Consider the following 55854-nt stretch of genomic DNA (forward strand, 5'->3'; position numbering starts at 1 on the left):
GGTGCTTGCGGCTGGCCTGACTGCGGCGCCTGTGCACATTCATATCGCAGAACAGCAAAAGGAAGTGGACGATTGCCTGGCATGGAGTGGCAGCCGGCCTCTGCAGTGGCTGTTCGACCATGTGCCTGTTGACCCGCGCTGGTGCCTGGTGCACGCCACCCATGCCAACCCCGATGAGGTTGAGCGCATGGCAGCGAGCGGCGCGGTGGCAGGTTTGTGCCTCACCACCGAAGCGAACCTGGGGGATGGCCTGTTCCCTGCGGTTGAGTATTTTGCTGCTGGCGGCCGCTGGGGAATCGGCTCGGACAGCCACGTATCACTGAGCGTGGTGGAAGAGTTGCGCTGGCTGGAATATGGCCAGCGCCTGCGCGATCAACGCCGTAATCGCCTGCACGGCCCGCGCTCGCCGCAAGTCGGCCAGGCGCTGTATCAGGGTGCACTCGCTGGCGGCGCCCAGGCGTTGGGGCAGCCGGTGGGCAGATTGGAGCCCGGCGCGCGCGCGGATTGGCTGCTGCTGGACCCGCAAGACCCTTACCTCGCCACCGCCACCGACGACGCCCTGCTTGGCCGCTGGCTGTTTGCCGGTGGCGACCGCCAAGTGCGCGACGTGATGGTGGGAGGAAAATGGCGAGTGCGCGCTGGCCAGCACCCGGGCGAGGCGCAAAGCCTGCCCGCGTTTACTCGAACGCTACAGGCCGTGCTGGCCTGACGTCTTAGTCCGCCGCGCGCCAGATGAGCCTGGAGGTGTCATAGCCCTGCTGGCGCGCCCGGGTCAGCAGCTGCTGCTTCACGTCTTCACTCACCGTTGGCGTGCGAGACAGCAGCCAGAGGAATTTACGGTCAGGCGTGCCCACGATCACGTGGCTATAGGCATTATCCAGATCGACGATCCAGTAATCGCCCTTGGCCAGGCCTGGCGCCAGTTTCGAGAACCAGTTGTCGAACACTACCCAGAGCTTGTCGGTCTCGCCCGGAACCTGCGGCGTAGCGGTGCCATGGGCTTCTTGCCAGCTGCCATCGGCAATCTTGCAGCGGTTGAGCACATCCACATTGCCGTCAGGCTTGAGGGCATAGTGCGCCTCGGATTGCACGCACTTGCGCTGGAAGAACATGGGCAGGCGGGCCAGCTCATACCAAGTACCCTGATAACGCTTGAGGTCTACCTTGCCGACAGTTTTTGGTGCCACGTCGCCAGTGCCCGCGTTACTGCAAGCCGCCAGCAGGCCGATGCCGACACACAACGCCAACAGCCCAGCCGCGCGGGGCCAGAAGGTGCTTCGCCGAGGGTTAGCCATGTCCAATGCTCCTGATCTATAGAGGCTTATTCTGCCAGCGCTGACGGTTCCAGCGCTTGCACCTTGCGTTCCAGCGCCAGGCGCAGCGGCGGGTCGATTACGCCGGCATCCGACAGCGCTGCCATATAGCCCAACGCCATACCGGTCATCAGCACCGTTTCCGGCCCCTTCGCCGCGCGGGTAATGGCCGCGATACGCCGGTCGATGGCGCGCCCGATCTTCTCGGGCAGGTCCTGTTCAGTCATTGCCATGGGGTTCCTGATCACTCGATCGGGGTTGGACGGTCCGGCTGGAGAGAGGTTCCGGGCACCAGGCGCATGCACACGTATTGCAGGGCGCAGGGCCCCGCTATCTGGGCTCATCCGCGAAGCGGTTTATTTCCGCTGTGCGGGGCTGAGTTTGCACCCGGTTACACCGTACAATCCGCGCCCGAACCCCCCTCGCACCTGCTTCGAGCACTCTTCGCAATGAGCAATAACATGAAATTCAGCCACAAGATCCTGCTGGTTGCAGGATTGATCGTGGCGCTGGCGTTTGCCTGTTTCACCCTGTTCAACGATTACCGTCAGCGCCAGACGTTGCGAGCGCAAACCGAAACATCATTGGCACAGCTGGGGGCGCTCACCGCCAGCAACGTGCAAACGTGGCTCACCGGCCGCATGCAACTGGTCGAATCCATGGCCCAACAAGTCTCGGTGGCTGACGGCAACCCGCAAAGCCTGCCAGCGATCGTTGGCCTGCCGGTGTACCCGGCCAACTTCCAGCTCAGCTACTTTGGTGGGCGTGACGGCTTGATGTTCTCGGTGCCTGCCGGCAACCGTGCAGCTGATTACGACCCGCGCGCGCGAGGCTGGTACAAGGCTGCCGACAACGCCGGGCAAACCATCGTCACCGAGCCCTACATTGCGGCCTCCTCGGGCAAGCTGGTGGTCACTGTCGCTTCCCCTGTCCAGCGTGGCAGCGAGCGCCTCGGCGTGGCCGGTGCCGATATCGACCTGGGTCAGGTGAGCGACATCATCAACTCGCTGAATTTCGGTGGCCATGGCTTGGCATTCATCGTGAGTGGGCAAGGCAAGATACTGATTCACCCCAATGCCAGCCTTGCGCTCAAAACCTTGGCCGACGCTTATCCACAGGGCGCGCCTGCTATCAGCGGCGGCTTGAAAGAAGTGCAGGCGGACGGCGAAGAGCAATACATCACGTTCACCCGGCTCAAGGGCGTGCCTTCAGCAGACTGGTACATCGCAACGGTGCTGGACAAGTCCGCGGCGCTTGCCATGTTGGGTGAATTCCGCGCCTCGGCCCTGGTAGCCATGGTTATCGCTGTGGTGGCGATCATCGCTTTGCTGGGCCTGCTGATTCGCGTGCTGATGGCACCGTTGCATGTGATGAACCGTGCGCTACAGGACATTGCTGCTGGCGAAGGCGACCTTACCCGCCGCCTCACCATCCATGGCCGTGATGAGTTCGGCACCCTGGGCGAGTCGTTCAACCGTTTCGTCGAGCGTATCCATGAGTCCATCCGCGAAGTGGCATCGGCCACTGCCCAGGTGAACCAGGTGGCACTGCGAGTGGTGGAAACCTCCAACGCGTCGATGCTGAACTCCGACCAGCAAGCCGGGCGAACCGGTAGCGTGGCTGCCGCCATCAACGAACTGGGTGCTGCCGCTCAGGAAATCGCCCACAACGCTGCCCTCGCCTCGCAGCATTCCAGCGAAGCCCGTGGCCTGGCGGACCAGGGCCAGCAGGTGGTGCACAAAACCATCGGCGCGCTTGGGCAGTTGTCGGCAAACATCAGCAATTCTTGCGGGAACATCGAAACCCTCAATGCCAACACCGTCAACATCGGGCAAATCCTTGAGGTGATCAGCGGCATTTCACAGCAGACCAACCTGCTGGCGCTGAACGCAGCCATCGAAGCCGCGCGTGCCGGGGAAGCGGGCCGGGGCTTCGCGGTGGTGGCCGATGAAGTACGCAACCTGGCGCATCGCACTCAGGAGTCCGCACAGCAAGTGCAGGCCATCATCGAGGAATTGCAGCAGGGCGCGCGGCAGGCCGTAGACATCATGACCGAGAGCCAGCGGCAGAGTGAAGCAAGCGTAGAGGTGGCCAACCAGGCAGGGGACCGGCTGAACAGCGTTACCCAACGCATCGGCGAGATCGACGGCATGAACCAGTCAGTCGCTACCGCCACCGAAGAGCAGACCGCTGTAGTGGAGGCCATCAACCGGGACATTACCGAGATCAACCTGTTGAATCAGGAGGGGGTAGAGAACTTGCAATCCACCCTGAACGCCTGCGGTGACCTGGAAAGCCAGGTCAGCCGCCTGAAGCAGCTGGTGGGCAGCTTCAGGATCTGACCTGCGATAGAACGCCCGCCCCGACCGGAGCGGGCGTATTGGTTACTGGTGGTAACCGGTCACGCGCTCGACTTCTTCCTTCGAGCCCAGGAACACCGCCACGCGCTGGTGCAGGCCTTCTGGCTGAATATCGAGAATGCGCTGGCGGCCATCGGTGGAGGCGCCACCCGCCTGTTCAATCAGGAAGGACATGGGGTTGGCTTCGTACATCAGGCGCAGCTTGCCTGGCTTGGAAGGCTCGCGATCATCGCGCGGGTACATGAACACGCCCCCACGGGTAAGGATACGGTGCACGTCCGCCACCATGGAGGCGATCCAGCGCATGTTGTAGTTCTTGCCCAGCGGGCCGTCCTGGCCGGTCAGCAACTCGTCCACGTAGCGTTTCACGGGCGCTTCCCAGTGGCGCTGGTTGGACATGTTGATGGCGAATTCCGCGGTGGTCTGCGGCACCTGGATGTCTTCATGGGTAAGCACGAAGCTGCCCAGTTCGCGGTCCAGCGTAAAGCCGATCACACCGTTGCCCAAGGTGAGCACCAGCATGGTTTGCGGGCCGTAGATCGCGTAGCCAGCGGCAACCTGTTGGGTACCGGGCTGCAGGAAGGCTTGCTCGTTGAGAGCGTCGTTCTGGCTCAGGTACTGATCCGGGCAACGCAGAACGGAGAAGATGGTGCCAACCGAGACGTTAACGTCGATGTTGGAGGAGCCGTCGAGCGGGTCGAAGACCAGCAGGTAGGCGCCCTTGGGGTATTTGCCGGGGATCTGGTAGGCATTGTCCATTTCCTCGGACGCCATGCCGGCCAGGTGGCCGCCCCATTCGTTGGCTTCGAGCAGGATTTCGTTGGACAGCACGTCCAGCTTCTTCTGCACTTCGCCCTGTACGTTTTCCGTACCCATGCTACCCAGCACCCCGCCAAGGGCGCCTTTCTGTACCTGATGGGCAATGGCCTTGCACGCGCGGGCGACGACCTCGATGAGGAAGCGCAGATCGGCAGGGGTGTTGTTGCTTCGCGTCTGCTCGATCAAGTAGCGACTCAGGGTAACGGGCGACATGGACAAGCTCCGGTTCCGGGGAGAGGGATAAAACCCGCGCAGTTTACAGGGCGAAAGCAAACCAGGGCTATGTACGGAATATAACAACGTCCCGTGCATAGCCTGATACGCCATCGGCGCGACTGCCCTCAGACCCCGACGAACCGGCTGAGTTCATCGAACAGCAAGCCCTCATTCGCGAGCTCCGCCTGCAGCTACGCCGGATGGCCGGCCCCCCGTCTCCCACAGAGGTAGGCATCAAGACCGGGCAGAACCCGGGAGATTACAACGCCTTCCAGATCTCCTTGGCGTACTCGCGGATTGTACGGTCCGAGGAGAACCAGCCCATGCGGGAGGTATTGAGGATCGCCGAGCGCCACCATTGTTTCGGGTGCCGCCACAGCTCTTCCACTTTCATTTGCGCCGCCCAGTAGGACTCGAAGTCTGCGCAGACCAGGAAGTTGTCGTAGCTGAGCAGGCTATCCACCAGGCCCGCGTAGCGTGACGGATCATCCGGGGAGAACACCCCGCCGCGGATCGCCTGGAGCACATCATTGAGCCGGTGCGAATTGGCCACTTCCTGATGGGCACTGTGATCGCCGCTGTGTTTGCGGGCTTCCACTTCGTCTGCCTTGAGGCCGAAGATGAACATGTGCTCTGCGCCCACATGATCACACATCTCCACGTTCGCTCCGTCCATGGTGCCGATGGTCAGCGCCCCGTTGAGCCCGAACTTCATGTTGCTGGTCCCGGAGGCTTCATACCCTGCGGTAGAGATCTGCTCGGACAGGTCCGCCGCCGGAATGATGCTTTCGGCCAGGCTCACGTTGTAGTTAGGCAGGAACGCTACCTTCAACAGGCCACGTACCGTGGGATCGTTGTTGATGGTACGGGCAATGTCGTTGGCGAGCTTGATGATCAGCTTGGCCTGGTGATAACTGGCTGCGGCCTTGCCGGCAAAGATCTTGACCCGTGGCACCCAGGGTTTTTCCGGGGTGGCGCGAATGGCCTGGTACAGCGCAACGGTATGCAGCAGGTTGAGCAACTGCCGCTTGTACTCATGGATACGTTTGACCTGCACGTCGAACAGCGCTTTGGGGTCTACCGCCACGCCCAGCCGGTCCTGAATGATCCGCGCCAGCGCCTCTTTGCTGTGCAGCCGCTGCTCGGCGAAGCGGCGCTGGAACAGCGCGTCGTCCGCGAAAGGTTCCAGCCGCTTTAGGTTGCCTTCAGGATCGTCGAGTACGGCTTCGCCGAGCTTGTCTACCAGCATCGACGTCAGCTTGGGGTTGCTCTGGTACAACCAGCGGCGGAAGGTAATGCCATTGGTCTTGTTGTTGATGCGCTCCGGGTAGAGCTTGTTGAGATCGGAAAAGACCGTGCTGCGCATCAGGTCGGTATGCAGTGCCGACACGCCATTCACGCTATGCGAGCCCAGGAAGGCCAGGTTGCCCATGCGCACGCGGCGGCCGTGTTCTTCCTCGATGAGCGAAACCGTTCGCAGCAGGTTCACATCGTCGTTGCCCTTTGCGCGCAGGCCGTCGATGTGCTGAGCGTTGATCAGGTAAATGATCTGCATGTGCCGGGGCAGCATGCGCTCCATCAGCCCCACAGGCCAGGTTTCGAGCGCCTCTGGCAGCAAGGTGTGGTTGGTGTAGGACAGCGTATCGACGGTGACTTTCCAGGCTTCGTCCCAGCTCAGCTGATGGATGTCCACCAGCAGCCGCATCAGTTCGGCCACTGCAATCGAAGGGTGGGTATCGTTCATCTGGATGGAGGCATGCTCGCCCAGCGAATTCACCGTTCCGTGCATGTTCACATGGCGGCGCATCAGGTCCTGCAGCGAGGCAGACACGAAGAAGTATTCCTGACGCAGCCGAAGCTCCTGCCCTGCCTCTGTACTGTCGGCGGGGTACAGCACGCGAGAGATACTTTCGGCGCGGGCCACGTCCGCTACGGCGCCGAGGTGGTCGCCGGCGTTGAAACGTTCCAGGTGCAACTCCTCCATGGCGCGGGCACGCCACAGCCTCAAGGTGTTCACGCTCGCACCTTTCCAGCCGACCACTGGAGTGTCGTACGCCACTGCCCGTACGGTTTCGCCCGGGCGCCATACTTGCCGCGCGGTACCGTCGCTCTCTACCGTCGCCTCTACATGGCCGCCAAAGCTGATCGGGTAAATCACTTCAGGCCGCTCGAACTCCCAGGGGTTACCGAAATCCAGCCAGTTCTCGGTCTGTTCCTGTTGCCAGCCGTCGATGATTGCCTGGCGGAACAGCCCGTGCTCATAACGAATGCCATAGCCGTGCGCAGCCACGCCCAAGGTAGACATACTCTCCATGAAGCAGGCTGCCAGGCGCCCGAGGCCGCCGTTGCCCAATGCTGCGTCAGGCTCGAGCAAGCGGATCTTGTCGAGGTCCACGCCCAAGCCGTCCAACGCCTCACGCGCCACGTCCAGGATGCCCATGTTGCTCAAGCTGTCGACCAGCAAACGGCCGATCAAAAACTCAAGCGAGAGGTAATACACGCGCTTCTGCTGGCTGCGATAAATCTGCCGGGTGTGGTCCATCCAGTGATCGACCATATGGTCCCGGGCGGCAAGCGCAATGGCTTCGAACCAGTCGTGATCGAATGCATGTTCCGGGTCCTTGCCAACCGCGTAGGTCAGTTTGGCGAGTACAGCGGCACGAAATTCGTCCACGTCGACTTTGACTTTTCGGGTAAGCGGTTCCTGAGACATTTGAAGCCCTCAATGCGTAAAAAAACCTTCGCTGGTGCAATCAGCCTAGACCGTTCGACAGGGGGTGGTAGGCCGGGTTCGAGAAAACTCTTGGCAGAAATGGCACGAACGGCGATTGAACCTATGGCCAGTGCAGGTATCATCGCGCGCCCGATCCCATAGATACGCCACCATGAAACCCGCCTTGATTGCCGCCGCCGAGCTCGACCGCCTCGAAACCTGGCAGAAGTACGCCAGCCACATGTGTGGCGGCTGCATGTCGACCTGCTGCACCCTCCCGGTGGAAGTACGTATCAAGGACCTGATTCGTATTGGCGTGGTGGATGAGTTCGAGAAAGACGAACCCCCGAAGAACGTTGCCAAGCGTTTGCAGAAGGAAGGCATCGTCGATCGCTTCAATCAGAAAAGCGGCATCTTCACCCTGGCGCGGATGAGCAACGACGATTGTCTGTACCTGGATCGCAAAAGCCGCCTGTGCACTATCTATGACAAGCGGCCCGATACCTGCCGCAACCACCCGAAGATCGGCCCCCGCCCGGGCTATTGCGCCTACAAACCCAAGCCGCTGGCACGCTGAGAAACACCCTGAATAAATCCCCTCAACGCAGCGCTTCCTAAACGGCGGTGCAGGCGTCACCATTTCGCCTGTTCACACAGGCAGAATGTTATGGATATCCAATGGTGGTATTGGGCGGTTGCCGGCGTGGCTCTGGTATTGCTGGAGCTAGTGGTCACGTCGTTCTTCATTGTCTGGTTCGGTCTGGGCGCGCTGCTGGTTGCGTTCGTACTCTGGCTGGCCCCGGCCACGAGCGTCGGGGTGCAGGTACTGGTGTGGAGCGCCGCCTCGGTAGGGCTGGCCTTGCTTTGGTTCAAGGTATTCCGGGCTGGGGTTCAGCGGGGGCCGCAATGGTCCGCCGAAGACGCGTTGGGTGAAGTAGGCCTGCTTACCTTTTCCGTCACGCCCTTTCAACGCGGCAAGGTCCGCTTTCAAAAGCCGTTGATGGGTGCCGAGGAATGGCCATGTGTCGCCGACACCGAAATCCTCGCCGGGGAACGTGTGCGCGTACTCGCGGTGGAGGGAAACCTCGTACGCGTGGGCCCGAGCAGCGCTGGTTGAACGTTTTCATTTTGAGCAAGGAGGTTCCATGAACGCCGCATTTATCATTCCCTTCATTCTTCTCGTGTTCATTGTGGTCACCATCGCCAAGGGTGTGCGCCTGGTACCGCAGGGGCAGGAGTGGATCGTCGAGCGCCTGGGCCGCTACCGCGTTACCCTCAAACCCGGCCTGAACTTCCTGATCCCGTATATGGATACGGTCAGCTACAAGATGAGCACGAAGGACCTGATCCTCGATATTCAGCAGCAAGAGGTCATCACCCGGGACAATGCCGTGCTGCTCGCCAATGCACTGTGCTTTGCCAAAATCACCGACCCTACCAAGGCTGCCTACGGCATCGAGGACTACGACCAGGCTGTGCGCAGCCTTACCATGACCAGCCTGCGCTCGATCATCGGCGGGATGGACCTGGACGAAGCCCTGTCCTCACGGGACAAGATCAAGGCATTGCTGCGCGAGGCCATGTCCGAGCAAACCATCGACTGGGGCATTACCATCCGCTCGGTGGAAATCCAGGACATCAAACCGTCCGAGTCGATGCAGCGGGCAATGGAACTGCAAGCTGCAGCCGAACGGGAGCGCAAGGCAACCGTCACCCGCGCTGAAGGCGCGAAGACAGCAGCCATCCTGGAAGCGGAGGCCCGCCTGGAATCGGCCAAGCGCGACGGCGACGCCCAAGTCACCCTGGCCAACGCCTCGGCCCAGGCCATCGAACGGGTGAAAGCCGCTATCGGCAGCGATACCGGGCCGATGATTTACCTGCTGGGCGAGAAGTACATCAGTGCCATGGAAAAACTGGCGACCAGCAACAATGCCAAAACGATTGTGCTGCCGGCCGATATTCAGGACACCATCGGTGGGTTGATGGGGCGGGTGAAGCGCTAACGAACAGGATCGTCCCGAATACGCGGTGCCTGCTTCGCGAGCTCCGCCTTCGGCACGCCCGGCTCCCACAGGTTATGCGTCCCCTTGCCCAGCCCTCGTAGGAAGCGGGCATAGCCGAAGGCGGAGCTTGCGAATGAATACGCCCATGAAAAAGCCCGGCATTTGCCGGGCTTTTTCATTGCAAAGAACTTACTTCGAGGCGCGCTTACGCTCGTTCTCGTTCAGCACTTTCTTGCGCAGGCGGATCGACTTCGGCGTCACTTCAACCAGCTCATCGTCAGCGATGAATTCCAGAGCCTGTTCAAGGGTGAACTTGATTGGCGGAACCAGGGCGATGGTCTCGTCCTTGCCCGAAGCGCGCATGTTGTCGAGCTTCTTGCCCTTGGTGGGGTTGATCACCAGGTCGTTGTCACGGCTGTTGATGCCCGCCAGTTGGCCTTCGTAGATTTCCTGGCCAGGCTCGAGGAACAGCTTGCCGCGGTCCTGCAGAGTTTCCAGCGAGTAGGTCAGCGCCTTGCCGGTAGCCATGGAAACCAGTACGCCGTTCTGGCGGTTGGTAACATCGCCGGCTTTGATCGGGCCGTAGTGGCTGAAGGTACCGGTGAGGATACCGCTGCCGGAGGTCATGGTCAGGAAGCTGTTGCGGAAGCCGATCAGGCCACGCGCCGGGATGGTGTATTCCAGGCGGATGCGCCCTTTACCGTCCGGCACCATGTTGCTCAGGTCGCCCTTACGCAGGCCCATCTGTTCCATCACAGCACCCTGGTGCTGTTCTTCGATGTCGATGGTCACGCTTTCGTAGGGTTCCTGCTTCTCGCCATCCACTTCCTTGATAACCACTTCAGGGCGGGAGATAGCCAGTTCGAAGCCTTCGCGGCGCATGGTTTCGATCAGTACCGAGAGGTGCAGCTCACCACGGCCGGAGACCTTGAACTTGTCGGCGCTGTCGGTTTCTTCAACACGCAGGGCAACGTTGTGCAGCAGTTCTTTTTCCAGACGCTCCTTGATGTTGCGGCTGGTAACGAACTTGCCTTCCTTGCCGCAGAACGGCGAGTCGTTGACCTGGAAGGTCATGCTTACGGTCGGCTCGTCCACGCTCAGCGGCTTCATGGCCTCGACGTTCTGTGGATCGCACAGGGTGTCGGAGATGAACAGCTGGTCCATGCCGCTGATGCACACGATGTCGCCCGCTTCAGCGGTATCCACGTCAACGCGATGCAGGCCATGGTGGCCCATCAGCTTGAGGATACGGCCGTTACGCTTCTTGCCTTCGGCGTCGATGGCGACCACCGGGCTGTTGGCCTTGACGCGGCCGCGAGCGATGCGGCCGATGCCGATCACACCCAGGAAGCTGTTGTAGTCCAGTGCAGAGATCTGCATCTGGAACGGGCCTTCGAGGTCGACCTTAGGGGCCGGCACGTGTTTCACGATGGCCTCGAACAGCGGGTCCATGTTGTCGGACATGTCGTTGTAGTCCAGACCAGCGATACCGTTCAGGGCACTGGCGTAGACGATCGGGAAGTCCAGTTGCTCTTCGGTGGCACCCAGGTTGTCGAACAGGTCGAACATCAGGCTGGCGACTTTGTCCGGATCTGCACCCGGACGGTCGACCTTGTTGATGACCACGATCGGACGCAGGCCAGCGGCGAACGCTTTCTGGGTCACGAAACGGGTTTGTGGCATCGGGCCGTCCTGGGCATCGACCAGCAGCAGCACCGAGTCCACCATGGACATCACGCGCTCGACCTCACCGCCGAAGTCGGCGTGGCCGGGGGTGTCCACGATGTTGATGTCGTAGTCGTTCCACTTGACGGCGGTGTTCTTGGCCAGAATGGTAATGCCGCGCTCTTTTTCCTGGTCGTTGCTGTCCATCACGCGCTCGTCGTTCAGCTCCTTGCGGTCCAGGGTGCCGGACAGCTTCAAGAGCTTGTCGACCAGGGTGGTTTTACCATGGTCAACGTGGGCGATGATGGCGATGTTACGAAGCTTATCTCTCACAGGGTATATCTCGATGATGAATACGGTGGGGCCGGCTCAAGGCAGCGGCCGATCAAAACGCGCAATCACTGCGCGCGGTCGGGTGGGCGGTGGCGGCTCCAGCCGCCGAGGCCCCTCCTAGGCCGGGCGATAAACGCGCACATTGGCGTGCCCCTCGCTGAGCAGGTGATGAGCATGCAGCCTGCTCATGACACCTTTGTCGCAATACAACAGGTATTGCCGGGCAGGATCGAGATCCTTGAACCGGCTGTTCAACGCATAGAAAGGCAACGTACGAACTTCGACCCCTTCCAGGGCCAATGGGTCGTCTTCCTGGGCATCGGGGTGACGAATGTCGAGCACTATATGGCTGGCCAGGGCTTCGGCGACTTCTTCGATCTCCACCTGCTTGCCCAGCTCGTCGATCACATGGTCGATCGAGACGAGGCGCGCACGCTCCAGGGCGCTTTCCAGCACGGCCATGTCAAAGCGCTGCTCTTCGCGCTCGATGCGATAACCGCGCGCGCTGGTAGTCGGGTTCACCGAGATCACGCCGCAGTATTCTGGCATGTGCTTGGCGAAATCGGCGGTGCCGATCTCGACCGCGGTGTCGATGATGTCCTGCTTGTGAGTAGCAAGCAACGGCCGCAGGACAAGCGTAGGGGTAACCGAGTCGATCACTGCCAGGTTGGTCAGCGTCTGGCTGGACACCTGGGAAATCGCCTCCCCGGTGACCAGCGCGTCGATTTCGAGGCGCTCGGCCATGCGGCTGGCGGCACGCAGCATCATCCGCTTGAGGATAACGCCCATCTGGCTGTCGTCCACCTTGGCGAGGATTTCGCCTACCACCTCTTCGAAGGGCACGCTGATGAACAGCACCCGATGGGAGCTGCCGTACTTCTTCCACAGGTAATGGGCGACTTCCATCACACCCAGTTCGTGGGCGCGGCCACCGAGGTTGAAGAAGCAGAAGTGGGTCATCAACCCGCGGCGCATCATCTGATAGGCCGCCACGGTGGAGTCGAACCCGCCGGACATCAGCACAAGGGTTTGCTCCAGCGCGCCCAATGGATAGCCGCCGATGCCCTTATGCTGGTTGTGGATAACGAACAGGCGCTTGTCGCGGATTTCCATCCGCACCACAACCTCAGGGTGCTTGAGGTCGATACCGGCCGCGCCGCATTGCTGGCGCAACTGGCTGCCAACGTAGCGGTCAACGTCCATGGAAGTGAAATCGTGTCGGCCCCCGCGCTTGCAGCGCACGGAAAAGCGCTTGCCGGGCAGCAGGTGACCGAAGTGGGCCTTGCACTTGGCCACGATGTCGTCAAAGTCACCCAGGGGGTATTCATCCACCTGCAGGAAGTGGGTAATGCCCGGTGTGCAGCTCAGGCGCTCGATCAGTTCCTTGAGCACCTTGGCGTCGGTGACTTTCGTTTGAACCTCGAGGTTGTCCCACACGCCCGTTACCGCAATATCGGGGTCCAGGTCACGCACCACCGCGCGAATGTTCTTCGCCAGCTGGCGGATGAACTGCTTGCGCACCGGCCGGCTTTTGATGGTGATCTCGGGGAAAACTTTAACGATCAATTTCATGAACAGCGCGCGCAATGGCCCAGCTGAAAAAAGGGGCAGCATTATAGCGGAAATTGTTCAAGCTTTGACCAACTATCTGTCGAAAGCTCGGAAAGCACCATTTTGGGACGCCTTGAACGAGCCTCGCCCCGTTAAGGTGCGAAGCTTTTCTGGCTGCCGCCTGTAAGTCCCGCAAAAACGGGCTTTTTTCGAGCCATGCCCATCTCGGGGCACTGGCATGCAAATTGCTCCCTTGTGAGGCAGGTTGCCTTGGCCGAGTATGCGGCGGCAGCACTGAATCCAGGGGCGCACACAGTCCGTCCCCATCCACCCGGAGGACAACATGTCGAAGTCGGTTCAACTCATCAAAGATCATGACGTTAAATGGATTGATCTGCGCTTCACTGATACCAAAGGCAAGCAGCAGCACGTCACCATGCCGGCTCGCGACGCTCTGGATGATGACTTCTTCGAAGTCGGCAAGATGTTCGACGGCTCCTCCATCGCTGGCTGGAAAGGCATCGAAGCGTCCGACATGATCCTGCTGCCAGACGACGAAACCGCCGTGCTGGACCCGTTCACCGAAGAGCCGACGCTGATCCTGGTCTGCGACATCATCGAACCTTCCACCATGCAAGGTTACGATCGCGACCCGCGCGCCATCGCCCACCGCGCCGAGGAATACCTCAAGTCCACCGGCATCGGTGACACCGTATTCGTAGGCCCGGAGCCAGAATTCTTCATCTTCGACGAAGTGAAGTTCAAGTCCGACATCTCCGGCTCGATGTTCAAGATCTTCTCCGAACAAGCTTCCTGGATGACCGATCAGGACGTGGACGGCGGCAACAAGGGCCACCGCCCAGGCGTGAAAGGCGGCTACTTCCCGGTTCCACCGGTCGATCACGACCACGAAATCCGCACTGCAATGTGCAACGCCCTGGAAGAAATGGGCCTGACCGTTGAAGTTCACCACCACGAAGTGGCGACTGCCGGCCAGAACGAAATCGGCGTCAAGTTCAACACCCTGGTGAAGAAGGCCGACGAAACCCAAACGCTGAAGTACGTTGTTCACAACGTTGCCGACGCCTACGGCCGCACCGCGACCTTCATGCCAAAGCCGCTGTATGGCGATAACGGCTCGGGTATGCACGTGCACATGTCCATCTCCAAGGATGGCAAGAACACCTTCGCTGGCGAAGGCTATGCCGGCCTGTCCGATACCGCCCTGTACTTCATCGGCGGCATCATCAAGCACGGCAAGGCACTGAACGGCTTCACCAACCCGTCGACCAACTCGTACAAGCGTCTGGTCCCAGGTTTCGAAGCACCGGTGATGCTGGCCTACTCGGCTCGCAACCGCTCCGCGTCCATCCGCATTCCTTACGTGAACAGCCCCAAAGGCCGCCGTATCGAAGCACGCTTCCCGGATCCGGCTGCCAACCCGTACCTGGCCTTCGCCGCGCTGCTGATGGCCGGCCTGGACGGTATCCAGAACAAGATCCACCCTGGCGATGCCGCGGACAAGAACCTGTACGACCTGCCGCCTGAAGAGGCCAAGGAAATCCCACAGGTATGTGGCAGCCTGAAAGAAGCCCTGGAAGAGCTGGACAAGGGCCGCGCCTTCCTGACCAAGGGCGGCGTGTTCTCTGACGACTTCATCGATGCCTACATCGAGCTGAAGTCCGAAGAAGAAATCAAGGTTCGCACCTTCGTGCACCCGCTGGAATACGACCTGTACTACAGCGTCTGATCCCGCCTGGTTGTACGAAAAGGCCTCCTTCGGGAGGCCTTTTTCATGGGCGGAAATGACAGGAAGCAAAACCGGGGAGCAGTCCTTTGATCGCGGCTGGCGAAGCCATGGATTTACTGGCATAACGGAGCGCCAAACCAATAACAACGGAACCTCGCATGCCTAAGCTTTCTGCATTTTGCCTGGCCCTGGTCGGCAGTGCCTTTGCCAGCCTTGCAGCCGCCGCCACGCCCGCCCCCGCCGAATTGCCTTCACTGTTGAGCAGCATCGAGCAGCGCCTGAACATTGCTGACCAGGTGGCCTTGAGCAAATGGGATAGCAAGAAGCCTGTGGAAGATCGCGCCCGCGAGCGCGAGGTGATCGCAGGCGCGGTAGTGCTGGCGCCCGAATACAAGCTCGAGCCGGCATTCGTGGAGCAGTTCTTCGCAGCCCAGATCGAAGCCAACAAGCTGGTGCAGTATGGCCTGCTGGTGGACTGGCGCCTCAGAGGCGAGGCCCCGAACAGCCCGCGGCCCGACCTGGTCGGGCAGATCCGTCCGCAACTCGACGGCCTGCAGAAAGCCCTCCTGCTACAACTGGCAGCCTTCACACCCTACCGCAGCAGCCCTGACTGCCCGCAGTGGGTCGCCGGCGCTATCGATCGCGCCAACAGGGATGCCCTGCACCGCCTGGCGCTCACCCGCGCTACCGGCGAGCTGTGCTCTGCCGCGCATTAACCCGTGATTGGCGAACAGGCCTGATCTATGCTGGTCAGGCCGCCGACGCCTTGCCGAGTAGTCACCATGCGCCATGCCCTTTTGCTGCTGATCCCCCTCCTGTGTGCCCCGGCCTTCGGCGAGATCTACAAGTCCACCGACGCCAACGGCAATACGGTTTATTCGGAACATGCTCCCGCTGGCCGGCCTTCAGAGAAGATGAACCTTCCGCCGCTCAATAGCGTGCAGATCCCGAAGGCCAAACCGACCGAAGCCCCCGCTCCCGCCGCTCCGCCCTCCGCCCCTGTCGCCGCCTATACCCTGCTTGAGCTCACGGGCATCCCGGCCGACGGCGCAATACGTGCCAACGACGGTACCTTTGACGTGGGGGTCAGCATTCAGCCACGGCTGGCCGGTGGGCAGTTACTTCAGCTGGTGCTGGATGGGGTTGCCTATGGCACACCCAGCAACGTTCCACGGCTGCAGCTTGTGAACGTTGACCGTGGCCAGCATCGGCTAGCGGTTCAGGTACTGGACGGCGCGAACGTGGTGCAAGTCAGCGAACCGGTCACCATCTCGGTTCTGAGGGTCAACGCGCGATGAGAGCGCTCATGTTTTGTACATTGCTCGCCGTGGCCGGGGTATGTCAGGCGCAGGTGTATACGTACGTCGACGCGCAAGGCAACCGGGTGTATACCGACCAACCTCGCAAAGGCGCCACAGCGGTGCGGGTACCCGAAGGAAACCGCATGAACCAGTCTTCCGCCACGCCGGCGAGCGCCAATCGCGCTCAGCAGCAGGCGCGGCCCAAGGCAGTGCCGGTATTGCGGGTAACCCACTATGAAATGTTCCGCATCCTTGTACCCCTTCCCGATGCGGCCGTGACCCACGCCAGCGGAGAGATGATCGTTACCCTCACCAGCGAACCGGCGTTGGAGAACGGCGACCGCTATCGACTGCTTCTGGACGGCAAGCCTGCGGGCGAGCCTGGCGCCAGCCCCGTTATCGCCTTGCAGAACGTAGACCGAGGCACTCATCAGCTGGTGGGCGAAATCCTCGACAGCCAAGGCATCGTGATAGAACGCACCCCTGCGCAGCCGGTGCATATGCTGCGCACGTCCCTTTCGCAAAAACGCCGGGTGCGTCCGTGCAAGGAAGCCGACTATGGCGTGCGCCCGGAGTGCCCGCTCAGCGACAAGCCCGCCGATGATGATGACGATGAAAGCTAGCTGTTATCGCGCCAAGGCCCGCGCACGCTTATAGTGCATCCAATGCACGTTGCACGATGACGTGAGCCGAAATAGCGCAAAAGCCAGCTAGCCTTATCTGGATTCCCCTGGGAAACCCTGCCTGCCCGGGCATGTGCGCTTCTTTTCGGAGCTTGGTTTGGATTTTGCATTTTGCATGCATCAGTGGGGCGCAGGCACGGCCTGGCCCCGCACCGAGACCGCGCCCTTGGGTCGCGACGTGCCAAGAGAGGTCAAGGATACGCATGACCATCAGCGATGCGCTGCACCGACTGTTACTGGACAACCTCACCACCGCCACCATTCTTCTCAATGCTGAACTGCGGCTCGAATACATGAACCCGGCGGCGGAGATGTTGTTGGCTATCAGTGGCCAACGCAGCCATGGCCAGTTCATCAGCGAATTGTTTACAGAGTCTGCAGAAGCACTTAATTCGCTTCGCCAGGCCGTGGAGCAGGCTCATCCGTTTACCAAACGCGAAGCCATGCTTACCGCAATGACCGGCCAGACCCTCACGGTGGACTACGCCGTTACGCCGATACTGAGCATGGGCGAGACGTTGTTGCTGCTTGAGGTACACCCCCGGGACCGCCTGTTGCGGATTACCAAGGAAGAAGCGCAGCTCTCGAAACAGGAAACCACCAAGATGCTGGTGCGTGGCCTTGCACACGAGATCAAGAACCCCCTTGGCGGTATCCGCGGCGCGGCGCAGCTGCTGGCCCGCGAGCTTCCCGAGGACGGCTTGCGTGACTACACCAATGTGATCATCGAAGAGGCCGATCGGCTGCGTAACCTGGTGGACCGCATGTTGGGCTCCAACAAGTTGCCTTCCCTGGCGATGACCAATATTCACGAAGTGCTGGAGCGCGTATGCAGCCTGGTGGATGCCGAGAGCCAGGGTGGCATTTCCTTGCTGCGGGACTACGACCCGAGCATTCCCGATGTGCTGATCGACCGCGAGCAGATGATCCAGGCTGTGCTGAACATTGTGCGCAACGCCATGCAGGCCATCAGCGAGGAGAAGGAGCTGCGCCTTGGCCGCATAACCCTGCGTACCCGCACCATGCGCCAGTTCACCATTGGCCACACCCGTCACAGGCTGGTGGCCAAGATCGAGATCATCGACAACGGGCCGGGGATACCCCACGAACTGCAGGAAACGATCTTTTATCCAATGGTCAGCGGGCGCCCTGACGGCACCGGCCTTGGGCTGGCCATTACTCAGAACATCATCAGCCAGCATCAGGGGCTGATCGAATGTGACAGCCACCCTGGCCACACCACTTTTTCGATCTTCCTGCCGCTGGAACAAGGAGCTGCTTCGTCATGAGCCGTAGTGAAACTGTCTGGATCGTCGATGACGACCGTTCCATCCGCTGGGTTTTGGAGAAAGCGCTGCAACAGGAAGGCATGACGACCCAGAGCTTCGACAGTGCCGACGGCGTGATGAGCCGCCTCGCCCGCCAGCAGCCCGACGTGATCATTTCCGATATCCGCATGCCGGGTGCCAGCGGCCTGGACCTGCTCGCGCGCATTCGCGAGCAGCACCCTCGCCTGCCGGTAATCATCATGACCGCCCATTCCGACCTGGACAGCGCGGTGGCGTCTTATCAGGGCGGTGCGTTCGAATACCTGCCCAAGCCCTTCGACGTGGATGAAGCGGTATCGCTGGTGAAGCGTGCCAACCAGCATGCGCAAGAACAGCAAGGGATGGACACGCCGCCTGCGCTTACCCGCACGCCGGAGATCATCGGTGAAGCTCCGGCCATGCAGGAGGTGTTCCGGGCGATCGGGCGCTTGAGCCACTCCAATATCACCGTGCTGATCAACGGCGAGTCCGGGACCGGCAAGGAGTTGGTAGCCCATGCCCTGCATCGGCACAGCCCCCGCGCGGCAGCCCCCTTCATTGCCCTGAACATGGCGGCGATTCCGAAAGACCTGATGGAATCCGAGCTGTTTGGCCACGAAAAAGGTGCGTTCACCGGCGCTGCGAACCTGCGCCGAGGCCGATTCGAACAGGCCGACGGCGGCACGCTGTTCCTCGACGAAATTGGCGATATGCCTGCCGATACGCAAACCCGCTTGCTACGGGTGTTGGCCGATGGTGAGTTCTACCGCGTGGGCGGCCATACGCCGGTCAAGGTCGACGTGCGCATCATCGCAGCGACCCACCAGAACCTGGAAAACCTGGTGCATGCGGGCAAGTTCCGGGAAGACCTGTTCCACCGCTTGAACGTTATCCGCATTCACATCCCGCGCATGTCGGACCGCCGCGAGGATATCCCTACCCTTGCCCGGCACTTCCTCAGCCGTGCCGCGCAAGAGCTGGCGGTAGAGCCCAAGCTGCTCAAGCCGGAAACCGAGGAGTACCTGAAGAACCTGCCGTGGCCGGGCAACGTGCGCCAGCTGGAAAACACCTGCCGCTGGATCACGGTGATGGCTTCCGGGCGCGAGGTACACATTTCCGACCTGCCGCCTGAACTGCTCAGCCTGCCCCAGGACGCAGCGCCGGTGACCAACTGGGAGCAAGCCCTGCGGCAATGGGCAGACCAGGCCTTGGCGCGTGGGCAGTCGAACCTGCTGGACAGTGCAGTGCCAAGCTTCGAACGGATCATGATCGAAACGGCGCTCAAGCACACCGCCGGGCGACGTCGCGATGCCGCAGTACTGCTGGGTTGGGGCCGTAATACCCTCACCCGCAAGATCAAGGAACTGGGAATGAAAGTGGATGGCGGTGAAGAGGACGACAACGACGACGCCTGATGCCCGCTAGCCAAGAGCCCCGCTTCGGCGGGGCTTTTTTTGGGCCTAGTTTTGTGCACGGTGGTGCTGCCTGCACCGGACGAAGGCGCGGTTGCGGAGCGCTGCAAACCTGTTCACGAGGGCGGCCCATCCAGGCGCACTCGTACCGCCGACTAAAAACCCTAATTGTTTCAAATGGTTAAAGCTTAATCGGCCTCACGCCCCGCTGGGTTACACACTCTGGCACGCGCCCTGCAATAACACTGATATGAACGGTTTCGGGGATTTTGGTACAGGCAGGCCAAGGTTCCCCTCTTTACACCACGGGGCTTACGCATAGCGCGGCCCCGCCCCTTTCAGGGGCTTCGGTACAGGCAGGCCGAAGTTCCTTCTTTACACCTGAGCCAGGCCCTCGCGGCAGCGCTCACCCCTTTTGGGGACCTTGGTACAGGCAGGCCGGGGCTTCCCTCTTTTATTCGTCACGGAGGCTGATATGCAGCCTCCAGCGACCGGACACTTCCTCACCTTCCCATTGAGCCCGCAGTTGTCGGGCCGCGATGATATTGAGCAGCAGGCCCTTGTCGGTGTGGCGCAGCGTCCACTTCGCCTGGCGACCATCCAGTTCCAGCTGGCCTTGCAGCTGTGGCCCGCTGGCATCGAACAGGATAGCAACCGTGCCATCGACCAGTTCTCCATGCACCTGCGGGGCATGATCGAACCATACGTTCATTTCGCCCTCGGGCAACAACTCCACCTTGTCGAAGGCGGGACGCCCAGGGTCCATCAATTTGCCGATCATCAAGCCTACCAGCAGCCCGATCAGTGCCAGCGAGCACAGGAAGCGAGGCCACAGGGAGGATCGTGGCGGCAGCACTTCGGCGTTAGAATGCTGCCCGTCGTTCGTATCGGAGCCGCGCATGTTTCACGTCATCCTGTTTCAACCGGAAATACCACCCAATACGGGCAACGTTATCAGGCTTTGTGCCAACAGCGGCTGCCACCTTCACCTGATTGAACCCTTGGGTTTCGAGCTGGATGACAAACGCCTGCGCCGGGCGGGCCTGGATTACCACGAGTATGCGCCACTCAAGCGCTATCCGGACCTGCCCACCTGCCTTGAAAGCCTGGGCCACCCGCGCCTGTTCGCCTTCACCACCAAGGGCTCGCAGCCGTTTCACGACGTGCAGTTCGAGCCCGGAGACGCCTTCCTGTTCGGCCCCGAAAGCCGAGGCTTGCCGCCCGAGGTGCTCGACACCTTCCCCGCAGACCGCCGCCTGCGCCTGCCCATGCGCCCCAACAGCCGCAGCCTGAACCTTTCCAATACCGTGGCCATTGCCGTGTACGAGGCGTGGCGGCAGCATGGGTTCTCCGAGGGGTAACCACTGAGTTACGCGGTGCCTGCTTCGCTACAAGATCCAAGCCTGCACTTACAACAGTAGAAGTGGGCGAAGCCCGCGAACAAGATCGAAAAAAAACGCCCCGAAGGGCGTTTTTACGTAGCAAGCCGGGCGATCAGGCCTGAGGCGCTTCGCCGGCTTCCTGCATGCGCTGCAGCTCTTGCGCGTACAGGGCGTCGAAGTTGACCGGGGCCAGCATCAGCGCAGGGAACGAGCCGCGGGTGACCAGGCTGTCCAGGGTTTCCCGAGCGTACGGGAACAGGATGTTAGGGCAGAAGGCGCCGAGGGTGTGGCTCATGGCGCCTGCGTCCAGGCCCTTGATCATGAAGATACCGGCCTGTTGAACTTCGGCGATGAAGGCTACTTCTTCACCGTTTTTCACGGTTACCGAAAGGGTGAGCACAACTTCGTGGAAGTCGCCGTCCAGCTGCTTCTGACGGGTGTTCAGGTCCAGCGCAACGCTCGGTTCCCACTGCTGGCGGAAGATCGCCGGGCTTTTCGGGGCCTCGAAGGAGAGGTCGCGAACGTAAATGCGCTGCAGCGAGAATTGAGGGCCTTCAGCTTCTTCGTTGGCGGCGCCGTTGGTAGCTTGATCAGTCATGACAGATCCTTCTTGTAACGTTCGGTAGGGTTGTTTTCAGCGCAACAGCGGGTCCAGCTTGCCCGCTCGCTCCAAGGCGTACAGGTCATCGCAACCGCCCACGTGATAGTCGCCAATCCAGATTTGCGGCACGGACGTACGCCCGGCCTTTTTGGTCATCTCGGCACGCAGCTGAGGTTGGCCGTCCACGCGGATTTCTTCGAACGCCACGCCCTTCTTTGCAAGCAAGGCCTTGGCCCGAGAGCAGTACGGGCACCAATCGCTGGAATAAACGACTATCTGAGCCATATCACTTCACCAGTGGCAGGTTGTCGGCACGCCAGCTTGAAATGCCGCCCGACAGCTTCGCGGCGGTATGGCCGCTCTTCAGAAGATCCCGGCATACCGTGCCAGCGTGCTGGCCCATGGCGTCCACGATGATCAGGGTTTTGCCCTTGTGCTTGTCCAGCTCGGCGGCACGCGCTACGAGCTTGTCCTGGGGAATGTTCAGCGCATCGACGATATGGCCGGCGGCAAAATCCTTCTTGGCGCGGATGTCGATCACCACGCCCTTGTCGGCGTTTACCAGGGCGGTCAACTCGCGCGGGCTGAGGCTACGGCCGCCACGGCTGGTTTCAAGTACCAGCAGCAATGCGAGAAGAATCAGGAAAAGACCGACGAGCAGGTAGTGATTGGTGGCGAATTCCAGCAAGTGAGCGACCATCGACAGCTTCCAGAGCATGAAAAATGGCGGCCAGTATACACAGCGGCCGGGCACGGCCAAAGCCCACCGGGCGCCTGTTTCACGGAACCGGAGCGGGGCTTGGGGGTCTGTGGATCACGCTCTGGTACGCAAGCCGGGGTGAATTGCCCTAAGATAGCTTTCCTTATCCTCTGACAGCCGCGAGTGGGAACCATGACAGCCACGCCGAAACCTCTGGTCTTGATCATCCTGGACGGATTCGGGCATAGCGATACCCATGAATACAACGCCGTCTGGTCCGCTAAAAAGCCGAATCTCGACAAGTTGTTGCAAAACCATGCCCATGGCCTGATTTCCGGCTCTGGCATGGACGTGGGTTTGCCCGACGGCCAGATGGGCAACTCCGAAGTGGGCCACATGAACCTCGGCGCCGGCCGGGTGGTGTATCAGGATTTCACTCGCGTAACCAAGGCTATCCGCGATGGTGAGTTCTTCGAGAACCCCACCATTTGCGCGGCCGTCGACAAGGCGGTAGGCGCAGGCAAGGCCGTGCATGTAATGGGCCTGCTGTCCGACGGCGGCGTGCACAGCCATCAGGACCACATCGTGGCAATGGTTGAACTGGCCGCCCGCCGTGGCGCCGAGCGTATCTACCTGCACGCCTTCCTCGATGGCCGCGACACGCCACCCAAAAGCGCGCAAAGCTCGCTGCAGCTGATGGAAAGCACCTTCGCCCGCCTGGGCAAGGGCCGCTTCGCCAGCCTGATCGGCCGCTACTTCGCCATGGACCGCGACAACCGCTGGGACCGCGTAAGCGCTGCCTACAACCTGATCGTGGACGCCACTGCCGAATATCACGCCGCTACCGCCTCCGAAGGGCTGGACGCCGCGTATGCCCGCGGCGAGAGCGATGAGTTCGTGAAGGCCACCACCGTGGGCGAACCGGTGAAGGTCGAAGACGGCGACGCCGTGGTCTTCATGAACTTCCGCGCCGACCGTGCCCGCGAGCTGTCACGGGTATTCGTTGAAGACAACTTCGCCGACTTCGAACGCAAGCGCCAGCCCAAGCTGGCTGGCTATGTAGGCCTCACCCAATATTCGGCGAAGATCCCCGCGCCGGCGGCCTTCGGCGCCAGCAGCCTGAAGAACGTACTGGGCGAATACCTGGCCAACAACGGCAAAACCCAGCTGCGCATCGCCGAGACCGAGAAGTACGCCCACGTTACCTTCTTCTTCTCTGGTGGCCGCGAAGAGCCCTTCCCCGGTGAAGAGCGCATCCTGATCCCGTCGCCCAAGGTCGCCACCTACGACCTGCAGCCGGAAATGAGCGCGCCGGAAGTGACCGACAAGATCGTCGACGCCATCGAGAACCAGCGCTACGACGTGATCGTGGTGAACTACGCCAACGGCGACATGGTGGGCCACAGCGGCATCTTCGACGCAGCCGTGAAAGCGGTCGAGTGCCTGGATACCTGCGTGGGCCGCATCGCCGCCGCGCTGGAGAAAGTGGGCGGCGAAGCGCTGATCACCGCCGACCACGGTAACGTGGAGCAGATGGAAGACGAATCCACCGGCCAAGCGCACACCGCGCATACCACCGAGCCGGTGCCGTTCATCTACGTGGGCCAGCGCCCATTGAAAGTGCGCGAAGGCGGAGTGCTTGCCGATGTGGCGCCCACCATGCTGCAACTGCTGGGCATGGAAAAGCCCGAAGAAATGACGGGCCACTCCATTCTGGTCGACGCCTGATCATCAAGGACAGGGCGTGCATGGCGCGCCCTTTTGATTGCCGATGCCGCCGGGCATACTAGGCCCACTTTCTATTCCGGTAACGACCCACTCGATGCTTCGCGCCCTCGCCTTCCTCGCCCTCGCGGCCATGACGCTTCCGGTTTTCGCCGATGATCGCGCTCAAACCCAGCAGCAGATTGAAGCCACCCGGCAAGATATCAATGAGCTGAAGAAGGTACTCGGCCAGTTGCAGCAGGAAAGGGCCGACGTGCAGAAGGACCTGCGGGGTACCGAAACACAGATGGGCACGCTGCAAAAGCAGGTGGATGCCCTGCAGGAACAGCTGAAGAAGACCGAAACCGAGCTGCAGCGGCTCGAGACAGAGAAAAAAAAACTTCAAAGTTCGCGCACTGAACAACAAAAGTTGATCGGCATTCAGGCGCGGGCAGCGTACCAAAGCGGCCGGCAGGAATACCTCAAGCTGTTGCTCAACCAGCAGAACCCCGAGAAGTTTGCCCGTACCCTCACCTATTACGATTACCTGAGCAAGGCGCGGCTGGACCAGCTGAAGGCGTTCAACGAAACCCTGCGCCAGCTTGCGGACGTTGAAAAGAATATCCAGATGCAACAGGCGCAGTTGTTGGTGCAGCAGGGCACGCTGGATGAACAGCGCTCCCAGCTGGAGCAGGTGCGCAAGGAGCGTCAGGTGGCCCTGGCCAAACTGAACGACGATTACCAGGCCCGGGACCAGAAGCTGCAACGGCGGCAGCAGGACCAGGCCGACCTGCAAAAGGTACTGGCAACCATCGAGGAAACCCTGGCACGCCAGGCGCGTGAGGCCGAAGAGGCCCGGCGCAAGGCGTTGCTGGCACAGCAGGAAGAAGAACGCCGGCAACGCGAAGCGGCGGCCGCGAGCAACACGCCACCCCCGCCGCGAAAGGCGGCCCCGGAAGTGCGTGTAAGTACCGGCGAAACCTTCGGAGGCGCTTTCGGCTCAGCCCGGGGAAAACTTCCATGGCCGGTCGATGGTCGACTATTGGCGCGCTTCGGTGACACACGCGGGGATGAGCGCACGCGTTGGGACGGTGTAATGATCGGCGCAGCCGCCGGTACCGCCGTACGCGCGGTGCATGGGGGCCGGGTGGTATTCGCCGACTGGTTGCGCGGCGCGGGGCTTCTGGTCATTCTGGACCACGGAGACGGTTATCTCAGCCTGTATGGCCATAACCAGACGCTACTCAAAAGTGCGGGAGATGTAGTCAAGGCTGGTGAGGCGATTTCAACGGTCGGCACCAGCGGTGGGCAGGACACACCAGCATTGTATTTCGCCATTCGACAGCAGGGCCGGGCAACCGACCCCGCACAGTGGTGCCGCGGCTGACGCGGTACCGGTCAAACAGGATCAGGAGTTGTTCGACATGCTGCATTCCTCCCGCCTTTCCATGCTGGCCCTCGCTCTGATGATGGCCGCGCCCCTGGCGAACGCCGCTGATCCCACGCCGGCGCCCGCGGCGTCTCCGGTTACCGCGCCGGCCCCGGGCAAGGCGCCGCTGCCGCTGGACGAACTGCGCACCTTCGCCGAGGTGATGGACCGTATCAAGGCTGCGTATGTGGAGCCGGTGGACGACAAGACCCTGCTGGAAAACGCCATCAAGGGCATGTTGAGCAACCTGGACCCACACTCCGCCTACCTGGGCCCCGAGGATTTCGCCGAGCTGCAGGAAAGCACCAGCGGTGAGTTCGGCGGCCTGGGCATCGAAGTGGGCGTGGAAGACAACTTCATCAAGGTGGTGTCGCCCATCGACGATACCCCCGCCAGCCGCGCCGGCATCGAAGCGGGCGACCTGATCGTGAAGATCAACGGCCAACCCACTCGTGGCCAGACCATGACCGAAGCCGTGGACAAAATGCGTGGCAAGGTGGGTGAGAAAATCACGCTTACCCTGGTGCGTGACGGCGGCAACCCGTTCGACGTAACCCTTGCCCGCGCCATCATCCAGGTGAAGAGCGTGAAGGCCCAGCTGTTGGAAGACGGCTACGGTTACATCCGTATTACCCAGTTCCAGGTGAAGACAGGCGAAGAAGTAGGCAAGGCGCTCGCCAAGCTGCGCAAGGACAACGGCAAGAAGCTCAATGGCTTGATCCTCGACCTGCGCAACAACCCCGGTGGTGTGTTGCAAGCAGCGGTGGAAGTGGCAGACCACTTCCTTACCCACGGCCTGATCGTGTACACCAAAGGCCGCATCGCCAACTCCGAGCTGCGCTTTAATGCCGACCCTGCAGACGCCAGCGAAGGCGCGCCGCTGGTAGTGCTGATCAACGGCGGCAGCGCGTCAGCTTCCGAGATCGTGGCCGGCGCCTTGCAAGACCAGAAGCGCGGCGTGCTCATGGGCACCGACAGCTTCGGCAAGGGCTCGGTGCAAACCGTGCTGCCGCTGAACAACGACCGGGCATTGAAGCTGACCACTGCCCTGTACTTCACGCCCAACGGGCGCTCCATTCAAGCCCAGGGGATCATCCCCGACGTGGAAGTACGCCGGGCGAAGATCACCCGCGAACAGGATCAGGAAACCTTCAAGGAAGCCGACCTGCAGGGCCACCTGGGTAATGGCAATGGTGGTGCCGACCGGCCTACGGGCAGCAGCGCGGCGGACAAGAAGGCGCGCCCGCAGGATGACGACTTCCAGCTCAGCCAGGCGCTGAACCTGCTCAAGGGCCTGAAGGTTACCCGCGGCAACTGAAGCCATGCGAACGTGGTTGCTGGCCTGCCTGCTCACTTTTTTGGGGGCAGGCGTGGCCACGGCGAGTGAAGCGCCTGCCTACCTCAGCCTGATCATCGATGACCTTGGGCAGAATGTGGCCCGGGATGCCCGGGCCCTGGCGCTTCCCGGCCCGATAACCCTGGCTGTGATGCCCGATACCCCGCATGCCGCAACGTTCGCCCGCGAAGCTTACAAGGCAGGCAAAACGGTAATTGTGCATATGCCCATGGACCCGGCGGGCGGCCCGTTCGCCTGGCAACCCGGCATGCCGGATGATGAGCTGCGCGAGCGCCTGGTCGCGGCATTCAAGGCCGTACCCTTCGCCGCCGGCCTGAATAATCACGAAGGCAGCCGAATGACGGCGCAACCGGGCGCCATGGCGTTGCTGGCCAGCGAGCTGCAGCAACGGCGTTTGTTTCTGGTAGACAGCCGCACCAGCGCCGCGACCCAGGCAGCCGCACAGGCACAGGCCATTGGGCTGGCGAGCGTATCCCGGGATGTTTTTCTGGATGATGAGCGTACGCCGCAAGCCATCGCGGCGCAGCTGGACAAGGCGGTAGCGCTGGCCCGTAAGCAAGGCTCAGCGGTGGTGATCGGCCATCCCTACCCAGAAACGCTCACCCTGCTGGAGCAAGCGTTACCGGGCCTGAAGGCGCGGGGAGTAGAGTTGATCAGTATCCGCCAGATGATTGCCCATAGGGGCAACCAGCCACGTCACCTGTAGGTGCCCGCTTCCAACATGGCGTAAACGGTTAACGAACGCAGATACCCTGCGCTGCCATGAACGCCTTGGCCTCGGGCACGGTGTATTCGCCGAAGTGGAAAATACTCGCCGCCAGCACAGCGCTGGCGTGGCCCTGGGTGATGCCATCTGCCAGGTGCTGCAGGTTACCCACGCCACCACTGGCAATCACAGGGATTCCCAGCGCATCGCTGATCGCCCGGGTAACGCCCAGGTCGAAGCCGTTTTTCATGCCGTCCTGGTCCATGCTGGTGAGCAGAATTTCGCCCGCGCCCAGCCCTTCCATCTTCTGCGCCCACTCGACCGCATCGAGCCCGGTAGGCTTGCGGCCGCCATGGGTGAAGATCTCCCAGCGAGGCTCTTCGCCAGGCCCGGAAACCTTCTTGGCGTCGATGGCCACCACAATGCACTGTGACCCGAACCGCGCAGCGGCTTCGCCCACGAACTCCGGATTGAACACTGCGGCGGTGTTGATGGACACCTTGTCCGCCCCGGCATTGAGCAGGTTACGAATATCCTGCACCGTGCGAACGCCGCCGCCCACGGTCAGCGGGATAAACACCTGGCTCGCCATGCGCTCGACGGTGTGCAATGTGGTATCGCGGCCGTCTACGCTGGCGGTGATGTCCAGGAAAGTGATTTCGTCCGCGCCTTGCTCATCGTAGCGGCGAGCGATTTCCACCGGGTCCCCGGCATCGCGGATGTTCTCGAATTTCACGCCCTTGACCACGCGGCCGTTGTCCACGTCCAGGCAGGGGATGATGCGTTTTGCCAGGGCCATCAGGGCCTCCTTCTTCGGCAGCTTCACGCTTGGAGCTTCAAGCCTCAAGCTCCAAGCGGTAAGTAACAGCGGATCGCGTACTGCTTTTTTCTTGTAGCTTGCCGCTTACAGCTTGCCACTCACGAACTGGTCGCAGAAGGCTTGAGCTTCGGCCACATCCAGCGTGCCTTCGTAGATGGCGCGGCCGGTGATGGCGCCGATGATGCCAGGGGCATTTGCGTTCAGCAGGGCCTTGATGTCGCCCAGGTTATGGATGCCGCCCGAAGCGATTACCGGGATACGGGTGGCTTCGGCCAGCGCGGCGGTGAAGGGCACGTTGCAGCCCTGCATCATTCCGTCCTTGGCGATGTCGGTGTACACAATGGCCGACACGCCGTCGGCTTCGAAGCGCTTGGCCAGGTCGATCACCTGCACCGTGCTCACTTCAGCCCAACCGTCGGTAGCGACGAAACCGTCTTTTGCGTCCAGGCCCACGATCACTTTGCCCGGGAACGCCTTGCAGGCTTCAGCCACGAACTCGGGCTGCTTCACGGCCTTGGTGCCAATGATCACGTAGCTCACGCCGGCCTTCACGTAGTGCTCGATGGTTTCGAGCGAACGGATGCCGCCGCCGATCTGGATCGGCAGCTTGGGGTAGCGTTTGGCGATCGCGGTAACGACTTCGCCATTGACCGGCTGGCCTTCGAACGCGCCGTTGAGGTCTACCAGGTGCAGCCGGCGGCAGCCGCCGTCCACCCACTTGGCAGCCATGCTCACCGGATCGTCGGAGAACACGGTGGAGTCTTCCATACGGCCCTGGCGCAGGCGCACGCAAGCGCCGTCCTTCAGGTCAATAGCGGGGATGATCAACATTCTTCAATCCTTCGGATTAGCTTCAAGCTGTAAGCCATAAGCCGCAAGCCAAAGCAATCCGCGGTGCGCCCGCTTTAGCTTGTAGCTTGCCGCTTACAGCTTGTAACTGAGGGTCTACCAGCGCCCATCCCAGGCGGCGAAGTTCTGCAGCAACTGCAGGCCGTGGGTGTGGCTTTTTTCAGGGTGGAACTGCACGGCAAAGCGCGAGCCTTCAGCCAGGGCAGCGGCGAAATCCTTGCCGTAGTGGCCGCGGCCAACCACTTGCGAAGGCTTGCCAGCCTCGATGTAATAGCTGTGCACGAAGTAGAAACGCGCGCGGTCCGGGATGCTATGCCACAGCGGATGGTCCACCGGCATGCTGATTTCGTTCCAGCCCATGTGGGGCACCTTGAGGTGCTCGCCGTCTTCGTGCAGGTTTTTGCCGAAGAAACGCACCTGGCCAGGGAACACGCCGATGCAGTCCACGCCGTCGTTCTCTTCGCTGCGCTCCATCAGTGCCTGCATGCCGACGCAGATGCCGAGGAATGGCCGGTCCTTGCTCACTTCCTGTACCAGCGCGTCGAAGCCCAACCGGCGGATTTCAGCCATGCAATCGCGGATCGCACCAACGCCGGGGAACACTACCCGGTCCGCCTCGCGAATCACTGCCGCATCACTGGTTACCAGCACCTTGCCGGCGCCCACGTGCTCCAGGGCCTTGGCCACCGAGTGCAGGTTGCCCATGCCGTAGTCGATCACCGCTACCGTTTGCATCAGAGTACGCCCTTGGTGGAAGGCATTTGCCCAGCCATCCGATCGTCCACTTCCACGGCCATGCGCAGCGCGCGGCCGAACGCCTTGAACACGGTTTCGATCTGATGGTGAGTGTTCACGCCGCGCAGGTTATCGATGTGCAGGGTGACCTGGGCGTGGTTGACGAAGCCTTGGAAGAACTCCTGGAACAGGTCTACGTCGAACCGGCCGACCACCGCCCGGGTGTAGGGCACGTGCATCTGCAGGCCGGGGCGGCCGGAAAAGTCGATCACCACCCGCGACAGGGCTTCGTCCAGCGGGACGTAGGCATGGCCATAGCGGCGGATACCTTTTTTGTCACCTACCGCGCGCGCGAACGCCTGGCCAAGGGTAATGCCCACATCCTCGACGGTGTGATGGTCGTCGATAGCCAGGTCTCCCTTGCATTCGATGTCCAGGTCGATCAGCCCATGGCGGGCGATCTGGTCGAGCATATGCTCGAGAAAAGGCACACCGATATCGAACCGGGCCTTGCCGGTGCCATCCAGGTTGATCGAGGCTTTGATCTGGGTTTCCAGGGTGTTGCGCTCGACGAACGCCTTACGTTCGGCCATCACCAACTCCGCAAACAATCATTCAGCGAAAAAGGGGCACATTATAGGCGCAGATGGGCGGCAGCATGAAGCGATCAGCGACGAAGATACGAAAAACCCCGCCCGGCCAGTGCGGCGGGGCGGGGTTTGAGTGTTACCGAACCGCTATCAGAACAGCACGGCGGTTTTCTGGATGGTGATTGCCACGCCCCACGCCAGCGGAATACCAACCGCCAGCCAGGCTGCGACCACCAGCGGGCGGGTACCCGGAGCCGCGCGCCATTCGAGCACGGTGGAACCGTTGGCGCTCTTGTCGTGGCTGATCGCGCGTTCCACGGCCAGCTCTTCGGCGCTCATGAAGTACTTGTCGGCAACCGGGCGGATCAGCGCGTTGCAAATGAAGCCAAGCACCAGCAGGCCCGCCAGGATGTACAGGGTGATGTCGTACACCGCGGCGCGTTCCACGCCGATGCTCAGCTGGTATTCACGCAGGTAGTTCACCAGCACCGGGCCAAGCACGCCGGCAGCGGCCCAGGCAGTGAGCAGGCGACCGTGGATGGCGCCTACCATCTGAGTGCCGAACAGGTCCGCCAGGTAGGCCGGTACCGTGGCGAAGCCGCCGCCGTACATCGACAGGATGATGCAGAACGCCGTCACGAACAGCGCAACGTTACCCAGGTGACCGAGGTTCGGTACCAGCGCGTACAGCGCCACGCCCAGGGTAAAGAACACGAAGTAGGTGTACTTGCGGCCGATGTAGTCCGAGAACGACGCCCAGAAGAAGCGGCCACCGATGTTGAACAGGCTCAGCAAGCCCGTGAAGCCGGCCGCGATAGCCGCGATCTGCGCCAGCTGTGCCGGTGCGAGCTCACCGAAGGTTTGGTTGGTGCCCAGCAGCTTGCCCGCGAACACTTCCTGCAGCAGTGGCGAAGCCATGCCCAGAATGCCGATGCCTGCGGATACGTTCAGGCACAGCACCAGCCATACCAGTGCGAACTGAGGGGTTTTCCAGGCCACGCTCACATGAACGTGACGGTCGGTGATCATGGCGTTGCTGGCCTTCTTGGCCGGCGCCGCCCAACCTTCAGGCTTCCATCCGGTAGGGGGTACACGGTAGGTGAGCGCACCGCCGATCATGAACACGAAGTAGATCGCGGCCATTACCAGGAAGCTCTGCCACACGCCTACGCTGGCAGGCGTTGCGAAGTGAGACATCAGCGCAGTTGCCAGGGGCGCGCCTACCATGGCGCCGCCGCCGAAGCCCATGATTGCCATGCCGGTAGCCATGCCGCGCTTGTCCGGGAACCATTTGATCAAGGTGGAAACGGGCGAGATATAGCCAAGGCCAAGGCCAATGCCGCCGATCACGCCGGAGCCGATCCACATCAGCCAGATCTGGTGGGTGTAGACACCCAGCGCCGAGATCACCAGGCCACCGCACCAGCACACCGCGGATACCACGCCTGCCTTGCGTGGGCCGGCATGTTCCAGCCAGCCGCCCCAGGCCGCAGCCGAGCACCCCAGGAAGATGAAGAAGAGGGTGTAGATCCAGCCGAGCATGGAGATCGGCCAGTCGCAGTCAGAAGAAAACACCTGACTGATAAAGCCCATGTCCGCCGGGCAAGCGACGGCGGCAGTAACGCCTAGCGCCTTGGACAACGGCAGCCAGAACACGGAGAAGCCATACGCCATGCCGATGCACAAGTGAATGGCAAGGGCGGCGGGAGGTACCAGCCAACGGTTGAACCCGGGCTTCGCGATTATGCGTTCCTTGGCGAGAAAACCCGGCTGATCAGCCGCGCTCGCCGCATGAGTGCTTTGAGTCATTTACTACCCCTAGTTGTGATTGGCTCGCGGCCTTTGCGCCAGGCGACTGCCTGGCGCTAGAGCGGTGCCGCGATCTTCGTGCACGTGGCAACTGATCGTCTTATCGGCAGCACTCTCGAAAACGCGACAAACTGCCGCACAAAGCCTTCGAACCGCGAAGATTAACATTTGTTCAAGCCAATGGAAGCACACTGCTATCGCCTTTTTGGCGGCTTGTGGCGTAGCGCACAGTGCCTGCGCCGGTCGCCTTTGTGGGCTGGTAACCAAAACGCTACACAAGCGCAACGTTGACCCCGTACCGGGCAAGCAAACCGTTATACTCCCGGCGAACCATGAACCGGATTACAAGGACCCGCCCATGAAAGCGTTCGGCAAAATCCTGGGGCTATTCATACTCGGGCTGTTGCTGATCATCGTGGCTCTGGGCTTTGCCCTGACCCATCTTTTCGATCCCAACGACTATAAAGACGAAATCCGCAAGCTCGCCCGCGACAAGGCCCATGTAGAGCTGACCCTCAATGGGGATATCGGCTGGAGCCTTTTCCCATGGCTTGGGCTTGAACTGCATGACGCCAGCGTGGCCACGCTCGCCCAACCCCAAAGCCCCTTCGCCAACCTACAACTGCTGGGGCTGTCGGTTCGGGTATTGCCGCTGCTGCGCCGCGAAGTGCAGATGAGCGACGTGCGCATCGATGGGCTTGAACTGAACCTGCAGCGTGACGCCCAGGGCCATGGCAACTGGGAAGACTTCGGCAAGCCCTTGCCCGGCGACCCGGCGCAGCCAGCCCCAGCCCCGGCCGGCAACGAACCCTCTGCCACCGCCGAGCACGGCCGGCCTTTGAAGCTGGACATCGACAGCCTCACGGTGAACAACGCGCGGGTGGGCTACCTGGATGAACAAAGCGGCCGTACCTTCAGTGCCGAAAGCATCCAGCTGAGCACCGGGGCCATTCACCCGGCAACCGATATTCCGGTGACGCTTACTGCGTTCCTGGGCACCAACCAGCCCGAACTTCGCGCGCGCACCGAGCTGAAGGGCACGTTGCGCTTCGACCCCTCCGTGCAGCGTTACCAGTTCGAAGACATGCGCCTGGGCGGCGAATTGTCTGGCGCGCCCTTGCAGGGAAAAACGGTCACCTTCGCGGCTCAGGGCCAGTTGCTGGCCGACCTCGCGGCCAAGGTCGCCGATTGGAACAACCTGAAACTTTCGGTGAACCAGGTGCGCGCGCTGGGTGAACTGCATGCACGCGACATAGACTCCGCGCCTCAGCTCAGCGGCGCGTTGTCCATCGCTCAATTGGACCTGCGCGCCTTCCTCGACGGTATTGGCCTGCCCGTGCCGGGCACCGCGGACCCGGCCGCGCTCACACAGGTCGAGCTGGTGAGCACGCTGCAGGGCAACCGCAACGCGCTGGCGCTGGAAGATCTCTCCATCAAGCTGGATGGCAGCACCCTCACCGGCCGCGTGGCGATAGAAGACATCGCGGCGCAGGCGGTACGCATCAAGTTGCAGGGCGACCCACTGGACCTGGACCGTTACCTCCCCGGTGACAGCGATGCGGCCAAGGGCACGTCGGCTGCTCGCCAGGCGGAAGTTCAGGGCAGCGAAGCCGCCGCCATGGCCAGCGGGGGCAATTCGCCGCTGCCCGAAGCGCCCGGCCGCCAAGCCTGGAGCGACGATCGCCTGTTCCCCATCGAGCGCCTGCGCGCCATCGACCTGCAGGCCGAGCTGAGCCTGGCGCGGCTTACCGTCCAGAAGCTGCCCATCGACAATGCGCGGCTGACCGCTACGGGTGCTCATGGCCTGCTCAACCTGCAGCAGCTGGGTGGCCAGATCGCCAATGGTGATTTCAACGCCACCGGCAGCCTCGATGTACGCCCGGAGGTGCCCGTGCTCAACCTCAAGGCCAACCTGAACAAGGTGCCCGTGGAAGCCGTGCTTGCCAGCCACACCGCCACCCCGCCGGTTCGCGGGCTGCTTACCCTGGACGCCACGTTCACCGGTAGCGGCAACAGCCAGAAGGCATTGGTAGATACCCTCAACGGCAACGCCCGCTTCAACGTAGACAACGGTGTGCTGGTCAATGCCAACCTCGAACAGCAACTGTGCCAGGGCATTGCCCTGTTGAACCGCAAGGCCCTGGCCAGCGAGCCACGCGGCAGGGACACACCCTTCCAGCGCCTCGACGGTACTTTGACCGTGCGCGACGGGGTGGCCAACAACCCTGACCTCAAGGCGAACATTCCCGGGCTGCGGGTAAACGGCAATGGGGACATTGACCTGCGCGTGCTGGGCATGGATTACCGCGTGGGCGTGGTGGTAGAAGGCGAGAGCGGCAACATGGCCGACCCTGCCTGCCAGGTGAACGACCGTTTCGCGAACCTGGAGCTACCGGTTCGCTGCCGAGGGCCGCTGGAGCTGGGCGCGCGCGCTTGCCGTGTGGACCGCGACGGCCTTGGCCAACTGGCAACCCAGGCGGTACGCAACCGGGTAGAAGAAAAAATCGAAGACAAGCTGGGCGACAAGGTCAGCCCCGAACTGAAGGATGCCCTCAAGGGCCTGTTCAAGCGATGACACCCGAGCACTTTTCCTCCGCCGTGCTGAGCTGGTTCGACCAGCACGGCCGGCACGACCTGCCCTGGCAGCAGCAGATCAATCCGTACCGCGTGTGGGTATCGGAAATCATGCTCCAGCAGACCCAGGTGAGCACCGTGCTCAACTATTTCGACCGGTTCATGGCGGCGCTGCCGACCGTGCGCGACCTGGCCGAAGCACCGGAAGACGAAGTGCTGCACCTGTGGACGGGCCTTGGGTACTACACCCGCGCGCGCAACCTGCAAAAGGCCGCGCGCATCGTGATGGCCGACTACAACGGTGAGTTTCCGCGCGACCCTGCCTTGCTCGAAACCTTGCCCGGCATCGGCCGCTCCACTGCGAGCGCCATCGCCAGTATCAGCATGGGCCTGCGAGCGCCTATTCTCGATGGCAACGTGAAGCGCGTGCTGGCCCGGTATACCGCACAAAGCGGTTACCCAGGCGAGCCGAAGGTAGCCAAGGCCTTATGGGACGCCGCTGACCGCTTCACACCTCACGCACGGGTAAACGATTACACCCAGGCCATGATGGACCTGGGTGCCACGCTATGTACCCGCAGCAGGCCCACCTGCTTGCTGTGCCCGCTGCGCGAAGGCTGCCGAGCGCACCTGCTGGGCGAGGAAACCCGCTTCCCCGCGCCCAAGCCGCGCAAGGCGCTGCCTCAACGGCAAACGCTGATGCCACTGCTCAGCAATGGCCAAGGCGACATTTTGCTGTATCGCCGCCCTTCCACAGGGCTGTGGGGCGGGCTGTGGAGCCTGCCCGAGCTGGATGACTTCAGTGACATCCAGCACTTGGTAGCCCAGCACGACCTCCGGCTGCTGGATACACACGCTTTGCCTGGCCTTACGCATACCTTCAGCCACTTTCAGTTGAGCATCCAACCCTGGCTGGTTCAGGTGGATGCGCGCGCCGCTCGCGTGGCCGAGGCCGACTGGCTCTGGTATAACCTCGCCACCCCGCCGCGCCTGGGCCTGGCTGCCCCCGTGAAAACATTGCTGGAGCGCGCGGCCGTTGCCTTGCATGCAGGAGACACCCCATGACCCGCACCGTGATGTGCCGTAAGTACAAAGAAGAGCTCCCTGGCCTGGAACGCCCGCCCTACCCTGGCGCCAAGGGTGAAGACATTTACCTGCACGTCTCGCAGAAGGCCTGGGCCGACTGGCAGAAGCACCAGACCCTGCTCATCAACGAGCGGCGGCTGAACATGATGAATGCCGAGGACCGCAAGTTCCTGCAGGCCGAGATGGACAAGTACCTGTCTGGCGAGGATTACGCCCAGGCCGAAGGTTACGTTCCGCCCTCGGAATGACCCCTTGCCGCGTAAGCGACGGTAATAATTAAAATTTTTTCGCACCGACGCTTGACGCCACCCTGAAAAACCCGTTTAATGCGCCCCGTTGCCCAGGTAGCTCAGTTGGTAGAGCAGGGGATTGAAAATCCCCGTGTCGGCGGTTCGATTCCGTCCCTGGGCACCACTCTTCCAAAACCCCTGAATCGAAAGGTTCAGGGGTTTTTTGTTGATGCGCGACATGAAAGCCCGCTTTCGCTCACGCACTTCGCGCATTCCGTCCCTTGCGCTTCAGTTGTTGCGCTACGCTCATAACGCTTCGTTTCGTGCCGGCAAAGGAGCCGCCCCATGTCCTCTCCCCGCAAGCAGCAGAAGAAACACAAGCGCGCCTCGGCCAAGGCCCGGCAAAACCGCATCCTGCGCAACAACGTTGCCGACACGCCGCCAGAGAACAACCCCGACGCCTTGTCTCCTGCGTTCATCAGCATGGAAGAGTTCTTCGATGGCGGCATGGAGATGGGCGCCTTCGATGACATGTTCGACGCGATGGCCGCCGCCGAGCCCGAGGGCCAGCAAGCCGTCGCGTACGTGTTCCTGACCGAATCCCCACTGCCGCTGGTGATGGAGAATTACTCGGAAGACGACGTGTCGGACCTGATCATTTCGCTGTGGATCGCTTACTACGAGAAGCACCACGATATGAGCGAAGACGACGCCATGGCGCGCATCGAAAGCCCTGAGTTCTCCGAAGCCTACGTAGCGGCTGCCGCGGTTATCGCCGAAGCGCCTGATGCCTAGCACTGTCTGACTTCATTCGCAGGCTGGCGCCTACTCCCACGATGGCCTGCGTTGGCTCTCCTGCCCTTACCAAACCTTTACCGTTTCCATACCGCGCTTTACACGCCCCCGGTGTTTCATACGTCCATGGCGCCACCCTGATCGGCGCTTGAGGAGACACCATGTTTGCGAAGTTGACCAAAGCCCTGCTTCTTTCCACTTGCCTGGCGGCCGCTGGGGTCGCCGGTACTGCGTCAGCGGACGAGCGCAACCTCATCGTGCCAGTGGTCGCTGGCGCTGCGGTAGGCGCGCTTATCGCAAGTAATTGGGACAACGGTGGGCATCACCACCACGACGGGCCTCGTTACGCACCACCGCCACGCCAAGTGGTGTACGTGCCGGCGCCACAGCCGGTGTACTACCGCCCCGCGCCGCAGGTCGTGTATTACCGCCCCGCCCCGCCGCCGCCTCGGCACTGGGAACATCACCGCTTCGATGGCCCACGCTGGTAAGCACCAAGGGATAAACGAAAAGGCCGCTACCCTCTCAGGTAGCGGCCTTTTGTAGCTTCAGCGCCTGGCCAGGTATCAGCTGCCAAGTACCGCACGGCCAGCGCCCGACGATTTGCGACGACGGTCAACGATCAACCCTGCAGCCACCACCGCGATGGTGAGCAAGCCAGTGGCGATGATTTCAATGCGATGGTCGGCACGGAAGAACATCACGGCCAGCACAGCGATGATGAACGCGATCACCAGGTAAGTAAGGCCAGGGAAGGCCCACATCTTGAACGCCATCTGCTCACCCCGTGCTTCGGCCTGGCGGCGCATGCGCAGTTGCGAGAAGGCAATTACCAGGTACACCAGCAGGGCGATGGCACCCGAGCTTGCCAGCAGGAAGTCGAACACCGCCGCAGGGGCTACATAGTTGGCGAAGGTGGCCAGGAATGCAGCCGCAGTAGACAGAATGACTGCGGTGTAAGGCGTGCCAGCGCGCGAGGTACGTTGGGCGACCTTCGGAGCATCGCCACGTTTGCTCAGGGAGAACAGCATGCGCGAAGAGGTATAGAGCGCCGAGTTCAGGCAGCTGGTGACGGCAACCAGTACCACGATGTCGACGATGAGCTTGGCGTTAGGCACGCCAACGAGGTTAAGCACGGTCTGGTAGGAACCCAGCTGCGGCAGCGCAGGGTCGTTCCACGGCACCAGTGCAACCACCAGGAAGATCGATACCAGGTAGAACAGGCAGATCCGCCAGATCACCGAATTGGTGGCCTTGGAAATCTGCCGGCCTGGGTCGCGGGACTCGGACGCGGCAATGGTCACGATCTCGGTACCCATGAACGAGAACATGGTCGTGAGCATCGCAGCTACCACAGCGCCCAGGCCATTAGGCATGAAGCCTTGGGTGTCGGTCACGTGGCTGAAGCCGCTGACCTGGCTGCCCGGCACGAAGCCGAACGCCGCGCCCAGGCCTACCACGATGAAGGCAACGATGGCGATGACCTTCAGCAGCGCGAACCAGAACTCGAACTCGCCGTAGTTTTTTACGCTGAACAGGTTGGTCACTGTGAGCACTGCGGTGATGATCAGCGCAAACACCCATACCTGAACGTCCGGTATCCAGGCATGAAGGATGGCGGCTGCGGCGTTGGCTTCCAGCGGAATTACCAATACCCAGAACCACCAGTACAGCCAGCCGATGGTAAAGCCAGCCCAGTGGCCAATGGCACGGTCGGCATAAGTGGAGAACGAACCGGTATCTGGCGAAGCGACCGCCATCTCACCCAGCATGCGCATCACCAGCACCACGAGGGTACCGGCGGCTGCATAGGCCAGCAGAACGGCTGGGCCGGCTTCGGCAATGGCGTGGCCGGAACCCACGAACAGGCCAGCGCCGATTACACCGGCGATAGACAGCATGGTGACGTGGCGGGCTTTCAGGCCTTGGGCGAGCCCGCCAGCGTTTTGAACACTACTCATACGTGTACCCTTCCGAGAAAGCGATTTGACCGACGATTGTGCTCAACCCCTACCACTGTTTGAGACACGCTACGCGCCGTTGGATTTATTTTACGCAAGAAGCGCGCCAAATTGATGCAAAATAGTTCAAACCGCTTGACCATCGGTATTGCGAGATCAGGGGCATAAACGTTTAAGCAAGATGGCTTTTTGTCGCAGGCCGCAGAGTATTACCGGATTACACATTTTCCTACAGAAAAATGCCCCCTTTTCGAGCGAGTGGTAACACCTTGCGCTCGTCATTGGTGCAACCCGTTCCTCGGTTTTCAGGCAGTGCCTGGTACAACCGGCATGGAAGCTTTGCGCGCGAGATAAGTGATAAAAATGTCACCATGGCCATATCGCCTGGGTGATGTTTTTGCGATAACCGTTGTCGAAGCGAGGACACCTCGCCGCTGCCCTTTGGAGTTTTGCTACATGGCTCGATTTTTCAGTTCGCTCGTGGGTTGCGTTCTGGCCCTCTCCTGCCTTTCTTCGGCGTATGCAGTAGAAAAACTACGTATGGGCATGGAAGGCGGGCACCCGCCTTTCAATGACACCGACGCCAGTGGGCAGGTGGTCGGGTTCGATGCCGACATTGGCGCCGCGCTGTGCGCGAAGATGAAAGTGGAATGCGAGATCGTGACCACGAGTTTCGAAGACCTGATTCCGGCACTGAACAACAACCAGTACGACTTCCTCATTTCTTCCTTGTCGGTCACCGAAGACCGCAAGCAGTTGGTGGATTTCACCGATCCCTACTACATCAACAAGCTGCAATTCGTTGCAGCCGGGAACAGCGACCTTACTAGCGCCGCGGGCACGCTGATGGGTAAGACCCTGGGTGCCCAGGAGGGCACGTTGGCCGCAAAGTGGCTGCAGGAAAACGCAGCCAATGTGGCCATCGTGCAAACCTTCCAGACCCAGGATGAAGTGTATGTAGCACTCTCCACCGGCCAGATAGACGGCGCGCTGGCGGACAAGTACTCCACGTATGAGTGGCTGCGTACTGATGCGGGTAAAGGCTTCGAGCTCAAGGGTGAGCCGGTGGAAGACGGCGACCAGATTGCCATCGCCACTCGCCTGAACGATTCACTGCGCACGCGACTGAACGTTGCGCTCAAGGACATCATTCAGGACGGCACCTACAAGAAGATCAACGACAAGTACTTCCCGTTCAGCATCCGTTGACATGCTGGAGAACCATGCCCTCGAAACACGCTTCGCCGCGCTGCATGAGTTTCTTGCAGCGCACGAAGCGCTGTGGAAGCCGCGCCCGTTTACGCGCCTGAGGCTGCCTTGGGAAACGGACTACCCAGAACTGGCGCACTGGCTACGCCAACGATCACTGGACGACGCCGAGCAGGCCGCTCTCGCACCATTCGAAACCCTGGGCCCCTCGCCTTTGCCGGAGTTGGCGGCGCAAGCGGCCGCTCTGGGGGAGCCGGGCAAGCTGCCATCTGTCGAGCTGCCTGCTCCGCCCTCTCGGCTGGAGCGGGATGTACCGGGCCGCAAATGGGAGCAGATCGAAGCCTTCGCGCAAGCCTTGGCGTTTACCTCCCCTGTGACACATTGGGTGGACTGGTGCGCGGGCAAGGCGCACCTGGGCCGTCGGTTGCTGAGGCCTGGCCAAAAGATGACCTGCCTGGAACACGACCCCGCGCTGGTCGCCGCCGGGCACGTGCTGAGCGAGCACCACAGGCTGCCGGCCACCCACCAGCGCTGCGATGTAATGGCGGATGGCGTTGTTCTTGTGCCGGGCGACACCCCGGTAGCCCTGCATGCCTGTGGGGACCTTCACGTAAAGCTGCTGCGCCTGGCCAGTGAGCACGGTTGCACCCAGCTGGCGATCGCACCTTGCTGTTACAACCGCACTCAAGCCAATAGCTATGTGGCGTTATCCGCCGCCGCGCAAGCGCGGCCGCTTGCCCTTGACCGCGACGACCTGGGCCTGCCGGCCAGCGAAGCGGTAACGGCCGGCGCCCGGGAAAGGCGCCAGCGCGACCTCTCGATGGCACGCCGCCTTGGCTTCGATCTGCTCCAGCGGCAGGTGCGCGGCGTATGCGAATACTTGCCCACGCCTTCGCTGCCAGTAAGCTGGCTGGGCAAAAGCTTTGCCGATTACTGCCAGCATCTGGCCACACTGAAGGGTGTCGAACTTGAGCCAGGCGAGGATTGGGCCTATTGGGAACAACAAGGGCAGCGGCGGCTGGCCGAGGTTCGCAATCTGGAAAGGGTTCGCAACCTTTTTCGGCGGCCGTTGGAGTTATGGCTGGTGTTGGACCGGGCGCTTTTCCTGAGGGAACAAGGTTATAAAGTTCGTATAGGTACCTTTTGCGAACGCACGCTCACGCCACGTAACCTGCTTGTTCTCGCAGAACGAACAACTTGTGGATAAGTCTGTGAACAAGTTGATGGCAAGTTACTCATACCACCCCGTGCCGATGCGCAAGTTCAGCCAGGCAGATCACTGATCTCACTTTGAGTTTTTTCACCAGCCGCGTTTTGTAAGAACTGATCGTCTTGTTGCTCAATAGCAAGGCCTGGCCTATCCGCAAATTGCTGAAACCCATCGCCAGGTATCGCAGCACTGCCAACTCGCGCGCCGAAAGCCCGGCGATGCGTACACGCTCATCCGGATCGGAGTGGCTGGGTAGCTCGCTTCCAGCCCGTACATTGGGAAAACAGATAAAGCCTGCTCGCACGGCCTGGATAGCTTTGCGAAATACTTCGATATCCGTGCTTTTGGAAATGTAGGCCGTAACCCCGGCGCGCATGCACCGGTCCATCGAAAACTCTGCGGGGCAGGCGGTAACCACCACGATTTGAATCCCTGGTGCCTGGCGACGAATACGGTTGATGACGTCCATGCCGTCAAGGCCGGGAAGTACCAGTTCCATCACGAGGATGTCTGGCTTCAACTCCCGAGCCTGGGCCATGCCCTCTATACCGTCACTGCATTCAGCAAGCACGGTTACCCCCTCCTCGACCAGAATCCGTTTGAGGATCACTCGTATGTAAGGCTGGTCGTCGATAATTACTGCCGTCGCCATGGGATGGTCTCTTGCACGGTCAACGCCTGGGATCACGGGCGCTAGTTGACCTGTGGATAAACGTGGGAGGTGCGCTGGGCGCCCTCGCGTAATTCATAGCGGTACATTTCCCCCGCCAGCCGTGGCAGCTCACCCTGCTGGCCCGGCCGAATATGCAAGCTGGTGCCGAACGTGCAGGCTTGGGAATCGAGCTTGCACCGCTGCACATTTTCCACCCGCACGGTGGCATTACCCTCGTTGACGATGCGCAGCCTCTGCTCGTCGGGTTTCAGCTGGGTGGCGTAACGAGGCTGCGCCGGGCTCACGATCACGATCGTGCCAATGGCTTTGAGAATGCCCACTCCGGCTTGAAGGGTATCGGCATATGCCCGAGCTTCTTCGGGCTGCAGGGCAAACGCATCCTTGGGCTTGGGGGCAACCGGTACATAGCGAACACGGAAGTACCGCTCGGTGGTACGCGGGCCCCGGTAAATGATCCGTGCCTGTTGAGCGCCGCTTGCCGGGATGATCAACCGCGGCGGCGTCGCCAGCAGCGCCCGGGTTTTACCGTCTTCATCTGCCAAGGGCCGTTCATGGGGCTCGCCCTTCTCGTCAAAGCTGAGCTCGGCGAGTTGTATTTGTACGAATGCAGTAGCGTCGCCGAGGTTTCTTATATCCGCCAACAGCGTGGCGCGGTTGGCCGGCAAGTAGTGATAGAAGGAGCCGGGGTCCAGGTCGGGGCCGGCGCTGGCACTTGCCGAACATACGAGCGCCACTATTCCCAACCATCGGGCCACCCGCTCACGCCAATGCGTGATGAAGAACATGCTGCCCTTACTCATAAGAGCTGCGCATCGAAATACAGCGTGACCTGGCCCGAATAGGTATCGCCGCCGCGCTTGATCATCTGCTGTACCTCGCCGTTGAGGGTATGAAACTCCACTTCGCCCCGTTCACCGGCGATCGCACGGCGGGCATCCAAGGCGTAGTGAACATGCTCGGTGAGGCGCATCCGTTGTACCGGAGCGCCCTGATACACAAGGCCTTGGGGCAGGGTAATCAGTGTTGCAACGGCGGCCTGCTCACCCGTATGGGTATTGCCGATGGCGCAGTCACCGGCCTGTTTCGTGTGCTCACATCCCATATAAACACTGAACGGGCCAGTAGTTGTCACACGCATGGGCAGCCGGCCAGCGAGCTGGGCAGTAGGCGATATATTCCCCATCATCCATTCGATCCAGCTGCCATTTCGTGGTTCCAGCACAACTTGGGCAGCGTTGTCATCGAACGCTATGCCCAACTCGTGCTCCACATCGACCTCGAAGTTGAATGTCACACTGTTGCTGCTAAGTCCCGACACCTGGCTACCGAGCGAGAAGTCTCCTGTTTCACCTACGGACCAAATGAGGCTGCCGGTGTATCGGCCCATCGGCACGGTATGAGGCGCCGGGAATATCACGCGGTAGCCCACCGAGAAGGACTTCACCTCAGGCTCGATCTCGCGTTCACCTTCGGACACGCCGCCGGAGGTGGGGTAGCACAGCCCGGGCGATGTCGGGTTGGCGACCTGCCATACGAAGCCCATGCTGGCGCCAGCATCGAACGCATGGGAGTTCACGAAGTTGCAACCGCCACCCGTGCTCCAATGGAAACCTGGGTTCTCGTACGGTGAAAAGCTGCTGCCGATCAACAACTGGGCCAAGTGAGTGATCTGGAAGTCGAACGCAAGGGTCGCCCCGGTATCAGAAAACAGGGTTACCCGGGCTTGCGGGGGTGCCCGCAGCGACCATCGGGAAGGTAGCGGCGGCAACCCGGAAAAAACCTGGCGGCTGTACGTAACCGGCAGAGCCACTGAAATTTCGCCGGGTACGCAACCGCCGAACTCCTGGCAGTAGCCTGAAGAAGGCGTGGTGTTTTCAAACCCGTTGCCGGTATTGCCTGGCCGAAACTCTGCGGTAATGTCTACTGCGGCGGCATCGCCACAAGGTATTGCCAGGCTCAGCACTAGCATGGCTACTGGTGTTCCAGCCATCACCGGATAATTGCCACCGGCACATCTGTACCAGCCTGGCTTGGTCAAATTGAACACTGCCTACCTCCCTATAAAATGAAACTCCATGGCGCCGTACCTGCACCTAAAGCCTTGCGTCGAATATCAGTGTTACCAAGCCAGCCCATTTATCACCGGGTGAACTGACGAGTTTTGCGATCTGTTCAGAAAGCGCATAAAACTCAAATTTCCCAAGGGCGCTGGTCACCAGCCCTCGAGTGAGATATCCAAGCGGGCGACCGTGAACCAGCGCTTCACGCCAAGGAGCTTCCTCCCCGGGATACCCTGCCAACTCAAGGCCCTTTGGCGGATAAAACATAACGCCGAAATACGCAAATTCATTGTTGCGCTGATTACGCAGGGTGCAGGACTGGCCAATGCCCTGCTCTCCGCAATTCATAGTGATACTGAACGGCCCGGAAGTTGTGAGGCGGTACGGCAGTGAACCAGTCACTTTGGTGGGCGGTACCCCCGTATCCAGCCATTTTTGCCAGCCAATAGTGGGTTCCAGAACAACCCTGTTCGAGTTTGCCGGAAACTGCACTTGAAGTTCGTGGTGAACGGTAAGTGTGAAGTTGAACGTTACGCTGTTGGTGCTGAGGTTCGTTACGTTGCTGCCTAAGGTGAAGTCACCCGCCTCGCCCACACTGAAGGTAACGGAGCCATGATAAGTACCCATCGCCATGGTATGGGGCCTGGGCAAAACCAGCTTGTACCCCACGGAAAAACTACGGACCCAAGGCGTGACGCTCTCCTGCTTGGTTACATAGGATGACGCGGGATAACACAGTGACGGCGAGCGAGGGTCATTCACTTGCCATACGAACCCTGAATCGCTCGTGTCGCCGTCGTAAGTGGCGCCAGTCAACCAGGTGCATCCACCGCCGGCACTGTAATGGGCAGCGGGGTTGTTAAGTTTTGTCAGCGGGCTGGAGCCTTCGGTCAACGCCTCGGCAACATGGGTGATCTGCAATCGCAGGGCCGCGGTATCTCCTCGGTCTGACATCACATCAACTGTGGTTTCCCTCGGCGTCTGCAGTGACCAGCGCTGTGGAACCGGGGGCAATCCCGATAACACCGTTCGCTCGTAACTGATCGGCAAGGCCACCGAGAAGATGCCACTGGCGCAGCCGAATTCCCGGCAGTAGCCAGAGTTCGGCGTGGTATTGCGAAATTCTCCCCGGTTCTCCGAAGGTCGGTAGTCCGCTGTTATTTCCACATCTGCGCCCCAGGCGTTGCCGGCTAACAGCCCTGACAGGGCTACTGCGATCCGGGCGACGCGCCAGCCCCTGCCCGAGCAGAATGGCTTAAACATCACGATCCTCCAGTGCTGTACTGCCGGCGACAGTGCGTGGAGAGCACGTCAGATCGCCCATCATCACTACGTCCTGGTCTCGCTCACCGCTGGCGGCGTCGATACGCACCAGGCAGTGGCGTCTGCCGTCTACCCGTACTTCGAGGGTGGGCGTGGACTGGCTCATCTCTACCGCAAAGAAGCCGTCGGTCTCGGTCACGCTACGGCTGGCATGGTTGATTACCATGGCCCCAGGTACGGGTTGGCCCGCAGGGTCGAGCAAGCGGCCGATCACCGTCATGGTGCGCATCACCTGCAGCCGCTGGTACGCCACGCCGCCCATATTCAAGTGGTAGTCGGCCACATGCGGCGCAACCACTATGGGGGCCGCCTCCTCGCCCTTGATATCAAATCGAACCCGGCCCTTGCGGTAGGGGCTCAACGGAATCACATTGCGCCCACGGCGCAGTTGGCCCGACGTCCCGTTGCCATCGAAGCTGAGCAATTCCACGTCTTCCACATCGCTGTCTACGTCTACCACCATGCCCGCCTGGTATACGCCCAGGTTTCCGGTCGAGGCCAGATGACCATCGCCAAGGGCCAAGGTGTTGCTGAGGTTAAGCCCACCACCGAGCTCGTCGTTGTACGAAGACGTTTGCAGGTAGGCGTCCCCAGCCAGTAGGCGGTTCTGGAAGCCCACCCTGCCACCTACGCCAAGGCCATAGCTGTCCTTGTTCAACGTGCCGGTGACGTTACGCACGAACGGGCCGTTAACCTGATGCTGGTAGTTCAAGGAAGCGGTGTGCTCACGCCCGCCATCACGGCGGGTGCGGCTGCCCAGGCTGCCATAGAGGCTGTCGCCATTGCCGCCCAGGGCCAAAGTAAGGCTTACATCCACGCCCCGGTTGCGCTCGGCGCCACTGCTGGCCACCGCCGGGCGGTCGAACACCGAGAAGCGCCACGTTGTGTCCGTGCCCAGTAACACCGCGCGCTGTACCCAGGAGAGGTCCAGGCCAAACCCGTCCACGGCGCCGGTGGCATGGGAAAGCCTCATCACGCCCGTTCCGCGTGGCGAAAAACGGTGCTGCCAGCTGAGGGAGCTCTGGGACGTTTCGCGCACCTCCCAGCGATAACGTGGCGTGTAATACGCAGGCCAGCGGTCCTCCAGTTGGTATTGGTACAACCAGGAACGGGTGTGGCTGGCCACCACATTGCCCTTCGGATAGGTGTAGATCGCTTGTACGTCCAGGCCATCGCCCCGCCCTTCGGTACGGTACAGGTTGACGTACGTGCGAAACGCCGTGCTCAGGTCCCAGTCCAGAGACGTGCCGTATTGCATCGCCCCGTCAACATGCTCCACGGAAAGGCCAAGGATGGCCGTAGGGTGGAGCAGGTAGTTCGTGATCAGGCCGGCATTCATGCCCTCTTCGCGATCGGTTTCCCAGTTGCTGAACAGCTCTCTGCCCCGGCCGAAGTAGGCGTTGTAGCGCCAGCGCTGCTCGGGGTTGCTCCAGTTGGTGGGCTTGTAAACAAATTCTTCACTGGTGGAAGTGACCTGCCCATCTTCCACCACGCGGATTTCCACAGGGTAGATACCTCCCGGCAGCGGCCGGGTATCGATGGCCTGCAGCCCAGGCTGAACGGGCTGGCTGTTAACCAGCGACCCATTGCGGTACACCTCGATCACCGCCGGGCGGTTGGGCGTCACGTAAATAGGCGTTGCGCTCGGCCGGCCGTCTTCGATGGCCAGGCTATCGCTGCTGCCGAACATCAGGCCCAGTGTGCCCTCGGGCAAACCGTTCAGGGTACGGGGCTGGCGGCTTAATCCCTGGAGGGATGGGGTGAAGTACCCCACCCGGTAGAAGGTGTTTTCCTTCAGGTAATCGGTGTAAAGGCTACGCAACCGATGACGATCGGTGGTGATGCCTTCGCCTCGACTGCGGTCCAGCTGGGCTTCGGCGGCTGCGGTCCATGGCCCTTTGCTGGCCAAGGCGGACGCTACGTACGTGCCATACATGTCTGAACGGCTTCCGGCGGCATTCAGCTGGTTACGCACCAGCAGCCCGCTGCCGTTCTGCGGCAAGCTGTAATAGCGCGGGCCGCTGCCGGTACTTTCTGCAGCATTTGTGAGGATCGACAGCTGTGACCGTTCGAGGCTGTAGTGCAGCGCAACCAGGCCCTGGGGACAGTCCGCTTCGCAGCGGCCCAACTTGCGCGGCTTGCTCAAGGCCTGCAGCCATACCTGACGATCGTCTTCGTTCACCTCGGACTGGTCCGTTTCGGCGTACTTCACCAGTTCCACCGTTTCGTCCCGGCCGAGCACCAGTGTGGCGTCGGCCAGGTACGCTCCGTTGAGATCAACGCGCACTATGAGCGGCGCATTGAAGAAATGGTCGCGGAATTCCGCAGGTAGTCCTTGCGTTTGTGTCAGCAGATCCAGTGCAGCGGGTGGCTGCGATGAAGCCGCCACGGCTGTACTGACACAAAAACTTACCGCGCAGGTGGCGGCAAGCCTGAAGTGATGGGTTGCAAACACCACGGCGAATATCCAGGCATCGAAGAGGCAAGTGGCGGGCCCGGATGGGCCCGCCGCCAGAAGGGGTCAGGGCGCCAGCGCGGTTTCGAAGGTCACGTCCACGAAGCCCATGTAGTCGCCTGGCTGGTACGGCCCGGTTGCCGCGGCGATGTCCATGTTCATGTAGTACGGGCTGGCAGCGTCGCCGGCTGGCACGATTTCCTGGGTGCTGGTGGTCAGGTCCACGCCGTTGGCAGTGATGGTGAGCGGGATGCTGTTGTTGCGGCTGGTCAGCACGGCGGCGTTTTCCAGGCGGGCGGAAATCGCGCCGGTGGTGCTTTTAGCGATTACACGGTTGGAAACCTTTTGCAGGTTGCCATTCAGGATGCCCATTGGCTGGGTCTGGTTCATCCAGCCGCCCTCGTCGATGATCGAGAATTCCGAAGTCGGAATGTAAGCGGTCACTTGGATCTGCTTGCTGATCACGTTATCGGCAGCCATTACCTGGCCGGCTGCGAGTAGCGCCAGGGGCAGTGCGAGGAATTTCAGTTTCATGGGTTTACGCTCCTTGGTTGGTATAGGCCGAAGTTGAGGGTCGGCTAGCCCTTGATTTCATACGGCAGTGGCGCCAACGCACCGCGCCGGTGGGTGAACACGTAGATTTCGCCTGGCTTTTTCTCGAAAACCTTTTCGCCCCCTGGGGCAAGGTGATGAACCACCGCCGGGTCACAATCCAGGCCGTCGCCATTGCAGCGGCGAAAGCGGTCCAGCACAGCCGTGGCATTGCCTACGTTGCGCACTACAAAACGACTGGGCTCTTCATCGATGGCTAATTGATGTGCAACTTCCCTGGGGCGCACATAGAGCAGCGACCCGAACCCTGCGAGCATCTGCACACCGCCTGAAATTGAAACTTCATAGGCGTCGGCTTCTTTTTCAGTAAGTTCAAAACCGTCTCCGGCGCTGGGCAGCACAGGGTTGAACCGCAGTCGGAAATATCGCTCCTTGTCGCGCTCACCGCTGAACAGCAGCCGCACCGTCTGCATGCCCGCCGCCGGAATGATCAGGCGCGCCGGGGACACCACCAGCTCCCGCTTACCCCCCGCCGTTTCTACGTCCAGCGGGATTTCCCGGACCGTGCCATCCCCTTGGCGCACCAGCTCCCAGGCCCGGACCTTCACGAAAGCAGTGGCGTCGCCGTGGTTGAACACACGCTTGACCACCACATTTTTATCGGCACGCAAATAATCCGAAAGTGTGCCAATGCTTATTTTCGGGCCCGCCATTGCAGCGCCGGGGAACATAACCAGGCATGCGAGAATAAATATGAACCTCATGACACAACCCGCCCTCTGATAACTAACGCAACGGCATCTGAACAGGGCGCCATTGTTATGATTTATTTGTTTTAGGCATGCAGGCACTTTCCGAGTAACTTGCTCGAAAATTCCGTGCCCCGTGTAGGAAAGGTCCGCAAAGACGCGGAAAAGCGCAGCGGCGAAGGGCTGCGGCACGCAAGGCTTTACAGCGGCCCGCGAATCGCTATAATCAGCGCCCTTACCCGCCGGTATAGCTCAGCTGGTAGAGCAACTGACTTGTAATCAGTAGGTCCCGGGTTCGATTCCTGGTGCCGGCACCATACGCAGTACCGAAGAAGGCTCACCGAAAGGTGGGCCTTTTTTGTTGGCGGGTGTGCTGGGAGGAAGATGCTGGTGGGAAGCGGCGGGGCCGGCCTTGCGGCGTCAGCTCCCGAATGACGCCAGCACGGACCTACCCTCCCCAAACTCCGCCGAATCTTCGGCCCCTTCAATACAACGGCATGCTCCATACCCGGTAGGAAGCGGGCGCTAGCTCGCGAATGGGGCCAGCATCAATCTGTCCTTCGCAGCCTCGCCGAATCATCGACCCTTTACTACAACGCCCCCCTATACCTGGTAGTAAACGGCGAGGCTGGCCATCCGGCGGAGCTCAGGAATGCTCTCGGGCCTTTGCCTGCTCCAAAATCCACACATGCCGCGGCATCAGTTCACACGGTGGGAAGCAACTGTCTTGAGCTGCTTTTTCCGACCATCTGGCGCAGCTCGCGCTTCAGCCTCCCATTCGCGAGCTCAGCAGGGCCGGGCTGGGACCGGGCGCAGAGCCCGGGAATAACCACCGCAGCAAAGGCAATTCGCAGGCTATCCCGCCACAGGGGTTGGCGCGAACTGGGGTGATACCTCCTGTGGGACCTTGCGATAGCCAGGGAATGTGCGCCCGAGAGGAAGCAAGCCAACACGGCAATGGGCTCAGCAGCGCGCCCGGTTCAATCTGTGCGAAGCGGCGGGGTCGGCCATCCGACGGCAGCTCGCGAATGAGGCCTACCCCGCTCTGTGTGGATTTAGCCCTAAACAGTTTTGAGGCCGGCGCCAGGCCGAAGCGTGCCGAAACAACTGGCAGCCTGCTCGCCTTGACTCGGCCCGGCACCCGCTCGTAGAGTCACGCCGTCGCTGTCAATCCAGCGGCCGGGTTTGGCGACCCGATCAGTAGACGGCGCAACAGCGCCCCACCAGACCGTAGGCGCTTTTTTTGTGCCTGCGGGGCTGTGTTATGGCAGCTGTGCGCGGGAGACCTTCGGGTCTGCCGGGTTCCGTTTACCCCGGTTCGCCAACCTGCGTACAGCTGCCACCTAATCGTTTGGCGACGGTTTTGGCAGCTCCTTAGTAAACGGAGCCGCAGCATGAATACCCTTATTACCTCCCACCTTCGCGCCCTCGCCCGCCACCGCATGGCTATGGCCACCCCACGCACTTTGAAAAACGCGAGAGGTGCCGAATGAGTGGGGTATCGCTGAAGCAGCTGCACCAAGACTTTGCCCACATTGCAGCGGTCGACTGCCTGCCTGGCCCAATCACCGGGTTTGAGGGTTCAGCAGTATCAACACCAGCTTCTTCCTGAACTGTTGCCGAACGGTATCCCCAAGCTTGCGCCACTCCTTCAACGCCCGCGCATCAAATTCAAGGCTATAGGTCATCCAGCGAAACCTTTACCCGCTGAGGATCGGCCAGACGCTCCCGAACGGTAGCGAGTAGCGCTTCATCCTCGTCTGTGACCAGAACTGACTTGAAGGGAAGCTGGCCGCGCTCAGCCACGTATTGAAGTGCCTGACGCATTAGCTCAGACGGAGTGACGCCTAGTTTTTCGAGCTCCCGGTAGGCGCGCGCTTTGAGATCGTCGTCGATACGGACGTTGATGGATGCCATGGCGATAGCCTCGGTGTAATGACGTTGGTCTTTACATTGCCTGAGGTATGCCTTGCAGGCAAGTGGTCCGGAACAAGTGGCTGTTAGAAACCGACGGCAGCCCGCGCACAAGCTCAGATCCGCAGTGCTCCTGTCGCCGGCAAGCCGTGCTGCTACGGGGTACGAACCTTTAATAAAGGGGCTAGGTGTTCAGCTCAGGCGCCGCTTGCGCCAGCGCTTCCGAAAACAAGGTATCAGCCCCAATCTGAATATCTAGCTCGGGCCATTCCACCGTCCAGCCAGCATCGCCCAAGATCGCCTTTTCGAAAGCTTCGAGCTCAACGAGTGGTTCAAGCCCTGGATACGTTTTCACGTCATGGCCGATATCGAGGGAAAAGCGCTGGCCGCTGGTGAAGGTCAGGTCGAGGATCGTGCCGGGATGGGCGCGCACAGCCAGAAGACGAGGGCGTTTCATCAGGGTTTGTAGCCTGTGGCCAGTTGGCGGTGTTGGTGAGTCATGTATAGGGGCAGTGGGGAATCGTCGCTCCGCGATAGCCGTACCGTGCATGCATGGCCTGCGTAACGCAACCCCGCGTGCCGTGGTGACGCCGGTCGCGAGCAAGCCCGGCTGCTACAAGCCTGGCATTCGGCTTGGCACTGTTTTCGCGAGCTTCGCCGGATGGCCGGCCCCGCCGCTTCCTACCGAGTCAACCTAACCCCTCCACCTCCACATACCTGGACTCCCCTCCCCCCGACGCGCCGGCAAGCCATCCCCAGGTAAACGCGAGTCGGTCTTGCCATCGTCGCGTAGGTCAACTGTGCCTTCGGACCAGCCGGCCAGTAGCTGCCTTCGTTGGTCACGCAGTGGTACAGAAGCTCAACGCCTCGATCAGCAGCGACATGCAGGAGCGCATCCACGGGATCCGCCGTAGCATCGCACCGCAGGCGTAGCTGGGCTCGGAGAGTGTGAACCCGCTGCAGGTCGTCTGCGATCTGCTCGACCTGATAGAGGCAACACGCAGCTGGCCGGGCCTATCCATCAGCCCAGGCCGATGCCGAGCCGGGTGCACGGCGGCAAACCTAAGGGGCCAGATGAAGCAGATCACGCTTTAGGACCCGCCCATTGCGAAGCGCTGCGAGGTATAGTCGCGCTCCATGGTCAGGAGTGACCCAGCACTACCTGGTGTAACCATCGCGCCAAGGAGAGAAGTTGCTTTGCTCAATTTCATTCGAAACTACCGATGGAAACGCTGGCTTAAGGCGCGGGATGTCAAGCTTTCGGCCGGCCTACGCTGCCTCTCACCAAATGCCAGTTTACGAGTCGAAAAAGCGGTAAGCCTCGGCGACGTAATAATCAAGTCCCGGAGCCTGCACATCGGAACGCACACCTATATTCGCAGCGGTTCACTGCAATTAGTCAGTGCTATAGGGCGATTCTGTTCAATAGGGCAGGACGTGAGGATCGGTTTGAGCGCGGATGCCCATCCTCTTGACTGGCTAACGACCCATCCAGTTCATGATTTCGCGGGAAGAATGAAACACAAACCCTCTCGCTCAGCTACCAGCATAGGAAACGATGTCTGGATTGGTGAAAGTGTGATTATTTTGAATGGTTTGCGTGTGGGCGATGGGGCAGTTATTGCCGCGGGCGCGGTTGTCACCAAGGACGTTCCACCTTATGCCATAGTTGGCGGGAACCCTGCCAAATTTCTACGTTGGCGGTTCGATGACCCAACACTTAGAGAAGCATTGGTAAAAAGCGCCTGGTGGGATTTGCCTATTAAACAGTTGGCAGCGTTACCCTTTAACGAGCCTCATACCTGCCTTGCACTTATAGATGAGGCCAAGGCTAAACAACCGCTTACGCAACCGGCCTACAAGCAATATCAAATAAAGCGCACGGGATGTATTGAGCTGGGCGGAAGCTGAAATCCATTACCGTGTAACAATGAAGGGCGCCGAGAGGGAGACCCGGCTGGCCATCATGTGAACCCAGTGGGAAGTGGGGGCTGGCCATCCGGGGCCAGCTCGCGAATAAGCTCAAATTTGCAATGCCCCGGTCGCCGGCAAGCCGTGCTGCTACGGGGTACGAATCAAGCGGCCCGAGTAGTGTTTTGCCCATCTATGCCAAGGGGCGACTGCAATCTGCTCCAGTGCCGAAGCGTTATCGGATTAAGGGAGATTAGTGTTCTGTCAGGCGCCGCTTGTGCCAGCGCTTCCAAAAACAATGTATCCGTACCAATCTGGATATCTAGCTCGGGCCATTCCACCGTCCAGCCAGCATCGCCCAAGATCGCCTTTTCGAAAGCTTCGGGCTTCGCGAGTGGTTCCAGCCCTGGATATGTTTTCACGTCATGGCCCATATCCAGGGAAAAGCGCTGCGCGCTGGTGAAGGTCAGGTCGAGGATCGCGCCGGGATGAGCGTGCACAGCGTAGGTACCGCAACCCCCCTGCCGTGGTGAAGCTTGGTCGCGGCCAAGGCCGGCTGCTACAGGTTTGGCAAGTTACGGAACAAGGGCTGAGCTAGAGAAACAACGGTGTGATCCAGTTTTCGCGAGCTGCGCCCGCTTCCTACCGAATCAAACTAACCCTCAACCTCCACATACCTGGACTCCCCTCCCCCCGACGCCCCGGCAAGCCAGCCCCAGGTAACCGCGAGTTCGGTCTTGCCATCCTCGCGCACATCAACCGTGCCTTCGGACCAGCCGGCCAGTAACTGGCTCTCGTCGGTCAGGCAGTGGTACAGCAGCTCGATCCGGTTCTCCCCGGCAAGCCGCCCTACCAGTTGGCCTTGCGATGAGTGAATCACCAGCGTTGTGCATAACGCTCCCGAACATGTTGGCTGATAAACGTGGTCAGGCCCTTTCCTTCCATGGCCAGGCGTTGCATTTCGAGCACGGTGGGCAGGCCGGCGCTTTCCACGTTGTAGAGGTAGTGGCAGGGTTCTTCGCTGGAGAATTGGACGGTAATGGAGTCGGTTCCCAGCTCGTAGGCGACCACACCTGCATGGCCGCTGAGGTTTGCGTAGGGCTGCATAGCGTTCTCCTCTGTTGCCGGTAGACCGCCGTACCGCTTCGCGGTTGCGCTGCATCTGCCCGAAGGTCGGGGCTCGGTTTACCCTTCAGCCCGATCCCGCCCACCAAACCTGTGCACCGCATCCACCATCAGCTCGGGAATCAACCGCCGAATGCGGGGTTCGCTGTGGTAGGCGCCGTCGTCGTTGTAGCGCAGGTAGGCCCGCTGGCAAAGGTTGCATTGCCACACGCCGCACTGGTTGGCGGGATAGAAACGAGGGGCGATGGGGGCGTTGGGGGACCAGTAATAGGTGCCTTCGGGATGGTACTCATCCAGCGTGGCGTCTTCCTCGTCGAACTCGGCGAGGGTGCCGATATGAACCAGCTGAGTTTCCCGTAGGCCTATTGGCCAGCCTGCCCAGCCGGTTGGCAACGTCGCGCTGCAGTTGCATGGCTGGGTTACACGGGCGGCATGGGTAGCCAGTTCAAACAGCGCCGCATAGGTCAGCAAGGGTTGCATCGCTCACTCCTTCGAGCACAGGGCTATTCAAGGCAGGCTTGGGCCGCAGAACAGCTGGAAACCTTCGCGCTCGGCGAGCCGCGCGCGATAGGCCTCCACGGCTGGGAACGCCGGGCGCTCGAAGGGTGTGCCGAACCATCGGTTTACCGAAAGCCCGATCACGATATCCGCCAGGCTGAAGCGATCGCCGGTCACGAATGCTCCCGTTTGCGACAGTTGCTGCTCGAGAATGGCCATGGTTGTGGCCCAGCGCTGTTCGCCCTGGCGAAGCGCAACCGGGTCTTGATAGTCGGGGTTTTTGCGTACTCGCGAGTGGAACACGTAGCCCCACGAGGGATTGAGTTCGGCGGCTTGCCAATCCAGCCATTGGTCCACCCTTGCGCGTTCATGCGGCGAGGAGGGATACAGCGCGTCGCCTGCGTAAGCGTTGGCGAGGTAGCGAAGGATGCTGTTGGATTCCCACAGCACAAAATCACCGTCGATCAACACAGGTATCTGGGCGTTGGGGTTGAGGGCGCGGAACTCAGGCAAGCTTGGGGAGCGAAAGCCCAACCCCCAGTCTTCCTCGCGCTCAACGGGCAGGCCGAGCTCGGTACAGGCCCATAACACTTTGCGTACATTGATGGACGACGTTCGTCCAAGAACCTTCAGCATGATCGAAGCGTCCGTGTGGGTGCTGGCGAGCTATTACAGCACCCTTGGGACCGCTCCGGAAGCAGGCTTTAGAACACGTTGATCGGGTATTCCACGAACACGCGTACTTCGTTGCCGTCATCGTTGTATTCGGATTCGCGCACGTTGGTGGAGGTGCGCAGCATGGAGCCACGCAGGCGCACTTTCAGGTCCTTGGCCGGGCCTTCCTGCACCACGTACTGCAGCTGGTTGAACCACTCGCGCTCGTTCCCTTCGCCATTGTTAGTGCGGATGTTATCCCCGCGCACATAGGCGATCTTGTAGGTGAGCCCGGGCACGCCGTAGGGGCCGAAGTCCAAGCCGTACGCGAGCTGCCAGGAGCGTTCGTCTTCAGCGTTGAAGTCCGACCAGTAGGAGTTGGCCAGGAAAATGGTGGACCCGCCGTCACCCACGCCGCCGGCGTCGGCGTAGCTGCCGTAGTTGTAGCCGGTATCACCGGTACTGCGCTGGTGCGCCAGGGTGAAGGAGTGGGCGCCGAAGGCGTAGGTGGCCGCCAGGCTCCAGATGGTGTTGTCCTGGCCGGTGCCGAGGCGGTCGGCATAGGATTGGTCCAGGCGCGAGCGGTAGCCGTTGAAGTCCAGGGTAAGGGACCGATCCGTGGCCATCGGCATCACATAGGTCATGCCCAGGTATTGCTTCTTCAGGCGGTCCTGCACATCGGAGGCGTACAGCGAGGCCGTGAAGTCGTCGCTGAATTTGTAGCTGCCGCCGAACACGTCGATCTGCTTCAGGCGACCGCTGTCGCG

At 61.1% G+C, this 55854-nt stretch carries 54 protein-coding genes, 2 tRNA genes and 3 pseudogenes (2 of these 59 cut by a window edge); 27 read left to right on the forward strand and 32 right to left on the reverse strand.

Annotation, left to right across the window (positions count from 1 at the left end; all coding sequences use genetic code 11):
• On the forward strand, nucleotides 1-709 hold the 3' portion of the coding sequence (locus tag G7016_RS00780; RefSeq protein WP_181110928.1) for a formimidoylglutamate deiminase. It extends 656 nt beyond the left edge of the window; only the last 709 of its 1365 coding nucleotides appear in the window; the start codon falls outside the window, past its left edge; it ends in the stop codon at nucleotides 707-709.
• Nucleotides 710-713: 4 nt separating this feature from the next.
• On the opposite strand, the gene G7016_RS00785 is transcribed toward G7016_RS00780, so the two are convergent.
• Both G7016_RS00785 and G7016_RS00790 read right to left on the reverse strand, forming a co-directional pair.
• On the reverse strand, nucleotides 714-1295 hold the full coding sequence (locus G7016_RS00785; RefSeq protein ID WP_181110929.1) for a lipocalin family protein: 582 nt from the start codon (nucleotides 1293-1295) through the stop codon (nucleotides 714-716).
• A gap of 26 nt (nucleotides 1296-1321) precedes the next feature.
• Nucleotides 1322-1546: a hypothetical protein gene (locus tag G7016_RS00790; RefSeq protein ID WP_181110930.1), complete on the reverse strand. Its 225-nt coding sequence runs from the start codon at nucleotides 1544-1546 to the stop codon at nucleotides 1322-1324.
• A gap of 228 nt (nucleotides 1547-1774) precedes the next feature.
• Here G7016_RS00790 and G7016_RS25450 point away from each other — a divergent pair.
• Nucleotides 1775-2800 (forward strand): annotated as a pseudogene (locus G7016_RS25450) (HAMP domain-containing protein); the annotation flags it as partial.
• A 90-nt stretch (nucleotides 2801-2890) separates the two neighbouring features.
• Complete coding sequence (locus tag G7016_RS25455; protein WP_375139671.1) at nucleotides 2891-3655, forward strand: methyl-accepting chemotaxis protein; 765 nt, start codon at nucleotides 2891-2893, stop codon at nucleotides 3653-3655.
• A 42-nt stretch (nucleotides 3656-3697) separates the two neighbouring features.
• Here G7016_RS25455 and G7016_RS00800 read toward each other — a convergent pair whose 3' ends face one another.
• Nucleotides 3698-4705 (reverse strand): class 1 fructose-bisphosphatase, encoded by a 1008-nt coding sequence (locus G7016_RS00800; protein WP_181110932.1) that lies wholly within the window; start codon nucleotides 4703-4705, stop codon nucleotides 3698-3700.
• A gap of 262 nt (nucleotides 4706-4967) precedes the next feature.
• The gene (locus tag G7016_RS00805) at nucleotides 4968-7421 is read right to left on the reverse strand and encodes a glycogen/starch/alpha-glucan phosphorylase (protein ID WP_181110933.1); all 2454 of its coding nucleotides are present in this window, start codon (nucleotides 7419-7421) and stop codon (nucleotides 4968-4970) included.
• Nucleotides 7422-7593: 172 nt separating this feature from the next.
• Here G7016_RS00805 and G7016_RS00810 point away from each other — a divergent pair, with 172 nt between their 5' ends.
• From G7016_RS00810 to G7016_RS00820, 3 genes are all read left to right on the forward strand, one after another.
• Nucleotides 7594-7998, forward strand: a complete 405-nt coding sequence (locus G7016_RS00810) for a YkgJ family cysteine cluster protein (RefSeq protein WP_181110934.1) — start codon at nucleotides 7594-7596, stop codon at nucleotides 7996-7998.
• A gap of 90 nt (nucleotides 7999-8088) precedes the next feature.
• Nucleotides 8089-8538 carry an NfeD family protein gene (locus G7016_RS00815; protein WP_181110935.1) on the forward strand — a complete coding sequence of 150 codons (450 nt, stop codon included), beginning with the start codon at nucleotides 8089-8091 and terminating at the stop codon, nucleotides 8536-8538.
• 28 nt (nucleotides 8539-8566) lie between these two features.
• Complete coding sequence (locus G7016_RS00820) at nucleotides 8567-9424, forward strand: SPFH domain-containing protein (protein ID WP_181110936.1); 858 nt, start codon at nucleotides 8567-8569, stop codon at nucleotides 9422-9424.
• Between the two features lie 189 nt (nucleotides 9425-9613).
• Here G7016_RS00820 and typA read toward each other — a convergent pair whose 3' ends face one another.
• Nucleotides 9614-11422 (reverse strand): translational GTPase TypA, encoded by a 1809-nt coding sequence (typA, locus tag G7016_RS00825; RefSeq protein WP_181110937.1) that lies wholly within the window; start codon nucleotides 11420-11422, stop codon nucleotides 9614-9616.
• A 117-nt stretch (nucleotides 11423-11539) separates the two neighbouring features.
• Complete coding sequence (gene thiI, locus G7016_RS00830; protein WP_181110938.1) at nucleotides 11540-12994, reverse strand: tRNA uracil 4-sulfurtransferase ThiI; 1455 nt, start codon at nucleotides 12992-12994, stop codon at nucleotides 11540-11542.
• A 322-nt stretch (nucleotides 12995-13316) separates the two neighbouring features.
• Between thiI and glnA the strand changes: the two genes are divergently transcribed.
• From glnA to ntrC, 6 genes are all read left to right on the forward strand, one after another.
• Nucleotides 13317-14723: a glutamate--ammonia ligase gene (gene glnA, locus G7016_RS00835; RefSeq protein ID WP_181110939.1), complete on the forward strand. Its 1407-nt coding sequence runs from the start codon at nucleotides 13317-13319 to the stop codon at nucleotides 14721-14723.
• Between the two features lie 158 nt (nucleotides 14724-14881).
• A complete protein-coding gene (locus tag G7016_RS00840; protein ID WP_181110940.1) occupies nucleotides 14882-15439 on the forward strand; it encodes a chorismate mutase in 558 nt (185 codons plus the stop codon).
• Between the two features lie 66 nt (nucleotides 15440-15505).
• Nucleotides 15506-16021 (forward strand): DUF4124 domain-containing protein, encoded by a 516-nt coding sequence (locus G7016_RS00845; RefSeq protein ID WP_181110941.1) that lies wholly within the window; start codon nucleotides 15506-15508, stop codon nucleotides 16019-16021.
• On the forward strand, nucleotides 16018-16647 hold the full coding sequence (locus G7016_RS00850; protein ID WP_181110942.1) for a DUF4124 domain-containing protein: 630 nt from the start codon (nucleotides 16018-16020) through the stop codon (nucleotides 16645-16647). The genes G7016_RS00845 and G7016_RS00850 overlap by 4 nt, the downstream gene beginning before the upstream one ends.
• A gap of 263 nt (nucleotides 16648-16910) precedes the next feature.
• On the forward strand, nucleotides 16911-17996 hold the full coding sequence (glnL, locus tag G7016_RS00855) for a nitrogen regulation protein NR(II) (RefSeq protein WP_181110943.1): 1086 nt from the start codon (nucleotides 16911-16913) through the stop codon (nucleotides 17994-17996).
• A complete protein-coding gene (ntrC, locus tag G7016_RS00860) occupies nucleotides 17993-19429 on the forward strand; it encodes a nitrogen regulation protein NR(I) (RefSeq protein WP_181110944.1) in 1437 nt (478 codons plus the stop codon). Before glnL ends, ntrC begins: the two co-directional genes overlap by 4 nt.
• Before the next feature lie 451 nt (nucleotides 19430-19880).
• On the opposite strand, the gene G7016_RS00865 is transcribed toward ntrC, so the two are convergent.
• Nucleotides 19881-20327, reverse strand: coding sequence for a hypothetical protein (locus G7016_RS00865; RefSeq protein ID WP_181110945.1), 447 nt, complete (start codon nucleotides 20325-20327; stop codon nucleotides 19881-19883).
• On the opposite strand from G7016_RS00865, the gene G7016_RS00870 reads away from it, so the two are divergent.
• Entirely contained in the window at nucleotides 20326-20787 is a 462-nt protein-coding gene (locus tag G7016_RS00870) for a tRNA (cytidine(34)-2'-O)-methyltransferase (RefSeq protein ID WP_181110946.1), read from the forward strand. The genes G7016_RS00865 and G7016_RS00870 overlap by 2 nt on opposite strands.
• Before the next feature lie 133 nt (nucleotides 20788-20920).
• Here the strand turns inward: G7016_RS00870 and secB are convergent, their stop codons facing one another.
• The 3 genes from secB to G7016_RS00885 are packed head-to-tail and all read right to left on the reverse strand — an operon-like array spanning nucleotide 20921 to nucleotide 22109.
• Nucleotides 20921-21406: a protein-export chaperone SecB gene (gene secB / locus G7016_RS00875; RefSeq protein WP_181110947.1), complete on the reverse strand. Its 486-nt coding sequence runs from the start codon at nucleotides 21404-21406 to the stop codon at nucleotides 20921-20923.
• 36 nt (nucleotides 21407-21442) lie between these two features.
• A complete protein-coding gene (gene grxC / locus G7016_RS00880; RefSeq protein ID WP_181110948.1) occupies nucleotides 21443-21694 on the reverse strand; it encodes a glutaredoxin 3 in 252 nt (83 codons plus the stop codon).
• Between the two features lies 1 nt (nucleotide 21695).
• Nucleotides 21696-22109, reverse strand: a complete 414-nt coding sequence (locus G7016_RS00885; RefSeq protein ID WP_181110949.1) for a rhodanese-like domain-containing protein — start codon at nucleotides 22107-22109, stop codon at nucleotides 21696-21698.
• Between the two features lie 192 nt (nucleotides 22110-22301).
• Here G7016_RS00885 and gpmI point away from each other — a divergent pair, with 192 nt between their 5' ends.
• The 4 genes from gpmI (at nucleotide 22302) to G7016_RS00905 (ending at nucleotide 27305) form a co-directional block, all read left to right on the forward strand.
• Nucleotides 22302-23837, forward strand: coding sequence for a 2,3-bisphosphoglycerate-independent phosphoglycerate mutase (gene gpmI, locus G7016_RS00890; RefSeq protein ID WP_181110950.1), 1536 nt, complete (start codon nucleotides 22302-22304; stop codon nucleotides 23835-23837).
• A 94-nt stretch (nucleotides 23838-23931) separates the two neighbouring features.
• Nucleotides 23932-25200, forward strand: a complete 1269-nt coding sequence (locus G7016_RS00895) for a murein hydrolase activator EnvC family protein (protein ID WP_181110951.1) — start codon at nucleotides 23932-23934, stop codon at nucleotides 25198-25200.
• A gap of 37 nt (nucleotides 25201-25237) precedes the next feature.
• On the forward strand, nucleotides 25238-26560 hold the full coding sequence (locus tag G7016_RS00900) for a S41 family peptidase (protein WP_181110952.1): 1323 nt from the start codon (nucleotides 25238-25240) through the stop codon (nucleotides 26558-26560).
• Between the two features lie 4 nt (nucleotides 26561-26564).
• On the forward strand, nucleotides 26565-27305 hold the full coding sequence (locus G7016_RS00905) for a divergent polysaccharide deacetylase family protein (RefSeq protein WP_181110953.1): 741 nt from the start codon (nucleotides 26565-26567) through the stop codon (nucleotides 27303-27305).
• Nucleotides 27306-27333: 28 nt separating this feature from the next.
• Here G7016_RS00905 and hisF read toward each other — a convergent pair whose 3' ends face one another.
• From hisF to G7016_RS00930, 5 genes are all read right to left on the reverse strand, one after another.
• Nucleotides 27334-28104: an imidazole glycerol phosphate synthase subunit HisF gene (gene hisF, locus G7016_RS00910; RefSeq protein ID WP_181110954.1), complete on the reverse strand. Its 771-nt coding sequence runs from the start codon at nucleotides 28102-28104 to the stop codon at nucleotides 27334-27336.
• 105 nt (nucleotides 28105-28209) lie between these two features.
• On the reverse strand, nucleotides 28210-28956 hold the full coding sequence (gene hisA / locus G7016_RS00915) for a 1-(5-phosphoribosyl)-5-[(5-phosphoribosylamino)methylideneamino]imidazole-4-carboxamide isomerase (protein WP_181110955.1): 747 nt from the start codon (nucleotides 28954-28956) through the stop codon (nucleotides 28210-28212).
• Between the two features lie 114 nt (nucleotides 28957-29070).
• The gene (gene hisH, locus G7016_RS00920) at nucleotides 29071-29709 is read right to left on the reverse strand and encodes an imidazole glycerol phosphate synthase subunit HisH (RefSeq protein ID WP_181110956.1); all 639 of its coding nucleotides are present in this window, start codon (nucleotides 29707-29709) and stop codon (nucleotides 29071-29073) included.
• Entirely contained in the window at nucleotides 29709-30302 is a 594-nt protein-coding gene (hisB, locus tag G7016_RS00925; protein WP_181110957.1) for an imidazoleglycerol-phosphate dehydratase HisB, read from the reverse strand. Before hisB ends, hisH begins: the two co-directional genes overlap by 1 nt.
• A 147-nt stretch (nucleotides 30303-30449) precedes the next feature.
• Nucleotides 30450-32108 (reverse strand): OFA family MFS transporter, encoded by a 1659-nt coding sequence (locus tag G7016_RS00930; RefSeq protein ID WP_181110958.1) that lies wholly within the window; start codon nucleotides 32106-32108, stop codon nucleotides 30450-30452.
• Nucleotides 32109-32466: 358 nt separating this feature from the next.
• Here G7016_RS00930 and G7016_RS00935 point away from each other — a divergent pair, with 358 nt between their 5' ends.
• The 6 genes from G7016_RS00935 to G7016_RS00960 all read left to right on the forward strand — a co-directional run bounded on the left by G7016_RS00935 (nucleotide 32467) and on the right by G7016_RS00960 (nucleotide 37284).
• Nucleotides 32467-34683, forward strand: coding sequence for an AsmA family protein (locus tag G7016_RS00935; protein WP_181110959.1), 2217 nt, complete (start codon nucleotides 32467-32469; stop codon nucleotides 34681-34683).
• Entirely contained in the window at nucleotides 34680-35747 is a 1068-nt protein-coding gene (gene mutY, locus G7016_RS00940; protein ID WP_181110960.1) for an A/G-specific adenine glycosylase, read from the forward strand. Before G7016_RS00935 ends, mutY begins: the two co-directional genes overlap by 4 nt.
• Nucleotides 35744-36016: an oxidative damage protection protein gene (locus G7016_RS00945; RefSeq protein ID WP_040260162.1), complete on the forward strand. Its 273-nt coding sequence runs from the start codon at nucleotides 35744-35746 to the stop codon at nucleotides 36014-36016. Before mutY ends, G7016_RS00945 begins: the two co-directional genes overlap by 4 nt.
• A gap of 90 nt (nucleotides 36017-36106) precedes the next feature.
• Nucleotides 36107-36182, forward strand: a tRNA-Phe gene (locus tag G7016_RS00950).
• Between the two features lie 161 nt (nucleotides 36183-36343).
• Nucleotides 36344-36793, forward strand: coding sequence for a hypothetical protein (locus tag G7016_RS00955; protein ID WP_181110961.1), 450 nt, complete (start codon nucleotides 36344-36346; stop codon nucleotides 36791-36793).
• A 161-nt stretch (nucleotides 36794-36954) separates the two neighbouring features.
• Complete coding sequence (locus G7016_RS00960) at nucleotides 36955-37284, forward strand: hypothetical protein (RefSeq protein ID WP_181110962.1); 330 nt, start codon at nucleotides 36955-36957, stop codon at nucleotides 37282-37284.
• 75 nt (nucleotides 37285-37359) lie between these two features.
• On the opposite strand, the gene gabP is transcribed toward G7016_RS00960, so the two are convergent.
• Entirely contained in the window at nucleotides 37360-38754 is a 1395-nt protein-coding gene (gene gabP, locus G7016_RS00965) for a GABA permease (protein WP_181110963.1), read from the reverse strand.
• A gap of 456 nt (nucleotides 38755-39210) precedes the next feature.
• Between gabP and G7016_RS00970 the strand changes: the two genes are divergently transcribed.
• Nucleotides 39211-39963, forward strand: a complete 753-nt coding sequence (locus tag G7016_RS00970) for a transporter substrate-binding domain-containing protein (protein WP_181110964.1) — start codon at nucleotides 39211-39213, stop codon at nucleotides 39961-39963.
• A 1-nt stretch (nucleotide 39964) separates the two neighbouring features.
• Nucleotides 39965-41170: a methyltransferase gene (locus G7016_RS00975; protein WP_181110965.1), complete on the forward strand. Its 1206-nt coding sequence runs from the start codon at nucleotides 39965-39967 to the stop codon at nucleotides 41168-41170.
• A 28-nt stretch (nucleotides 41171-41198) separates the two neighbouring features.
• Here the strand turns inward: G7016_RS00975 and G7016_RS00980 are convergent, their stop codons facing one another.
• The 7 genes from G7016_RS00980 to G7016_RS01010 all read right to left on the reverse strand — a co-directional run bounded on the left by G7016_RS00980 (nucleotide 41199) and on the right by G7016_RS01010 (nucleotide 49000).
• The gene (locus G7016_RS00980; RefSeq protein WP_181110966.1) at nucleotides 41199-41825 is read right to left on the reverse strand and encodes a response regulator transcription factor; all 627 of its coding nucleotides are present in this window, start codon (nucleotides 41823-41825) and stop codon (nucleotides 41199-41201) included.
• A 41-nt stretch (nucleotides 41826-41866) separates the two neighbouring features.
• Nucleotides 41867-42631, reverse strand: a complete 765-nt coding sequence (locus tag G7016_RS00985; RefSeq protein ID WP_181110967.1) for a molecular chaperone — start codon at nucleotides 42629-42631, stop codon at nucleotides 41867-41869.
• A gap of 11 nt (nucleotides 42632-42642) precedes the next feature.
• Nucleotides 42643-43893, reverse strand: a complete 1251-nt coding sequence (locus tag G7016_RS00990; protein ID WP_181110968.1) for a hypothetical protein — start codon at nucleotides 43891-43893, stop codon at nucleotides 42643-42645.
• Between the two features lie 46 nt (nucleotides 43894-43939).
• Nucleotides 43940-45169: a hypothetical protein gene (locus G7016_RS00995; protein ID WP_181110969.1), complete on the reverse strand. Its 1230-nt coding sequence runs from the start codon at nucleotides 45167-45169 to the stop codon at nucleotides 43940-43942.
• Complete coding sequence (locus G7016_RS01000; protein ID WP_308812122.1) at nucleotides 45162-47516, reverse strand: TcfC E-set like domain-containing protein; 2355 nt, start codon at nucleotides 47514-47516, stop codon at nucleotides 45162-45164. The genes G7016_RS00995 and G7016_RS01000 overlap by 8 nt, the downstream gene beginning before the upstream one ends.
• A 234-nt stretch (nucleotides 47517-47750) precedes the next feature.
• Complete coding sequence (locus G7016_RS01005) at nucleotides 47751-48218, reverse strand: CS1 type fimbrial major subunit (protein ID WP_181110970.1); 468 nt, start codon at nucleotides 48216-48218, stop codon at nucleotides 47751-47753.
• 44 nt (nucleotides 48219-48262) lie between these two features.
• Complete coding sequence (locus G7016_RS01010; RefSeq protein WP_181110971.1) at nucleotides 48263-49000, reverse strand: molecular chaperone; 738 nt, start codon at nucleotides 48998-49000, stop codon at nucleotides 48263-48265.
• 226 nt (nucleotides 49001-49226) lie between these two features.
• Here G7016_RS01010 and G7016_RS01015 point away from each other — a divergent pair.
• Nucleotides 49227-49302: transfer RNA gene (locus tag G7016_RS01015), tRNA-Thr, on the forward strand.
• Nucleotides 49303-50559: 1257 nt separating this feature from the next.
• Here the strand turns inward: G7016_RS01015 and G7016_RS01020 are convergent.
• The 3 genes and pseudogenes from G7016_RS01020 to G7016_RS01030 form a co-directional block, all read right to left on the reverse strand.
• Nucleotides 50560-50673, reverse strand: a pseudogene (locus G7016_RS01020) (type II toxin-antitoxin system RelE family toxin); the annotation flags it as partial.
• On the reverse strand, nucleotides 50663-50902 hold the full coding sequence (locus tag G7016_RS01025) for a type II toxin-antitoxin system RelB/DinJ family antitoxin (RefSeq protein WP_181110973.1): 240 nt from the start codon (nucleotides 50900-50902) through the stop codon (nucleotides 50663-50665). The pseudogene G7016_RS01020 and the gene G7016_RS01025, both read right to left, overlap by 11 nt.
• 184 nt (nucleotides 50903-51086) lie before the next feature.
• A pseudogene (locus G7016_RS01030) lies at nucleotides 51087-51356 on the reverse strand (DUF2442 domain-containing protein); the annotation flags it as partial.
• A gap of 740 nt (nucleotides 51357-52096) precedes the next feature.
• Between G7016_RS01030 and G7016_RS25325 the strand changes: the two are divergent.
• A complete protein-coding gene (locus G7016_RS25325) occupies nucleotides 52097-52810 on the forward strand; it encodes a CatB-related O-acetyltransferase (RefSeq protein ID WP_308812123.1) in 714 nt (237 codons plus the stop codon).
• Between the two features lie 164 nt (nucleotides 52811-52974).
• Here G7016_RS25325 and G7016_RS01040 read toward each other — a convergent pair whose 3' ends face one another.
• The 6 genes from G7016_RS01040 to G7016_RS01065 all read right to left on the reverse strand — a co-directional run.
• On the reverse strand, nucleotides 52975-53310 hold the full coding sequence (locus G7016_RS01040; RefSeq protein WP_181110975.1) for a DUF2442 domain-containing protein: 336 nt from the start codon (nucleotides 53308-53310) through the stop codon (nucleotides 52975-52977).
• 155 nt (nucleotides 53311-53465) lie between these two features.
• On the reverse strand, nucleotides 53466-53690 hold the full coding sequence (locus G7016_RS01045) for a hypothetical protein (protein WP_181110976.1): 225 nt from the start codon (nucleotides 53688-53690) through the stop codon (nucleotides 53466-53468).
• Entirely contained in the window at nucleotides 53687-53917 is a 231-nt protein-coding gene (locus tag G7016_RS01050) for a hypothetical protein (RefSeq protein ID WP_181110977.1), read from the reverse strand. The genes G7016_RS01045 and G7016_RS01050 overlap by 4 nt, the downstream gene beginning before the upstream one ends.
• Nucleotides 53918-53995: 78 nt before the next feature.
• On the reverse strand, nucleotides 53996-54415 hold the full coding sequence (locus tag G7016_RS01055) for a hypothetical protein (protein WP_181110978.1): 420 nt from the start codon (nucleotides 54413-54415) through the stop codon (nucleotides 53996-53998).
• A gap of 27 nt (nucleotides 54416-54442) precedes the next feature.
• A complete protein-coding gene (locus G7016_RS01060) occupies nucleotides 54443-55069 on the reverse strand; it encodes a glutathione S-transferase family protein (RefSeq protein ID WP_181110979.1) in 627 nt (208 codons plus the stop codon).
• Between the two features lie 68 nt (nucleotides 55070-55137).
• Nucleotides 55138-55854 carry the 3' portion of an OprD family porin gene (locus G7016_RS01065; RefSeq protein WP_181110980.1) on the reverse strand. 561 nt of this gene lie beyond the right edge of the window, so the window shows 717 of its 1278 coding nt (coding positions 562-1278); its start codon lies beyond the right edge, outside the window; the stop codon is at nucleotides 55138-55140.

The sequence above is a fragment of the Pseudomonas japonica genome, assembly GCF_013522925.1.
Lineage (GTDB): Bacteria > Pseudomonadota > Gammaproteobacteria > Pseudomonadales > Pseudomonadaceae > Aquipseudomonas > Aquipseudomonas japonica_A.

Coding starts and splice junctions, on each gene's coding strand:
- mutY (WP_181110960.1), top strand. CDS start 34,680: ATGACACCCGAGCACTTTTCCTCCGCCGTGCTGAGCTGGTTCGACCAG.
- G7016_RS00970 (WP_181110964.1), top strand. CDS start 39,211: ATGGCTCGATTTTTCAGTTCGCTCGTGGGTTGCGTTCTGGCCCTCTCC.
- G7016_RS00980 (WP_181110966.1), bottom strand. CDS start 41,825: ATGGCGACGGCAGTAATTATCGACGACCAGCCTTACATACGAGTGATC.
- G7016_RS00975 (WP_181110965.1), top strand. CDS start 39,965: ATGCTGGAGAACCATGCCCTCGAAACACGCTTCGCCGCGCTGCATGAG.
- G7016_RS00995 (WP_181110969.1), bottom strand. CDS start 45,169: ATGTTTAAGCCATTCTGCTCGGGCAGGGGCTGGCGCGTCGCCCGGATC.
- G7016_RS00845 (WP_181110941.1), top strand. CDS start 15,506: ATGCGCCATGCCCTTTTGCTGCTGATCCCCCTCCTGTGTGCCCCGGCC.
- G7016_RS00960 (WP_181110962.1), top strand. CDS start 36,955: ATGTTTGCGAAGTTGACCAAAGCCCTGCTTCTTTCCACTTGCCTGGCG.
- G7016_RS00820 (WP_181110936.1), top strand. CDS start 8,567: ATGAACGCCGCATTTATCATTCCCTTCATTCTTCTCGTGTTCATTGTG.
- grxC (WP_181110948.1), bottom strand. CDS start 21,694: ATGGCTCAGATAGTCGTTTATTCCAGCGATTGGTGCCCGTACTGCTCT.
- hisA (WP_181110955.1), bottom strand. CDS start 28,956: ATGTTGATCATCCCCGCTATTGACCTGAAGGACGGCGCTTGCGTGCGC.
- G7016_RS01025 (WP_181110973.1), bottom strand. CDS start 50,902: ATGGCATCCATCAACGTCCGTATCGACGACGATCTCAAAGCGCGCGCC.
- G7016_RS00870 (WP_181110946.1), top strand. CDS start 20,326: ATGTTTCACGTCATCCTGTTTCAACCGGAAATACCACCCAATACGGGC.
- G7016_RS01055 (WP_181110978.1), bottom strand. CDS start 54,415: ATGCAACCCTTGCTGACCTATGCGGCGCTGTTTGAACTGGCTACCCAT.
- G7016_RS00865 (WP_181110945.1), bottom strand. CDS start 20,327: ATGCGCGGCTCCGATACGAACGACGGGCAGCATTCTAACGCCGAAGTG.
- G7016_RS00850 (WP_181110942.1), top strand. CDS start 16,018: ATGAGAGCGCTCATGTTTTGTACATTGCTCGCCGTGGCCGGGGTATGT.
- G7016_RS00955 (WP_181110961.1), top strand. CDS start 36,344: ATGTCCTCTCCCCGCAAGCAGCAGAAGAAACACAAGCGCGCCTCGGCC.
- hisF (WP_181110954.1), bottom strand. CDS start 28,104: ATGGCCCTGGCAAAACGCATCATCCCCTGCCTGGACGTGGACAACGGC.
- G7016_RS00930 (WP_181110958.1), bottom strand. CDS start 32,108: ATGACTCAAAGCACTCATGCGGCGAGCGCGGCTGATCAGCCGGGTTTT.
- hisB (WP_181110957.1), bottom strand. CDS start 30,302: ATGGCCGAACGTAAGGCGTTCGTCGAGCGCAACACCCTGGAAACCCAG.
- G7016_RS01060 (WP_181110979.1), bottom strand. CDS start 55,069: ATGCTGAAGGTTCTTGGACGAACGTCGTCCATCAATGTACGCAAAGTG.
- G7016_RS00785 (WP_181110929.1), bottom strand. CDS start 1,295: ATGGCTAACCCTCGGCGAAGCACCTTCTGGCCCCGCGCGGCTGGGCTG.
- glnA (WP_181110939.1), top strand. CDS start 13,317: ATGTCGAAGTCGGTTCAACTCATCAAAGATCATGACGTTAAATGGATT.
- glnL (WP_181110943.1), top strand. CDS start 16,911: ATGACCATCAGCGATGCGCTGCACCGACTGTTACTGGACAACCTCACC.
- G7016_RS00815 (WP_181110935.1), top strand. CDS start 8,089: ATGGATATCCAATGGTGGTATTGGGCGGTTGCCGGCGTGGCTCTGGTA.
- G7016_RS00800 (WP_181110932.1), bottom strand. CDS start 4,705: ATGTCGCCCGTTACCCTGAGTCGCTACTTGATCGAGCAGACGCGAAGC.
- G7016_RS00885 (WP_181110949.1), bottom strand. CDS start 22,109: ATGGTCGCTCACTTGCTGGAATTCGCCACCAATCACTACCTGCTCGTC.
- G7016_RS25455 (WP_375139671.1), top strand. CDS start 2,891: ATGCTGAACTCCGACCAGCAAGCCGGGCGAACCGGTAGCGTGGCTGCC.
- G7016_RS00805 (WP_181110933.1), bottom strand. CDS start 7,421: ATGTCTCAGGAACCGCTTACCCGAAAAGTCAAAGTCGACGTGGACGAA.
- G7016_RS00985 (WP_181110967.1), bottom strand. CDS start 42,631: ATGTTCTTCATCACGCATTGGCGTGAGCGGGTGGCCCGATGGTTGGGA.
- gabP (WP_181110963.1), bottom strand. CDS start 38,754: ATGAGTAGTGTTCAAAACGCTGGCGGGCTCGCCCAAGGCCTGAAAGCC.
- G7016_RS00810 (WP_181110934.1), top strand. CDS start 7,594: ATGAAACCCGCCTTGATTGCCGCCGCCGAGCTCGACCGCCTCGAAACC.
- G7016_RS00900 (WP_181110952.1), top strand. CDS start 25,238: ATGCTGCATTCCTCCCGCCTTTCCATGCTGGCCCTCGCTCTGATGATG.
- G7016_RS00905 (WP_181110953.1), top strand. CDS start 26,565: ATGCGAACGTGGTTGCTGGCCTGCCTGCTCACTTTTTTGGGGGCAGGC.
- hisH (WP_181110956.1), bottom strand. CDS start 29,709: ATGCAAACGGTAGCGGTGATCGACTACGGCATGGGCAACCTGCACTCG.
- G7016_RS01050 (WP_181110977.1), bottom strand. CDS start 53,917: ATGCAGCCCTACGCAAACCTCAGCGGCCATGCAGGTGTGGTCGCCTAC.
- thiI (WP_181110938.1), bottom strand. CDS start 12,994: ATGAAATTGATCGTTAAAGTTTTCCCCGAGATCACCATCAAAAGCCGG.
- G7016_RS01010 (WP_181110971.1), bottom strand. CDS start 49,000: ATGAGGTTCATATTTATTCTCGCATGCCTGGTTATGTTCCCCGGCGCT.
- G7016_RS00790 (WP_181110930.1), bottom strand. CDS start 1,546: ATGGCAATGACTGAACAGGACCTGCCCGAGAAGATCGGGCGCGCCATC.
- gpmI (WP_181110950.1), top strand. CDS start 22,302: ATGACAGCCACGCCGAAACCTCTGGTCTTGATCATCCTGGACGGATTC.
- G7016_RS00895 (WP_181110951.1), top strand. CDS start 23,932: ATGCTTCGCGCCCTCGCCTTCCTCGCCCTCGCGGCCATGACGCTTCCG.
- secB (WP_181110947.1), bottom strand. CDS start 21,406: ATGACTGATCAAGCTACCAACGGCGCCGCCAACGAAGAAGCTGAAGGC.
- G7016_RS00945 (WP_040260162.1), top strand. CDS start 35,744: ATGACCCGCACCGTGATGTGCCGTAAGTACAAAGAAGAGCTCCCTGGC.
- G7016_RS00840 (WP_181110940.1), top strand. CDS start 14,882: ATGCCTAAGCTTTCTGCATTTTGCCTGGCCCTGGTCGGCAGTGCCTTT.
- G7016_RS01005 (WP_181110970.1), bottom strand. CDS start 48,218: ATGAAACTGAAATTCCTCGCACTGCCCCTGGCGCTACTCGCAGCCGGC.
- G7016_RS00935 (WP_181110959.1), top strand. CDS start 32,467: ATGAAAGCGTTCGGCAAAATCCTGGGGCTATTCATACTCGGGCTGTTG.
- ntrC (WP_181110944.1), top strand. CDS start 17,993: ATGAGCCGTAGTGAAACTGTCTGGATCGTCGATGACGACCGTTCCATC.